A 51066-nucleotide genomic window follows, 5' to 3' on the forward strand; every position below is an offset into this window, starting at 1 on the left:
GCGCAGCTTGGACAGGAAGCGCCAGCAGCTGTAGCGGTAGCCCAGGCTCCACAGCACGCTGCAGCGCAGGTTCTCGAACACGCTGAGCTTGGGAAAGATGTTGGTGATCTGGAAACTGCGCGACAGCCCCATGCGGTTGATTTCATAGGGCTTCTTGCCGTCGATGCGCTGGCCGTTGAGCAGCACCTGGCCGCTGGTGGGCTCGAAGCGGCCGCTGATCAGGTTGAACAGCGTGCTCTTGCCCGCGCCGTTGGGGCCGATGATGGCCACGCGCTCGCCCGGCTTCACGGCCAGTTGGGCGCCGCGGATGATCTCGGCCTTGCCGAAGCGCTTGTACAGGTCGCGCAGCTCCAGCGCGTAGGTGGCCTCGCCGGTCGCGGCAGGGGCGGCAGTGCCTGGTCGTTCGATTGCAATGCTGGACATGGTTCAGCCCTCCCCGCGCTTGATGGCTTCTTCGATCTCTTCCTGGATACGCTCCCAGCGCCGCAGGCACCAGCGCCGGGCCACTTCCAGCAGGCCCAGGCCCACGACGAAGACGGCAACGGCCAGAGTCCAGGTGGAGGCCGAGCTGGTATCGAGCTGCACGCCCATGAACGAGACCTGGGAACCCAGGGCCGCGTTGAGCTGCAGGTGGTAGATCATCTCGACGATGGCGGCGCCGCCCACGATCATGACCAGGGCGCTGGCGGCGATGGCCAGGTAGGGCTGGGCCAGCCGGCGCCATTTGCCGAAGCGCGCCACGCGCAGGTTCATCATGATCAGGCTGGCAACGCCACCGGGCGCATACATGACCATCAGCAGGAACACCAGGCCCAGGTACAGCAGCCAGGCCTTGGTCAGCTCCGACAGCAGCACCGAGGCCAGCACCAGCAGCACGGCGCCGATGATGGGTCCGAAGAAGAAGGTGGCACCGCCCAGGAAGGTGAACAGCAGGTACGAGCCCGAGCGCATGACGCTCACGCTGTCCATGGCCGTGATGATCTCGAAGTTGATGGCCGCAAGCCCCCCGCCCACGCCCGCGAAGAAGCCCGCGATGATGAAGGCGAAGTAGCGCACGCGCTGCGTGTTGTAGCCCACGAACTCCACGCGCTCGGGGTTGTCGCGCACGGCGTTGAGCATGCGCCCCAGCGGCGTGCCCGTGAAGGCGAACATGGCGGCCGTGCAGACGAAGCAGTAGGCGGCGATCAGGTAGTACACCTCCATGCCCGAGCCGAAGGTCAGCCCGAAGAAGGGCTTGCCGTAGACGCGGTCGGTGGTGATGCCGCCCTCGCCCCCGAAGAACTCGGGGAACATCAGCGCCATGGACGCCACCAGCTCGCCGATGCCCATGGTGATCATGGCGAAGGTGGTGCCCGACTTCTTGGTGGTCACATAGCCCAGCAGGGCCGCGAAGAACATGCCGCCCAGGCCGCCGATGACGGGAATCAGCACCAGCGGAATGCCCCAGTCGCCGGAGCTGGCCCGGTTCATCGCATGGATGGCGATGAACGAGCCCAGCCCCGTGTAGACCGCATGGCCGAAGCTCAGCATGCCGCCCTGCCCCAGCAGGATGTTGTAGGACAGGCAGATGATGATGAGGTAGCCGATCTGGCTGAGCATGGTCAGCGCCAGGCTGCTGGTGAACACCAGCGGCGCGACGATCAGCGCCAGGGCGAAGGCGCCCCAGATCAGGATGCGGCCGATGTTGAGCGGCTGGAAGCTGTAGTGGCGCCCCGCGCCCGCAGCCCCTGAAGCGCCCGAAGCGCCTTTTGCGGCAGTGGATGTCATGGTCGTTTTGGTGATCGAGGACATGGTGTCAATCTCCCCGCGTGCCCAGGAGGCCCTTGGGCCGGAAGATGAGGATCAGCACCAGGAACAGGTAGGGCAGGATGGGCGCGACCTGGGAAATGGTGAGCTTGAGCAGCGGCCAGCCGAAGGTCTGTTCGCCGACCGGGCTGCCCAGCGAGGCCAGCAGGCTGGCCAGCGACCAGTCGATGGCCACGGCAAAGGTCTGCACGACGCCGATCAGCAGCGAGGCCACGAAGGCCCCTGCCAGCGAGCCCATGCCGCCGACCACCACCACCACGAAGATGATGGAGCCGACCGACATGGCCATGGCCGGCTCGGTCACATACGTGTTGCCGCCGATCACGCCGGCCAGCCCTGCCAGCGCGCAGCCGCCGCCGAACACCATCATGAACACGCGCGGCACGTTGTGGCCCAGCGCCTCCACCATCTCGGGGTTCTTGAGCGCGGCCTGGATGACCAGGCCGATGCGCGTGCGCGTCAGCAGCAGCCAGACGGCCACCAGCATCAGCATTGCCACCAGCATCACGAAGGAGCGCGAGCGCGGGAACTGCGTGCCGTACAGCGTGAACAGCGGGCCCTGCAGCGCGGGCGGCAGGCCGTAGGGCACGGTGCCCCGGCCCCAGACCAGCTGCACCACCTCGAGGATGAGGTAGGACAGGCCGAAGGTCACGAGCAGTTCTGGCACATGGCCGTACTTGTGCACGCGGCGCAGGCTGTAGCGCTCGAACATGGCGCCCAGCGCGCCCACCAGCAGGGGCGCAACGAACAGCGCGCCCCAGAAGCCGATGATGCCGCTGAGCGTGTAGCCGAAGTACGCGCCCAGCATGTAGAAGCTGGTGTGGGCGAAGTTGAGCACGCCCATCATGCTGAAGATCAGCGTCAGCCCCGAGCTGAGCATGAACAGCAGCAGTCCATAGCTCACGCCGTTGAGCAGCGATATGGTGAAGAACTCAAGCGTCATCGAAAGGCCTTGGTTTCGGTGCGTTGGGGACAGGAAGCGGTGCGTGCCGGTCTCAGGACGGGCGCTTCATCTGGCAGGACGTGGGCGTGCTGGCCACGTAGGGCTCGTAGTACTTCACCGGGGCGAAGGTGTAGCCCGTGTTCTCGGCGTCATAGGGGTTCTTGCCGCCGGCCTTTTCCCAGCGCGTGATGTACAGGCCCTGCTGCAGCTGGTGGTCGGTCTTGCGCATCTCCACTTCGCCGTTGAAGCTCTTGAGCTTCATGCCCTCCAGCGCGGCGGCCACCTTGACGGGGTCGGTGCCGCCGGTCTTGGCAAAGGCCGCATCCAGCAGCGCGAACACGTGGTAGATCGAGCTTTGCGTGAGGTCGTCGTTCATCTTCTTCTTGAACTCGGCCATCAGCGGCTGGATGGCCCCCCCCATGTTGTAGTGGCCGTAGCCCACGGTGTAGACCTTGCCGTCGGACGCCGCGCCCATGGCCGTGGGCGAGCCCGAGCCGAAGGCGTAGTAGGTGTAGAACTTGACGTTGTTCAGGCCCGCGTCATTGGCCGCCTTGAGCAGCAGCGACAGGTCAGAGCCCCAGTTGCCCGTGATCACCGTATCGGCGCCCGATTGCTTGATCTTGGCGATGTAGGGTGCGAAGTCGCGCACCTGGGCCAGCGGCGCGAAGTCATCGCCCACCACCTGCACGTCGGGCCGCTTGGCCTTGAGCATTTCCTTGGCGTACTTGGAGACCTGCTGGCCGTGCGAGTAGTTCTGGTTGATCAGGTAGACCTTCTTGACCTCCGGCACGTCCTTCATATAGGTCGTCAGCGCTTCCATCTTCATGGAGGTGTCCGCATCCAGGCGGAAGTGCCAGTAGCTGCACTTGCTGTTGGTCAGGTCCGGGTCCACGGCCGCGTAGTTGAGGTAGACGACTTCCTTGCCCTTGTTGCGCGCGTTGTGCTTTTCCAGCGCATCCATGATGGCCAGGGCCGGGCCCGAGCCGTTGCCCTGCACCACGTAGCGTGCGCCCTGGTCCATGGCCGAGCGCAGCACGGCCGTGGTCTCCTGCGGGCTGAGCTTGTTGTCCAGCGGGATGATCTCGAACTTCACGCCCGAGGCATTTTTCTTGTTGAACTCCTCGGCCATCAGCTGGAAGGTCTTGAGCTGGTTCGTGCCCACGGCGGCCATCAGGCCCGACAGCGGGTCGATCCAGCCGATCTTCACCGTCTCGCCCTTTTGCGCCCAGGCGCCCGAGGCACAGGCCAGCATGGCCGAGGCGGCCACCGAATGCACGATCCACTTCATTTTTCTGTCTCCTTTTTCCGGTTGATTCGGATATCTGTATTGGCGCCAGACTAACGCCTGAATGACAATTTCCCTTCGGGGAATGCCTTAGAAACTATCGCGCATGCGACTTCGCCGCAGTCCGGGACACATTGGCGACAGATCGCCATCGATCAGCCCATGAACCCGTGTTTTGACCGATTTCAGGCAAAAGAAAGGGGCGCCTCGCGCCCCTTGCGAAGTCAGCCTGCCTGCCTGGGCGTCATGAAGGACGCTTCATCTGGCATGAGGTGGGGGTACTGGCCACATAGGGCTCGTAATATTTCACGGGCACAAAGGTGTAGCCGGTGTTCTCCGAGTCCATCGGGTACTTGCCGCCGGCCTTTTCCCAGCGCGAGATGAACAGGCCCTGCTGCAGCTGGTGGTCGGTCTTGCGCATCTCCACTTCGCCGTTGAGGCTGTTGAACTTCATGCCCTCCATGGTGGCCGCCACCTTGGCCGGGTCCGTGGTCTTGGCGCGCAGGAAGGCCTGGTCCAGCATGGTCAGGCCCGAGTACAGCGAGCCGGTGTACATGTCGTCGTTGAACTTGGCCTTGTAGCCCTTGGTGATGCGGTCCAGCGGGCCGGGCAGGTTCAGGTGGCCGTAGCCCACCATGTAGACCTTGTCGGCGGCGGCCGCGCCCATGGCCGTGGGCGCGCCCGTGGCAATGGCGTAGTAGGTGTAGAACTTGACGTTGTTCAGGCCCGCGTCGCTGGCGGCCTTGATCAGCAGCGCCAGGTCCGAGCCCCAGTTGCCCGTGATCACCGAGTCGGCGCCCGATTGCTTGATCTTGGCGATGTAGGGGGCGAAGTCGCGCACCTGGGCCAGCGGCGAGAAGTCGTCGCCCACGATCTCCACATCGGGGCGCTTGCGCTTGAGCATCTCCTTGGCGTACTTGGAGACCTGCTGGCCATGCGAGTAGTTCTGGTTGATCAGGTAGACCTTCTTGACCTCGGGCACGTCCTTCATGTACGTGGTCAGGGCCTCCATCTTCATGGAGGTGTCCGCATCCAGGCGGAAGTGCCAGTAGCTGCACTTGCTGTTGGTCAGGTCCGGGTCCACCGCCGCATAGTTCAGGTAGACGACTTCCTTGCCCTTGTTGCGCGCGTTGTGCTTTTCCAGCGCGTCCATGATGGCCAGGGCCGGGCCCGAGCCGTTGCCCTGGAAGACGTAGCGCACGCCCTGGTCCATGGCCGAGCGCAGGGCCGCCGTGGTTTCCTGCGGGCTGAGTTTGTTGTCGATGCCGATGATCTCGAACTTCACGCCCGAGGCCGTGCCCTTGTTGAGCTCCTCGGCGATGTACTGCAGGCTCTTGAGCTGGTTGGAACCCAGCGCGGCCATGAGGCCGGACAGCGGGTCGATCCACGCAACCTTCACCGTCTCGCCCTTCTGGGCCATGGCGCCCGTGGCGCAAGCCAGGGCCAGGGATGCCGTCAATGCCTTGATCGCAAACTTCATGAAGCGTCTCCTCTTGTGGTGGTTTCTGGGCGAGGCTCAGGGTAATGGTCCCCTTGCCCCGCACCGATCGGTGATTGCCCCTAGCGGCTATCGCCGACGAGACTCGGACCGGCCGCCCCTATCAGCACATGCCCCCGCATGCCCTGGCACGGCGGCTGGCCCGCAGCGGCTCACAGCCCCGGCAGCCGATAGCCGGCCAGTTGCTCGCGCAGCCGGGTCTTGAGCATTTTTCCGGTGGCGCCCAGCGGAATGGCCTCGACGAAGACCACGTCGTCGGGGATCTGCCACTTGGCGGTCTTGCCCTCGTAGAACTTGAGCAGTTCCTCGCGCGTGACCTCGGCACCGGGCCTCTTCGCCACGGCGACGATGGGGCGCTCGTCCCACTTGGGATGCGGCATGCCGATGCAGGCGGCCATGGCCACGGCCGGATGGGCCATGGCGATGTTCTCGATGTCGATGGAGCTGATCCATTCGCCGCCGGACTTGATCACGTCCTTGCTGCGGTCGGTGATCTGCATGAAGCCGTCCGGGTCGATGGTGGCCACGTCACCCGTGGGGAACCAGCCACGGCCCTGCGCGTCCTTGATGAGCGGGCTTTCGCCCTTGAAGTAGCTGTCCACGATCCAGGGGCCGCGCACCAGCAGGTCGCCGTAGCTCTTGCCGTCCCAGGGCTGGTCCGTTCCATCGCTGCCCACGATGCGCATGTCCACGCCGTAGATGGCGCGGCCCTGCTTTTGCAGGATCTTCATCTGCTCGTCCTTGGGCAGCTGCAGCTGCTTGTTCTTGAGCGTGCACAGCGTGCCCAGCGGGCTCATCTCGGTCATGCCCCAGGCATGCAGCACCTCCACGCCGAACTCGTCCTGGAAGGCCGTGATCATGGCCGGCGGGCAGGCGGAGCCGCCGATGACCGTGCGCTTGAGCGTGGAAAACCGCAGGCCGCCCGGCCTGATGTGGCCCAGCAGCATCTGCCAGACCGTGGGCACGCCGGCCGCGTAGGTGACGCCCTCGGCCTCGATCAGCTCGTACAGCGACTTGCCGTCCAGCGCCGGGCCGGGGAACACCAGCTTGCAGCCCGTGAGCGCGGCCGAGTAGGGAATGCCCCAGGCGTTGACGTGGAACATGGGCACGACGGGCAGCACCGAGTCACGCGCCGATATGCACATCACATCGGGCAGCGCGGCCGCGTAGGCGTGCAGCGTGGTGGAACGGTGGCTGTAGAGCACCGCCTTCGGGTTGCCCGTGGTGCCGCTGGTGTAGCACATGCTGGAGGCCGTGTTCTCGTCGAATTCGGGCCACTGGTACTGGTCGGACTGGCCGGCAATCCAGGCCTCGTAGCTGACCAGGCCCGGAATGCCGCTGTCGGCAGGCAGGCGGTCCGCATCGCACAGCGCCACCCACTGGCGCACCGTGGGGCACTTGGCATGCACGGCCTGGATGATGGGCAGGAAGGTCAGGTCAAAGCACATGACGCGGTCTTCCGCGTGATTGATGATCCACGCCACCTGGTCGGGGTGCAGGCGAGGATTGACCGTGTGCAGCACGCGGCCCGAGCCGCTGACGCCGAAGTACATCTCCATGTGGCGGTAGCCGTTCCAGGCCAGCGACGCCACGCGGTCGCCAGGCTGCAGGCCCAGGCCGTCCAGCGTGTTCGCCAGCTGGCGCGAGCGCCGTGCCAGGTCGCGGTACGTGTAGCGATGGATATCGCCCTCCACCCTGCGCGAGACGATCTGCGCATCGCCATGGTGGCGGTCGGCGAAATCGATCAGCGACGAGATCAACAGTGGTTGGCTTTGCATCAGACCCAGCATCTATAGGCTCCTAAGGTGATTGAACTTCGTGAACGTCGTGAACTGCGGACCGCGGATTCGCGCAAGGCCAAGGCCCTGGTGCGCGATGCCGCTGCCCGCATGGAGGGTGGCTCAGGCCGGCGCCCTGGGTCCGATCCCCGCAGGGACAGGCGCATCGTTTTTCCGGCATGGTTGACGCATTGTCTTGTCGCAACTCGGCAGCGTCTTCGCATGCTCGTATGGGATATACCCTAGGACGATGCTGGAGGCATGCGCTGCGTCATGCCACAGCGTGTTCGTGGACGGCGTCTTGTCGTTGCCGAAGATCCAGTATCCGGTCTGCGATGGCGAATCCACTGTCACGCGAATGCTTGAGCCGGCGCGGAACACATGCGCGAATTTCTGGATCTCTACGCGCAGCAGTTCGGGCTTGCCCGACACCATGGGCACGTCCTTGTCCCGCGTGAACGCGCCCCACGGCCTCAGCGTCGTGGAGCGCGCCGTGTCCAGGGCACGCTTGGACGCACGCAGCCAGCCACGCTGCACGAACATCTCCTGCCCGTCCGGCCGCACCTCGGACACGGTGACCTGGATGTCGGTGTTGGCGGCCGTGGCGCTGAGCCAAAGGTCGGCCGAGCCTTCGCCATAGAAGCTCAGGTCCTGCGGCAGGGCCGCCGTGGTGAAGACCAGCTGGCCATCCTTTTCCGAAGTGGGCACGGCGGGCCAGCCTTCGGCCGCCGGGTTGTTCACCTGCGGACTCAGGGCCGGATAGCGGTAGCTGGACGAAGCCGTGCCTGAGGCGGGTGCGCTGTCGCCCAGGGCCTGGCCGGGCTGCATCCACAGGCGCAGGGGCTTGACCTGGACAGGCAGCCGGTCAAACCGTGCCTCGCCCGTGGGCATGAGCTTGGCGCCGCCATTGGGGGCCTTGGCGTCCGTGGTCTGCATCTCCTGCAGCAGGCGCACGCGCGGCTCCTTGTCGAAGCCGTTGTCCTCGCCCTTGACGAAGCGCGCCAGAAAGCGCTTCAGCGTCTGGTCGATATGGTCCGAGGTGATGTTCGTGTGGTGGTCGCCGTTGGAGCTGACCAGCCACATCCTGTCGGGCGCAATGGTGTCCTCGTAGTAGCCCGAGCGCGGGCCGATCTGCTCGTCCTGCCAGGACTGCGTGCCCAGCGTGGGGATATTGATCTTGCCGCTTTGCAGCATGGCGCTGCGCTCCAGGTACAGGCCATCGGCATAGGGGTTGTCCAGCCACTTGATCAGGTCCAGCTCGGGCCGCTTGATCTTCTCGATGTTGTCGGCCACGGTCTTGGCGCATTCCGTGTCGCCGCCGTTCTTCGCCGCCAGGTCGGCGGCCGTGCGCCAGATGCGCGGGAAGCCGTTCCACCACTGCGCCGGAAAACCGATGTTGGCAATGCCGCCCGGATAGCCCACGTCCCGGTAGGGATCGCCCACATTCTTGCTGGGCGTGATCGCCAGAAGCCCCTTGGGCCGGTGCGCCGCCACCCACAGCTGGTTGTAGCCCGAGTACGAGTAGCCGATCATGCCGATGCGGCCGTTGGACCAGGCCTGCCGCCCGGCCCACTCGATGGCGAAGGCTCCGGCCGCACCTACGCTGGCGTCAAACACCCGGTCTTCCCCCGTGGAGCAGCCCGTGCCCGGCACGTTCAGCCCCATGACCGCATAGCCTTCCTTGGTCCAGGGACTGCTGATGTTGGGGTACGAGCCCGAGATATAGCCGTCGTACTCGACCAGCAGCGGGAACGGACCCTGTCCCTCGGGCAGCAGCAGCGAGTAGCGCATCCTGCTGCCGTCCGGCAGGGTGATGTAGCCCGATTGCTGGCCCGGCCCCATGGGCGCGGGCATGCCGGACGATCCCCCTCCGCAGGCGGCCAGGCCCACGGCGGCGGCCGCAATGGCCCCCGCCAGCGGCCAGCGCCAGGCCTGTGTGAAAACGGTCTTGGCTGTCATGGGTACCTGTCTCCTTCGTTGTTGTTGGCTATCTCTCGGGGCTTGCCGCGGCAAGCCCCTGCTCGCTCATCTACTCGCTCACCTGCCCGCTCATCGGCTCTCTCACTGCAGCCGGATACTTGTCGCGCCCGGCTCGGCGTCGAAGACCAGGCTGGACGGCCAGGGCTTCCATGTCTGGCCCAGGGCCGCGTTCTGCGGGTCGCCCGTCTGCATGAAGGCCTTGAGGCTGGCCATCATGGCGTTCGACAGCGCCAGCCGCCCCGGTGCATTGGCCGTGCTGTTGGTCACGCGGGAGAACACGGATGGCCCGAAGTTGCCGAAGAGAAACGGCAGATCGAACGCATGGGCCGCACCGTAGACCGTGTTCCAGGGCGCGGGCTGGCGCGCCCAGTCGAAGCGGTAGCTCCAGACCTCGGCCTGCCGGGTGCGCAGCGTATTGAGCAACTGGTCGCGGCTGGGATCGGCGAACAGATGGGTCAGTTGCGCCATGCGGGCGTTGTAGCCGGTGACCGGCGTATCGACGGGCAGGTAGGCGGCATCGATGATGTCGGCCAGGCCCGGCGCGTTGGGCGACTGCGCGTCGAAGGACTGCATCATGCGAAAGCGCGCCGCATCGTCGATCCTGAAGCCCGGCTTGCCGCCCAGCGCAGCCAGCAGGGGTGCGAACAGCTTGCCCTCCTCGGCCGTGTAGCCGGCCATCACAGGCATGCGGTTGTATCGGCCCGCAGCCAGCGCGGCCATGGGGTCGGTGGGCAGCAGCAGGCCGTCGGGAATCGGTCCCGCGCCCGTCAGGCCCTTGGCCACCAGGGTCTGCAGCAGCACGCGCGCATCCTTGCCGCGCAGGTAGGCCGCAATCTGCGCCGGTGCCCAGCCGGCAGCCACCGTGGCCGCAGCCGCCACATCGGCAGCCAGCCCATCGGCCACCATCAGATGGGCCAGCAGCAGCGCGGACTGGGTGGCGTAGGCCGAAGCCGGCTTGAGCGTGGCCAGCACGCCGGCCGGCAGGTTGGACGGCAGCGACAGCCCGCCGCTGATGGGCACCAGCCTGTGGAACAGGCCGCGCGCCGACTCGGCCGCCAGCAGCGCCAGCACATTGGTGGCCCCCGCCGACTGGCCCATGAGCGTGACATTGCCCGGATCGCCGCCAAAGCCCGCGATATTGCGCTGCACAAAACGCAGCGCCTGCAGGTTGTCCAGCAGCGCGAAGTTGCCCGTGGCCGGTGCGCCGGCCTGCATCTGCGGCATGTGCATGTAGCCCAGGATGTCCAGCCGGTAGTTGGCCGTGACCACCACGGCATTGGCAGCGCGTGCCAGGGCGGCGCCGTCATACAGCGGATCGGCCGTATAGCCCGAGATGGCGCTGCCGCCGTGGATGAACACCAGCACCGGCAGCTTCTCGGCGCCGCTGGCCGGGCGCCAGATGTTGAGCGTCAGGCAGTCCTCGCTGCCCACGGGCTGGCCCAGGGTGGAGGCAATGGTGTCGTCGAAGCGGTTGTTGGCGCCCGGGCCGTACATGCGCCCGATCTGCAGGCAGGCGTTGCCGAACTGGCGCGCCTCGCGCACGCCCTCCCAGGCCTTGGGCTCGGCCGGCGGCTGCCAGCGCAGCGCGCCCACGGGCGCCTGGGCAAAGGGCACGCCCTTCCAGTAATAGGTGCCCGTGGCGGCGCCGTCGTCCACGCCACGCAAGGGGCCGTAGGCCGTCTCGCGCAGCTCGGGGCCGCCGCCGCCCGAGCCGCCGCAGGCCGCGAGCCACAAGGCCATTGAAGCCACGGCCAGGCGTATGCCGCCAGCCATCCACCGCTGTCCTGTGCGCATGCTTGTCTCCTATGATTTTGGGGTTTCCCGTATGGGCCGTGCCCGGCCCTTGGGCCACACTGCGCAGTCGTTCGCCGCGCTGCAAAAATTCTAGGAACAGCGCGCCCGCACGCCGCTATCGCAACCAAGCCAAAAAAGTGACTTCAGAACGCAAAAGGCGCCCCGGACGGCCCAGGAAAACCCGGCCATGACAACGCAGCGCAGCAGCTCCGCCGCATGGGTGCGGGGCATCCTGGACATGATGGCCGCCGAGGGGCTGGCCGTGGAAAGGCTGAGTGAGGAGGCCAACATCGACCTTGCCGCACTGCAGCATTCGCAGACCCGCATCGATGTGGACCGCGTGAGCCGGCTGTGGGAGCTGGCCGTGGCGCAGTCGGCCAATCCCACGCTGGGCCTGGACCGGCAGCTGGCCGCGCGCCACGGCAACATCGACCTGGTGGGCTACTCGCTGGCTTCGAGCCCGCACCTGCTGGCGGGCTTTCGTGACCTGGAGCGCCACATGGCCGTGATCTCGGACGCCACCGCCTTCACGCTGGAGCGCGATGCGCGCGGCCACTGGCTGTCCATACACCACATCGGCGCCACGCGCGCCGTGCCACGCCAGCGCGTGGAGTTCGCCGTGCTCACGCTGCTGGTGCTGTGCAGCTGGCTGACGCGGCGCGATGTCCAGCCGCTGGCCGTGGAATTCATGGCCCAGGCGCCCTTGCCCCTGCATGAGGCCCGCTACCGACAGGCCTTCGGCCTGCTGCCGCGCTTTGGCGAGCGCGCCAACCGCTTCCTGCTGTCGCAAGACGACCTGCTCGCGCCCATCCCGACGCACAACCCCGAACTGCTGGCCCTGCACGAAAAACTGGTCGAGTCCGAGCTGGACCAGCTGGGCCAGGCCGGCGTGGGCGCCCGCGTGCGCCATGAGATTGCGCGCCTGCTGCCCCAGGGCGAGCCGCGCCGCGAGGAAGTGGCCGCAGTGCTGGGCCTGACCGACCGTACCTTGCAGCGCCGCCTGCAGGCCGAGAGCACCAGCTACCAGCAATTGCTGGATGACACCCGCCGCGAGCTGGCCCGGCAGTACCTGGGCGAGCCGCGCCACAGCCTGGCCGAGGTGGCCGACCTGCTGGGCTTCGTGGACCAGAGCAACCTCTTTCGCGCCTGCCGCCGATGGTTCGGCATGCCGCCGGGCCAGTACCGGCAGCAACTGCGTGCGTGAATGCATGCGGTGAATGCGCGCATGAACCTTGCGTCCCACGGGGCATAGGCGCTGGGGGACAATTCCCGCATGAACCTGCACGCTGCCGCCGAAGGCCGGGCTCCGGCGACCTCCCCGCGCCTTCCCATCTCCTGGCAGGATGGCTTCGCCGCCCTGGGCCCCGACTTCTTCACCCATCTGCGCCCCACGCCGCTGCCCGAGCCGCACTGGATCGCCACCAGCACCGGCACTGCCGAGCTGCTGGGCCTGGACCCGCAATGGCTGGCCTGCGATGAGGCCCTGCAGGCGCTCACCGGCAATACCGTGCTGCCCGGCAGCCATCCGCTGGCCAGCGTCTACAGCGGCCACCAGTTCGGTGTCTGGGCCGGCCAGCTCGGCGACGGCCGTGCCATCTTGCTGGGCGAGACCGCCTCGGGCCAGGAAATCCAGCTCAAGGGCGCGGGCCGCACGCCCTACTCGCGCATGGGCGACGGACGCGCCGTGCTGCGTTCGTCCATCCGTGAATTCCTGTGCAGCGAAGCCATGCACGCCCTGGGCATTCCCACCACGCGCGCGCTGAGCGTGACCGGATCGCCCGCCCCCATTCGCCGCGAAGAGATCGAGACCGCCGCCGTGGTGGCGCGCGTGGCGCCCAGCTTCATACGCTTTGGCCACTTCGAGCACTTTGCGGCGCGCGACCAGATGGCGCCGCTGCGCCAGCTGGCCGACTACGTGATCGACCGCTACTACCCCGAATGCCGCACGGCCGAGGCACTGGCCGGCAACGCCTACGCCAACTTCCTGCAGGCCGTGAGCGAGCGCACGGCGCGGCTGCTGGCGCACTGGCAGGCGGTGGGCTTTTGCCATGGCGTGATGAACACGGACAACATGAGCATCCTGGGCCTGACCATCGACTACGGTCCCTTCCAGTTCCTCGACGCCTTCGACCCCGGCCATATCTGCAACCACAGCGACACCCAGGGCCGCTACGCCTTCAACCGCCAGCCCCAGGTCGCGTACTGGAACCTGTACTGCCTGGGCCAGGCCCTGCTGCCGCTGATCGGCGAAGAGGAGCTGACCATTGCGGCGCTGGAGTCGTACAAGCAGGTGTTTCCGCAGGCCTATGGCTCTCTCATGCTGCGCAAGCTGGGCCTGCCCGAAGATGCTCCCGGCACGCCGCCTGCCGAGGCGCGCTTTGCCGCCCTGGTGAACCCGCTGCTGCAGCTCATGGCCGACAACGCCGTGGACTACACCATCTTCTTCAGCCGCCTGACCGATGCCGTGGCCACAGCCGGCGGCACCGAGCCCGACCTGGAGCCCGTGCGCGACCTGGTGCTGGACCGGCCCGCCTTCGACGCCTGGGCGGCAGGCTACGTACGGCAGCTTGCGACCGTGGATGGCACGGCAGCGGCCGCGCTGATGCAAGAATCGAATCCGCGCTTCGTGCTGCGCAACCACCTGGGAGAAATCACCATCCGCGCAGCCAAGCAGGGCGACTTCACCGCGGTGCGCCAGCTGCTGGCCGTGCTGCAGACCCCGTTCGCACCCCACGCCGAGCATGCCGAATGGGCAGGCTTCCCGCCCGACTGGGCTTCCTCCATCGAGATCAGCTGTTCATCATGAGCTTTCCCATCCACAAGACCGAGCAGGAATGGCAGGCCGAGCTGCAGGCCAAGGGCGCCGAGCCCGCCGCCTTCCAGGTGACGCGCCACGCGGCCACCGAGCGCCCCTTCACAGGCCGCTATGAGCAGTTCTGGGCCGATGGCAGCTACCACTGCATCTGCTGCGGCGCCAAGCTTTTCGACTCCGATACCAAGTTCGACGCCGGCTGCGGCTGGCCCAGCTTCGACCGCGCCATCCCAGGCGCCATCACCGAAATCGTGGACCGCAGCCATGGCATGGTGCGCACCGAGACTGTCTGCAGCCAGTGCGGTGCCCACCTCGGCCATGTATTCCCCGATGGTCCCTCCGACACAGGGCTGCGCTACTGCATGAATTCCGCGTCGCTGGAATTCGAGCCGCCCAAGGCCTAGGCCCCAGGCCCGCAAAAACCCCAGCCGGCGCGGCCCTGCACCGATGCCGGGCCGCGCCGGCTGCGCCACAATGCGCCTGCCAAGCGCTCAGGCACCATGCCTGACTCCAAGCCCATCGAAATCTTCCAATGAAGTTACTGATCGACTTTTTCCCCATCATCCTGTTCTTCGTCGCCTTCAAGGTCTGGGGCATCTACACGGCCACGGCCGTGGCCATCGTCGCCACCATCGCGCAGATCGCCTACCTGCGCGTGCGCCATGGCAAGGTCGAGCCCATGCAATGGGTCAGCCTGGGCGTGATCGTGCTGTTCGGCGGCGCCACCTTGCTCGCCCACAACGACACCTTCATCAAGTGGAAGCCCACGGTGCTGTACTGGCTCATGGGCGGCGCCCTGGTGATTGGCCAGCTGGTATTTCGCAAGAACCTGCTGCGCTCTGTCATGGGCGCGCAACTGCAACTGCCGGACAACGCCTGGCGCACCATGAACTGGAGCTGGGCAGCCTTCTTCGCGGTGATGGGCGCGCTCAACCTGGTCATCGCCTACCGCTTCGACACCGACACCTGGGTCAACTTCAAGCTGTTCGGCGGCATGGGGCTGATGCTGGTCTTCGTGATCGGACAGGCCATCTACATGAGCCGCTTCATGCAGGAAGACAAGGGCGAGGCAGCCGCCGCCACGCCCGACGCCCTGCCCCCGTCCGGCGTGCAACAGGACAAGCAGCCATGAGCGCACCCGCCCATCCACTGCCCATCACCGCCGAAGCCATGCAGGCCGTGCTGCGCGAGCGCCTCGCCCCCGATCACCTGGAAGTGATCGACGAAAGCCACCAGCACGCCGGCCATGTGGGAGCCAACGGCACCGGCTTCGGCACGCATTTCCGCGTGCGCATTGCGTCACCTTTGTTTCAAGGCAAGCCGCGCGTGGCACGCCACCGCCTTGTGTATGATGCGCTGCAAGAATTCATTGACCAGGGCGCTCACGCCATCGCCATCGAGGTTCTTTGAACTTTTACAGGCTCCGAAGATTCGGAGCCTGTTGCGTATCCACGCTATAGAATCAATTTTTCCTTCATCTCTGGAATTCGCATGAAAAAACAGCTTCTGACCAGCCTGGTGACTGCCGCCGTGCTGAGCACCGCAGCCCTGTCCGCCTCGGCCCAGAACATCGCCGTCGTCAACGGCAAGGCTGTGCCCAAGGCACGCGCCGAAGTGCTCAAGCAGCAGATCGAGCAAAGCGGCCGCCCCGTCACGCCCGAGATGGAAGGGCAGATCAAGGAAGAAGTCATCGCCCGCGAGATCTTCATGCAGGAAGCCAACAAGCGCGGCCTGGCCAACAGCGAAGCCTACAAGCAGCAGATGGAACTGGCCCGCCAGACCATCCTGATCCGCTCGCTGTTCGAAGACTTCCAGAAGAAGAACCCCGTGACCGACGCCGAAGCCAAGGCCGAGTACGACAAGGCCGTCGCTGCCAACAGCGGCAAGGAATACAAGGCCAGCCACATCCTGGTCGAGTCGGAAGACCGCGCCAAGGCCATCATTGCCGAGATCAAGGCCGGCAAGAAGTTCGAAGACATCGCCAAGAAGGAGTCCAAGGACCCCGGATCCGGTGCCCGTGGTGGTGACCTCGACTGGGCCAACCCCGGCAACTACGTGCCCGAGTTCTCCGAAGCCCTGATCAAGCTCGAAAAGGGCGGCATGACCCAGGAGCCGGTCAAGAGCCAGTTCGGCTACCACATCATCCGCCAGGACGACGTGCGCCAGGCCGAACTGCCCAAGTTCGAGGAAGTCAAGCCCCAGATCGTGCAGCAGCTGCAACAGCAAAAGCTGGCGCAATTCCAGGAATCGCTGCGCGAAAAGGCCAAGATCCAGTAAGATGCTTGCGTGTCGGCGGTTTTTGCCGTCGGCCTGACCATCACCAGCCCGCCTTGTGCGGGCTCTTTTTTTGCCCCAGGCAAGGTGGCCGCCAAAGAAAAGAGCTGCCCCTGGGGGCAGCCCGATTCAAGCCTGATTCATCCTGTCCCGGCGTCCCGGCGCCCACGGCACCGGAAACCAGGCCATCGTGCTTCTCAGAACTGGTAGAGCGCGGTCAATCTGACCGTGCGACCCTCTCCGTACTCCACGGCCGAAGAACGCGACTGCTCGCCCAGGCGCTGGCGCACGCCGGCCACATAGGCCTTGTTGCCGATGTTGTCGAGATTGAGCCGGAGCTTCCATTGCCGGTTGAGTTCATAGCCGACCATGGCGCTGTGCACCCAGTAAGCGGACAGCTTGCCGTCGCCGGCCGAAGTGACATTGCGCGTGCCCACGAAGCGCGCGCCATAGCCCACCGTCCAGCCCTGCGGCAGCGCATAGGTGGTCCACAGGTTCAGCGAATGGCGCGGCGTATTGCCCAGCGCCTGGCCCACACGCGCAGGCTCGTTCAATGACTTGAGGGTCTTGCTGGCCATGAAGGTGTAGTTGGCGAAGAGGTCCCATTGCGGAGTCACCTTGCCTGCAGCCCCGAGTTCCAGCCCGCGCACGCGCTGCTCACCGGCCAGCAGATAGCTGCCATCGGCCATCTGCTCTCGGGCATTGGTCTTGTCCACCTGGAACAGAGCGGCTGTCAGCGCCAGCTGGCGGTCCCGCACATCCCACTTGGTTCCCAGCTCCAGGCTGGTGTTCTTCTCGGGCGCCAGCGAGGCCGTGGCCGCATCCAGGCCGGAACCATTGGAGACCAGGAATTCCGCGGAGGGGTTGAAGGCCGTGCCATAGGCCAGGTAGATGCGGCCGTTGTCGGCGGGCTTGAAGCTCAGGGCCGTGCGGCCGCTGAGCCGGCCGTCGGAACTGTCCACCGAGGTGCGCACGCCAGCGGCCGTTGTGGCGTTGGAGCGCCCGTCGATCCAGTCATAGCGCAGGCCCAGGTTCAGATCCCAGCGCGGCCCCAGCGCAATGGAGTCGGTGGCATACAGCGCGCGGGTGTCCAGGCTGGTCTCGTTCCTTCCGCTGTTTTGCAAGTCCGTCGTGCCCGTCCAGTATCCGGGCGGACGGGCCAGCGGATAGCCGCCGGCCGGGAACTGCCGGTTGATGTTGTAGGAAGAGGTGGTACGGTCATAGGTCTCGCGTGCGATCTCGAAGCCCGTGACCAGCGTATGCCCCAGCACGCCTGTGTCGAAGCGCTGGGTCAGGTTGGTCTGGTTGATCCACAGGGTGGTGGCCGCATCGCGGCCATAGGCCTGCGGACCTGCGGGCCGGTAGTAGCCAGGCTGCATGCCCCTCAGATCGACATGCGAGGCCGAGATCACGGTATCGCGGCTCAGCCGCGAGTAGCGCGAGAGGTTCTGCAGCTTGGCGCCCGAGGCGAAGTCATGCTCGATCTTCGCGGTCAGGGCATTCTGGCTGATCTTTTCGCGGTCAAGGTTGCGCCAGCCGAAATAGGCATTGCGCGAGACGCCTTCGAGCATCTTGCCGCGAAAGGCCGGCACGCCATAGTCGGGAAGATTGTCATCGCTCTGATGGAAGAAGCCGAGGGTCAGGCGCGTGGGCGAATTCAGCCCCAGGGCCAGCGAGGGCGCCACGCCCCAGCGCCGCTTGAAGATGGCATTGCGCCCCGCCACGTTGCTGTCATGGCCCATGAGGTTCAGGCGCATGGCAGCCTTGCCGCCAGCCAGCACCCTGTTGGCGTCGAGCGTGACGCGCCGGTAGCTGGCCGTGCCCAGGCCTGCGTCGGCCTCGGTGAAGTCATGGGCCGTGGGCTGCTTGCTGATCATGTTGATGCTGCCGCCCGAGGTGCCCGCGCCGCCGAAGACCGAGTTGGGTCCCTTGATGACCTCGACGGATTGCGTGTTGAAGAGATCGCTTCGGCTCTTCTGCCCGCTGTCGCGCAGCCCGTCGATCTGCAGGTTGGCGTTGGCGCTGAAGCCGCGGATGTTGATGCTGTCGCCCGAGCCTGCACCGCCCTCGCCCGCATTGAAGGTGATGCCGGATACATTGGACAGCGCCTGCTGCAGGCTCAGGGCGTTTTGCTCCTGCAGCACCTGCCCGGGCACCACGGTGATGGTCTGCGGCACATCCAGCAGCGGCTTGGCGTATTTGGCCGATTCGGATGCCTCGGTGCGCGAGCCGGTGGAGCGCTGCCCGGAGACCGTCAAGGGCGCCAACTGCACCTGACGCTCATCGGCAGTGGCGTCCTGCGCATAAGCGGGCGTGACCAGCGCCGCAGCGAACACCGAAAAAAGGCACGACTGGGGGCCGGAGACGAAGGGTCGAGATAGCAAATGTGCTGTGCGCATGGCAAAGATCCACGTTGAAAATGGGAATCATTTGCAACGCAGCCTTTCCAAAGCAATCAGACCCGTCTGAATCTGGCGCATCACCCCTGGTTTCAGGCGTTTTCGCTTGCGCCGATCAGCGCGCTCCAGCCTCCTGCAGCAGGCGCTCCACCTCATGCTGGCTGCGCTGTCGGGCGTGGACGACGGCGGTCACGCCATCCTTGTCGGGCAGATTGAGATCGGCCCTGGCCGCGATCAGCTGGCGGACGATGTCCTGGTAGCGCGGGCCTCCGTCGCCCAGCAAAACGGCTTCGAGCAGGCAGGTCCAGCCCAGCCGGTTCACATGGTCGGCCCGTACACCTGCGGCCAGCAGGGCCTGCACGGTATCGACATGGCCGCGCTCGCAGGCCGGGATCAGCGCCGTGCCGCCGTAGCGGTTGGTGCTTTGCAGATCGGCGCCGTACGACAGCGTCATGCGCAGTATCTCCAGGCGGCCCAGGGCACCGGCCAGCAGATAGGCACTGTCCTGCAGGTCATTCTTGAGATTGGGGTTGGCCCCATGGACCAGCAGCGAGCGCGCGACCTCGACATGGTTGCCGCGCACGGCCAGCAGCAGCGGCGTATTGCCCTGCCGGTCACGCACATCGACAGGTGCGCCGCGCTTGAGCCAGTCGCGTACCTGCAGCGCTTCGCCGGCCTGGGCGGCCGCCAGCAGCGCGGGACCGAATTCCGGGCGATTCACCGCACCCTCCTGCGCCCTGGCCGCATCGCGGCCCTCGGCGGCTGTGGCCACAGCCTGCGCCTCCTGCGCCTGCGTCTCTTGTCCCTGCGCATCCGCCAGTCCCGCGGCAAGACAGGCCGTCAGGATTGCAACGTGCCGGACATGGGCGCCGGATCGGGAAACAGCATGGTGCATACAAGCCCTCCTGGAAAACACGGTTGTGCGGCAAGCGTAAGGCAAGCTTGCCCGGTTGCGCATGAAGCCGGGGCGTCGCACGTCAGTTTCATTCAGGAACTATAGCTACATCGCCTGATCCCACGCGCTTTCCCCGGGCTTGCGCCGGAAAGTCTTCGCGCGCCAGCCTTTCTCAAACGAAAGGAGACCTGTTCCCGTGTCTTGCAACAAAAGCCGTGCCGCCCGCTGGATGGCCGCAGCCGCCACCGCCCTCGCCGTCCTCACCACCACCCTGGCCCCGGCCGCCGCCCATGCGCGCGAGTTCGTCAGCGTCAAGGGCGCCAGCGTCAATGTGCGGCAGCAGCCCACCACGCGCTCGGCCACGCTGTGGGAACTGGGCAAGGGCTATCCGCTGCAGGTGGTGCAGCGCAAGGGCCAGTGGCTGCGCGTCAGGGACAACGAGAGCACGCTGGGCTGGGTGCATGCGCCGCTGACCGGCAAGACCCCGCACATGGTGGTGACCGGGCGCACCGCCAACCTGCGCGCCGGCCCGGGCCAGAACCATCGCGTGGTGGGCAAGCTGGCTGAAATGGAAGTGGTGCGCACGCTCAGGAAACAGGGCTCCTGGGCCCAGGTCCAGCGCGACAACGGCCAAAAGGGCTGGGTGGCGCGCAGCCTGACCTGGGGCTGGTGAACCAGGCGCTGCGTCGAACGTTCAGCCGTTGACCACGACCTGCGCGCGCGGCGCATAGCCGTGGTTCAGCGGACCGTGGCCGGCGCCCGTGAACACATCGGCACCGGCCGCAATCGCGCCCAGGATGTACTCGCGCGCCTGGGCCACGGCCGTCTCCAGCGGCAGGCCCAGCGCCAGGTGCGAGGCAATCGCCGAAGACAGCGTGCAGCCCGTGCCGTGCCCGTTGTGCGTGGCAATGCGCTGCGACTGCAGGCGCAGCCGCTGGCCGTTGCCATGGCCCAGCAGGTCCACCACCAGATCGCCCGACAAGTGCCCGCCCTTGAGCAAGGCGGCCGGCGCGCCCAGCGCCAGCAGTTCCTGCACGGCGCCGTCCAGTGCGTCTATGCCATCAATGGAGTGGCCCAGCAGCAGCGCCGCCTCGTCCAGATTGGGCGTGACCACGGTGGCCAGGGGGAAAAGTTCGCGCACCAGCACGGAGGCGGTTTCCGGGGCAATCAGCCGGTCGCCGCTGGTGGCCACCATCACGGGGTCGAGCACCACGTTGCGCAGCTGGTGGCGGCGGATGGCATCGGCCACCACCTGCACCACCTCGGGCGTGGCCAGCATGCCGATCTTGACGGCGTCGGCGCCGATGTCCTCGACCACCGCATCGATCTGGCCGCGCAGTATGTCCACGGGAATGCCGTGGATGCCGCTGACGCCCAGCGTGTTCTGCACGGTGATGGCCGTGATGGCCGTCATGCCGTAGCAGCCCAGGGCGCTGCAGGTCTTGAGGTCGGCCTGTATGCCGGCGCCGCCGCCGCTGTCGGAGCCCGCGATGATGAGCACGCGTGCATAGCGCTTGCGCGCGGCGGGAGCCGGTTCGGTGGATGCGGCGGTCGAAGGGGAGTGGTCGGCAGTCATGGGCGAAAATTATCACCCATGCGCATGGTCAATACCGGCAGCTGCGGGATGTGCTGTAATGCCTGCTGACGGACGAAACAGGGGTGTCCCGTCGGTGAAACAGGGCCTGGCCCGCCTCGCCGATGCGTGACTGAGAAACACCCTGGGGCCCCGGGGCGACCAGCCCCCTGCCGCACAAGCCTGCACCACAGGCACCTTGCCGCGCAGCGCCCCTGCACCCGATCCAGGTCATGCTGGCGTGGGGAGTTTCAATCAATCGGGGTGGTACGCCGCGTTTTGTCCAGCACATGCCCTGTGCGCGGACAGCCGGCCGGCAGTCCCACGGGCATGGGCGCACTTGACCACCAGATGCACATGTCCGTTCTACAAGCTTCTTCCCGCATCGCCATTCTGGGCGGCGGCCTCATGGGCCGGCTGCTGGCATTGGCGCTGGCCCGTCGCGGCCACGGCATCGCCGTATACGACGCCCACGGCCCCGAAGGCGATGGCGCAGCGGCCCGCGTGGCCGCCGCCATGCTCGCGCCCCTGGCCGAATCGGCCATCACCGAGCCCGGCGTGGTGCGCATGGGCCAGCACGGCCTGACGCGCTGGCCCGAACTGCTGGCCCAGCTCGATGCGCCCGTGTTCTTCCAGCAAAACGGCACCCTCATCCTCTGGCACCGCCAGGACGCGGGCGATGCCCAGCGCTTTTTCGGCCTGCTGGAGAAAAACCGCCGCATCAACCCCAGCCTTCCCGCGCTGCAGCCGCTGGCCGACCAGGCCCTGCACGACTGCGAGCCCGCGCTTGAGCGGCGCTTTGCCCAGGCCATGTACCTGCAGGGCGAAGGCCAGCTCGACAACCGCCAGCTGCTGGCCGCGCTCCACGCCACGCTGACCCGCCTGGGCGTGGAGCAGCACTGGAACCAGCCGCGCGAGCTGGCCGACTTCCGTCCCGGCACGCCGGGCCAGCCCGACTGGGTGCTGGACTGCCGGGGCCTGGGCGCACGCGGCCAGTGGCCTGCGCTGCGCGGCGTGCGCGGCGAGGTGGTGCGCATCCATGCGCCCGAGGTCACGCTGCAGCGGCCCACGCGCCTGATCCATCCGCGCTATCCGATCTACATTGCGCCCAAGGAGGACCACCTCTTCGTCATCGGCGCCACCGAGATCGAGTCCGACGACATGTCGCCGGCCAGCGTGCGCTCCACGCTGGAGCTGCTGAGCGCCGCCTACACCGTGCATCCGGGTTTTGCCGAGGGCCGCATCGTCGAGATCGCCACCCAGTGCCGCCCCACCCTGCCCGACAATCTGCCGGCCGTGCGCTGGAGCGCGCCGCGCGTGATGGAGGTCAACGGCCTGTACCGCCATGGCTTCATGATCGCGCCGGCCATGCTGGACGTGGTGCTGGAGCTGCTCGACAGCGGCGATTCCGAACTGGCCCGCCGCTTCGATGTTGCCGTCGAGCATGCGCCATCGCAGCACAAGGCAGCCGCCTGAACGGCACGCACGGCACTTTCACGCACAACAGACCGGACATGCATGCAGGGCCGACAAGACCGGCCCTGCCTAAGATCGAACAAGCCCCCGTACCCGCCTTTCGTTTCCCCTCAGCCGCCATGAACATCACCATCAACCAGCAAGCGACCGAACTGAGCGACGGAGCCACCGTGGCCGACGCGCTGGCCCAGCTTGCGCCGCGCCCGCCCTTTGCCGTGGCCATCAACACCGTCTTCGTGCCCAAGGCCCGCTATGCCGAACAGGCGCTGAACGACGGCGACCGCCTCGAAGTGATCTCGCCGGTGACCGGCGGCTGATGCCCCATCCGACTCTCCCATTGCCTCACGCCATGACGACTTCCGCCCCTTCCTCCGACGACAGCCTGGTCCTGTACGGCCAGCGCTTTGACAGCCGCCTGCTGCTGGGCACCTCCCGCTACCCCTCGCCCGCCGTGCTGGAAGCTGCCGTGCAGCGTGCCCGCCCCGCCATGGTCACGGCCTCGCTGCGCCGCCAGGGCAGCAATGCCGCCGAGACCGGTGCCAGCTTCTGGGAATTGCTCAAGAAGCTGGCCGTGCCCGTGCTGCCCAACACGGCCGGCTGCATGACCGTGCAGGAAGCCGTGACCACGGCCCAGATGGCACGCGAAGTCTTCGAGACCCCCTGGATCAAGCTGGAGCTGATCGGCGACGACTACACCCTGCAGCCCGACACGCTGAACCTGGTCGAGGCCGCCTCCATCCTCATCAAGGACGGCTTCCAGGTCCTGCCCTACACCACCGAGGACCTGGTGCTGTGCCAGCGCCTGGTGGATGTGGGCTGCCAGGCCGTCATGCCCTGGGCGGCGCCCATCGGCACGGGCCGCGGCCCCGTCAACCCCTATGCCATGCAGACACTGCGCGAGCGCCTGAAGGTGCCGCTGATCGTGGATGCGGGCCTGGGCCGCCCCTCGCACGCCTGCCAGGTCATGGAATGGGGCTATGACGCCGTGCTGCTGAACACGGCCGTGGCCTTGTCCGAAGATCCCGTCGCCATGGCCGGCGCCTTTGCCGATGCCGTGAATGCCGGCCACGCCGCCCACCGCGCCGGCGCCATGGCCGAGCAGTCTGCCGCCCAGCCCAGCACGCCCGTGCTGGGCACGCCGTTCTGGCACCACGGCTGAGGAGACCGGCCATGAGCAACGACTCCATCCAGTCCTGGGCAGATGCCATCGTGCGCCTGCACGGCGCCACCTTTGCCCCTGAAGGCTCCGCCCTGCCCTCGCAGCCCGTACCGCAGGCACAGCGCCAGGAGCCGGCCTATCTTGCGGCGCTGCAGGCCTGCAGCGCCCTGGGTTTCATCGCCATCGACGCCGAGACGCTGGCCTGTGCCTGGCAGGCGCAGACGCTGCGCAGGGGCCGCTTCGAGGCCACGCTATGGCCCGACGATCCGCGCGACTTCGGCCTGGAGGGCGCCGATCCCGCACTGGCCTTCCCGGAGTGCCCAAGGTCCCTGGGCCTTTACGGCGTGCTGCCCGACGCGCAATGGGTGGGCCGCATGGCCCGCGCCGGTGTGCCCACCGTGCAGCTGCGCTTCAAGTCCGAGGACCGCGACGCCATCGCGCGCGAAGTGCGCGCCGCCGTGGCCGCCGTGGAAGGCACGGGCGCCCTGCTCTTCATCAACGACCACTGGCGCGAGGCCATCGATGCCGGCGCCTATGGCGTGCATGTGGGCCAGGAGGACCTGGACGCGCTGGCCGGCGCCGACCTGCAGGCCATCCACGCCTCGGGCCTGCGCCTGGGCGTGAGCACGCATGGCTACGCCGAAATGGTGCGCGCCCATGCCGTGCAGCCCAGCTACATCGCGCTGGGCGCCGTCTTTCCCACCACGCTCAAGAAAATGGCCACGGCTCCGCAGGGCCTGGCGCGCCTGGGCGCCTATGTGCGCCTGATGCAGCGCTATCCGCTGGTGGCCATCGGCGGCATCTCGGCCGACCAATTCCCGGCCGTGCGCGCCACTGGCGTGGGCTCGGTGGCCGTGGTGCGGGCACTGGTCAATGCCGAGGACCCGGAAGCGGCGGCGCAGCAGTTGCTTGCCAGCATGCAGGCTGCGAACTGAGCCTTTGCGGGACCACACATCAAAAAAGGGAGCATCTGCTCCCTTTCTTGCATGTGCACCTGGCTCAGTCCTTGGACGGCTCCTTGCCGTCACCCTGCGGCGACGGAGCCTGTGGCGTGGTCCGAAAGGCCGGGTCGGTCTCGCGCGACAGCAGCATGTCCACCGAGCGGCTCAAGGGCTCGTCCAGGCCGCGGTGATCGCGAAGGGTTTCGGGCGGTTGCAGTTCCCAGTTCTCCAGCGCCAGATCCATGCTCAGCGGCGCCTTGAGATTGTGCTCGCTGAAGCCCACGGGGCCTGAGCCGGGCGCCGACAGCACCACGGGCGGAAAGCGCGAAGGCACGTCCACCGTGGGCAGTTCATCCTCGCCCAGCGCGGTGAGGTCTATGTCCAGCAGCGGTGCCGCCGCATCGTGGATGAAGGACGGCGTCTCGCTCAGCGGAACGGCACGCACCTGGCCGGCAGGCAGCTGGCCTGCCTGATCCAGGTCGAAGTCCAGCGGCTGCATTTCAAACTGCAGCGGCGCGGACAGGGAGTCCGGCGCGCGGCTGTCGGCAGCCTTCTCACCGGCTGTACCGGAGACCACCGACAGCGCCTGCGTGTCCATGGGCGTGAACTCCAGGCCCGGGTCCTGCGGCGACAGGGAAGAGGCAGCCTGCTGCGGTGCGGCCTCTACCGGAGACGGTTGCAGCTCGGCCATCCAATCCACATCCATGAAGGCGGCAGCGGCGGCCGGTGCGGGAGCGGGTTCCGCGGCCGATGCGAGGACGGCTGCGCCGGCCGTGGCTGCGCCGGCTGCGGCCGTGCCCGCCACCATGCGCGGCGTGGTGCGCTCGCGCGGGCCGGGCTCGCCGCGCGTTCCGGCGGGCGAGGTGCGCGCGATGGACAGCAGCAGCAGCAGGTCATCGAAAGCGGCCAGGTCGAAGGGGGCTGGCGCATCGGGGTCGGGTGCACCGTCCTGCTTGAACAGGTAGTGCGCCAGGCAGTCCTCGACCTCGTCCACAGGCCACAGCGCCTCGATGCGTGCCAGCTGCTCGGGATAGCCCTGCAGCAGGCTGCTGCCCTTGTCGGTGAAGCCCGGCATGGCCGGCACGCGGGCGTTGAAATGCTTGGCAAAGCGGGCGCGCAGCTGGTCGAAGTCGTCTCGGCGGCTCAGCGTGTAGTACAGGTGCAGCAGCTCCAGATAGGCCAGCGGCGAGGAATCCTCATGCGTGGCGATGTGCGAGCGCAGCAGCTCGATGGCCTGCTGGTGCTCGCCCACCGAGATGAAGAATTCCGCCTGCTGCTGCACGTCGAACATTTCGCCGGGCTGCACCATGCGCCGGGCCTTGATGGCCTCGGGCGCAGGCGAGCGCGCTGCGGTCTTCTCGCCCTCCGGCTCGGGCAGCTCGGCCTGCACGGACACAGGCACGGGAATGGTGGCCGGGCCGAAATCGCCGGGGTCCACGTCCTCATGCAGCTCGTACGTCACGCCAGGGCGCATCTGCGCGCCGCGCTGCACATAGGGCGAGGCCAGGGTATCCGGGCCACGGCGATCATCGGGCGACGGCGCAGGCCGGTGTTCACGCAGGCTGGGTGCCATGGGGCGCGTGGGCCGATGGGGGTCCAGGGAATGCGGCAGGGTGTTGATCCCGTCATCGTGCGAATGCGGCGGGCTCGACGGCACGGGGTCCTGCGACGAACGCTCCACCGATTCCCGCCAGGCATCCGGCTCGCGCGAGAACAGCGAGGCGCCCGAGCGCATTTTCCAGGCCATCCATGCGATCACGGCCACGGCGGCGATCAGCGCCAGCAGCAGCGCATTGAACAGCCACGACGAGCCGCCCGACTCCTGGCGCATGGCCTCCAGTTCGGCCCGTAGCTGGGCCAGTTGCCCACGGTCGGCGGTGTCGCGCTTCTTGAAGGCCGCCATTTCGGCCTCCAGCGCCTGCACGCGCTTGTTGGCCTCGGCCAGCTGCTCGCTGCCCGCATCGAACATGGGAGCCGCAGATGCGGCGGCGCCCTCGGGTGTCCCGGCTGCGCCAGCGGCGCCCGGGGTGCCGCCCGTGCCCAGCCATTCCTCCACCGGCTCCATGCGCAGGCGCGGTTCTATGCGCAGGCCCGCCTGCAACTGCCCGGCCTGGGCCTGGGCGGTCACGCCCACGGGCGGCCTGGATTTCTCGGCCGCCGCCTTGGGTTTGGCCTGGGGCCTTGGCTGTGTCTTTGGCTTGGACTGGGGTTTCGGTTCCTTGGCAACGGGCACCGCTGCGGGCCCGGAATCGGCCCGGGCGCTGCGGCCAGCGGCCGGGCGGGAGGAAGTCGAAGATGGGTCGGAAGCAGCACCCGCTGCACCTGCAGCACCTGCTGCACCGGCACCCGCGGCCGCCAGCGCCGGCTGGGCTGCCGCCAGTTCCCGCACATTGATGGGCTGATTGCCCGTGGCATCCACCGACTCGGGCAGCTGCGCCAGCAGCGTATAGCTGCGGCTGATGCCGCCGCCTTCGCAGCCGGCCCAGAGCTTGAGCGTCACCACGGGCTCGTCCACCGTGTAGCTGGCCTGCACACGAACGGCCTTGCCCGATGTGGTCGGGCTGACGCGCACACGCGAGGATTCGATGGGCCTGTCACCGGCCAGCAGCTCGGCGCGCACGCAGGAGCTGCCGGCGTCATTTCCGCTATCGGGCTGCAAGCCCACCACCAGGTCGAACGGAGCGCCCAGCACCACGTTGCCCCGGGGACTGCCCAACGACAATGCGGACGCGTTCCAGGCCATGGAGGACAGGGCGACGCCGAGAATGGTGCTACAAATTCTCACATCAGCCTTTCTTTGAACGCTTGCATTTTTGCATAGACACCTGTAGGACACCTCCTCTATGTACATGATCCAAAACAACATTTCTCCTATCAGGAACGTCGGCTTGATAGGCGCAGGAATCATGGGGCAAGGCATCGCCCAGCTGGCCGCCCAGGCAGGCGCCGGCGTGCTGCTGCAGGACGCTCGCCCGGGCGCTGCCGCGCAAGCGCAGCAACAGCTGTTTGCGCTGTGGGACCTGCTTGAGAAGAAACAAAAAATAACAAGTGAGCAGGCCGCAGATTGCAAGGCCCGGGTGACGGTGGCGGACGGTCTCGATGCGTTCAGGAACTGCGACCTGGTGATCGAGGCCATCGTCGAGCGCATGGACGCCAAGCAGGCGCTGCTGCGCGAGCTGGAGGCCATCGTTGCGCCCGGGACCCTCATCGCCAGCAATACCTCGGCCCTGTCCATCACCACGCTGGCCACGGCGCTCGAGCACCCGCAGCGCTTTGCCGGCTTTCACTTCTTCAACCCGGCGCCGCTGATGAAGGTGGTGGAGATCGTGCGCGGCCTGGCCACGGACGAGGCCACCTGCGCCACGCTGACGCAGTTCGCGCGCAGCTTCGGCCACACGCCCGTGCGCGCGCAGGACACGCCGGGTTTCCTGGTCAACCACCTGGGCCGAGGCTATGTGACCGAGGCGCTGCGCATCGTGCAGGAAGGCATTGCCGACTTCGCCACCATCGACCGCATCCTGCGCGAGCAAGTGGGCTTCAAGCTCGGCCCGTTCGAGCTGATGGATCTCACCGGCCTGGATGTCACCCATGCCGTGATGGAGCACATCTACCACCAGTACTACCAGGAGCCGCGCTACCGCCCCAGCCCCATTGCCGCGCAGCGCGTGGCGGCCGGCCTGCTGGGCCGCAAGACCGGCCAGGGCTTTTACCGCTATGCCGAAGGCCGCGCCGAGCAGCCTGCCGAGCCTGCCGTGCCGCAGGTGCAGACGCTGCCCCCGGTCTGGGTGTCGGCACGCGCGGCCCGGCGCAACGAGATCTACCAGTTGCTCAAGAGCCTGGGCGCGCGCATTGAAACCGCGCAGGCACCGACCGAGCAGGCCTTGATCCTGGTGGCGCCGCTGGGCCTGGACGTGACCACGGTGGCTGCCGTGGAGCGGCTGGACTGCACGCGCACCATGGGCATCGACATGCTGCTGGCCGACGCCGACACGCGCCGCCGCGTGCTGGCCACCACGCCGGCCACGCGCACCGACATGCGCGATGCCGCCCATGCGCTTTTTGCGAGCGACGGCAAGGCCGTCAGCGTGATCCGCGACAGCGGCGGCTTCGTCACGCAGCGCGTGGTGGGCTCCATCGTCAACATCGCCAGCGACATCTGCCAGCAGGGCATCGGCAGCCCGGCCGACCTGGAAAAGGCCGTGACCCTGGGCCTGGGCTATCCCATGGGCCCGCTGGCCATGGGCGACCGCTGGGGCCCCACCAACATGCTGGAGGTCCTGTTCAACCTGCAGACCGTCTACGGCGATCCGCGCTACCGCCCCAGCCCCTGGCTGCGCCGCCGTGGCGCGCTGGGGCTGAGCCTCACGCACGAGGAGCCATAAGCCCTGCAAAGCCGGCGACCCGATGCACGACGGGTCGCCTTTTTTTCGCCGCCCTGCCCCGTTTTCGGCAGGCCCAGACACCGAAGTGACAGGCCCGCCGGCGGCATGCTGCGCCGCGGCGGTCCCACACGCGACAATGTGACCGTCATCAGTCACGCAAAAGACAGGCCATGGACGACCCGATTCTTACCATCGAAGAACGTGAAGCGATCAATTCCGGTCGCTGGTTTTCATCACTTTCTCCATCGCTTCGGCACGACATTCTTCGATGCGCTTACGTCAAACGGTTCAAAGATGGCACGCTCATCTGCGCACGCGGAGAACCGCCCGAGGAATGGATCGCCTGCGCCCGGGGTGCGGTGCGCGTGAGCTCGACCTCGATCACGGGCAAGCAGATCACGCTGGACTACGTGGAGCCGGGCATCTGGTTCGGCGACGTGGCCATCCTGGATGGGGACAAGCGCACGCACGATGCCTATGCGCACGGCGAGACCACGCTGCTGTGCGTGTCCAAGACCGACTTCAAGAAAATCCTGTCCATGCATGTGGAGTTCTCGGAAGCCATGCTGCGCCTGCATGCACGGCGCATCCGCCAGCTCTACGGCCTGGTCGAGGACCTCAACACCCTGCCGCTGCGCGCGCGCCTGGCCAAGCAGCTGCTGCACCTGGTGCGCAGCTATGGCGTGACCAGCCTGTCGGATGGCAGCGAGATCCGCATCGGCCTGCACCTGGCGCAGGAGGAACTGGCGCAGTTGCTGGGCGCCTCGCGCCAGCGCGTGAACCAGGAACTCAAGGCCATGGAGCGCGAGAACGCCATCCGCATCGAGCCGGGCGGCCTGGTGGTCTGCGACCGCGACACGCTGCTGCGCATCGCTGCGCCCGACGCCTGAACCTGCGCGGCCCGCGCCGCGCCCCCTCCCCTTTTCTTGCACCGACCGGACGTTCGCGCCGGCCGGTGCCTTGCCGCGCCCGTGCCGCGCGGCTGTTCCCGTTTGTTGAACCGATTCTCGAACCGATCACAGGACTGACTGCCCCATGAGCACTTTCGACCATTTCGTAGGCACACGCGCCGTCTCCGACCAGCACGCATTCGACGTGCCCGCGCTCACCGCCTGGATGCAGGGCCATGTGCAGGGCTTTGCCGGCCCGCTGCAGGTGGAGATGTTCAAGGGCGGCCAGTCCAACCCCACCTACAAGCTGATCACCCCCGGCCGCAGCTACGTGATGCGCTCCAAGCCCGGCCCCGTGGCCAAGCTGCTGCCCTCGGCCCATGCCATCGAGCGCGAGTTCCGCGTGATGAAGGGCCTGGCCGGCACCGACGTGCCCGTGCCCCACATGTATGCGCTGTGCGAGGACGAGTCCATCATCGGCCGCGCCTTCTACATCATGGAGTGCATGGAAGGCCGCGTGCTCTGGGACCAGTCCCTGCCCGGCATGGAGCCGGCCCAGCGCGCCGCCATCTACGACGAGATGAACCGCGTGATCTCGGCCCTGCACACCGTGGACTTCGCTGCCCAGGGCCTGGCCGACTACGGCAAGAGCGGCAACTACTTCGAGCGCCAGATCGGCCGCTGGAGCAAGCAGTACGTGGCCTCGGTCACCCAGCCCATCCCCGAGATGGACCAGCTCATGCAGTGGCTGCCCGCCCACATGCCGGCCAGCGCGCTGGATGCCTCGCGCGTGTCCATCGTGCACGGCGACTTCCGCCTGGACAACCTGATGTTCCACCCCACCGAGCCGCGCGTCATCGCCGTGCTGGACTGGGAGCTGTCCACCTTGGGCCACCCGTTGGCCGATTTCAGCTACCACTGCATGAGCTGGCACATCCCCGCCACGCTGGGCCGGGGCATCGCAGGCAAGGACCTGGCGGCCCTGGGCATTCCGGAAGAAGAGGAATACATCCGCCGTTACTGCGAGCGCACGGGCCTCAAGGACGTGGACACGCTGCGCGCCGACTGGAACTTCTACATGGCCTACAACATGTTCCGCATCGCGGCCATCCTGCAGGGCATTGCCAAGCGCGTGGAGGCCGGCACGGCCTCCAGCGCCCAGGCCAAGGCCTCCGGCGACACCGCCCGGCCCATGGCCGAGCTGGCCTGGTCCTTCGCCCAGCGCAGCTGAGCCATCCAGACCAGCCCCCAACACTCACCGATCACCCCGTTTCCACCACAAGCGACAAGCCAAGAGAAGGAGCGCATCCATGGACTTTGAATATTCGCCCAAGACCAAGGACCTGCAGGAACGCCTGCTGAAGTTCATGGACGAGCACATCTATCCCGGCGAAAAGGACTATGCCGCCGAGATGGAAGCCAACACCGCCGCAGGCAAGCGCTGGACGCCGCTGCAGACCATCGAGAAGCTCAAGGTCAAGGCCCGGGAGCAAGGCCTGTGGAACCTGTTCCTGCCCGTGGACAGCGCCGAGGCCGCAGGCTACAAGGGCGGCGGCCTGACCAACCAGGAATACGCGCCGCTGGCCGAAATCATGGGCCGCGTGCCATGGTCCAGCGAGGTGTTCAACTGCTCTGCGCCCGACACCGGCAACATGGAGACCATTGCGCGCTACGGCAGCACCGAACTCAAGGAGCGCTGGCTCAAGCCGCTGCTGGACGGCAAGATCCGCTCGGCCTTCGCCATGACCGAGCCCGAAGTGGCCTCCTCCGACGCCACCAACATCTGCACCCGCATCGAGCGCCAGGGCGACGAGTACGTGATCAACGGCCACAAGTGGTGGATCTCGGGTGCCGGCGATCCACGCTGCCAGGTCTTCATCACCATGGGCAAGACCGACCCCGATGCGCCCAAGCACTCGCAGCAAAGCATGATCATCGTGCCCGGCGACGCGCCCGGCATCCGCATCGTGCGTCCGCTCAACGTCATGGGCTATGACGATGCGCCGCACGGCCACATGGAGATGTACTTCGAGAACGTGCGCGTGCCCGTGGGCAACATCCTGCTGGGCGAGGGCCGTGGCTTCGAGATCGCCCAGGGCCGCCTTGGCCCCGGCCGCATCCACCACTGCATGCGCCTGATCGGCCTGGCCGAGCGCGCGCTGGAGCTGATGTGCAAGCGCGCCAGCTCGCGCATCGCCTTCGGCAAGAGCGTGGCGCAGCAGACCGTGACGCAGGAACGCATCGCCGAGGCACGCTGCCGCATCGACATGGCGCGCCTGCTCACGCTCAAGGCCGCCTGGCTGATGGACATCGCCGGCAACAAGGTGGCACGCAGCGAGATCGCCATGATCAAGGTCGTGGCCCCCAGCATGGCCTGCCAGGTCATCGACTGGGCCATGCAGGTGCACGGCGGCGGCGGCATGAGCGACGACTTCCCGCTGGCCAGCGCCTACGCCCACGCGCGCACGCTGCGCTTTGCCGACGGCCCGGACGAGGTGCACCGCAACGCCATCGCCAAGTGGGAGCTGGGCAAGTACGGCGCCTACGGCAAGGATGCCGGCGTGCCCATCACGCGCGGCAGCTGAGCAGGCTTCAGGCCTGAGGCCTGGGGCCGCACACCCGGCAGGACCGGGTGGCGGCCCTGGCCCTTCCCTCTCAGCCAGGTGGCAATGCCTCCTGGCTTTTTTGTGCCTGCCTTTCCGGCATTTCAGTGCCCATGGCAGGCGCCTCCCATCCCCCGCCCAGCGCCCGGTACAGCGCCACGCGCGCCTGCAGCTGCAGCAGGCGCTGCAGCACGGCATCGTCCTGGGCCGCGTACAGCGTGGTCTGGGCCTGCAGCAGGGACAGCAGGCTTTCCGCCCCGGCCTTGTAGCGCAGCTCGGCCAGCGACACGGCCTGGCGGGCCTGGGCCAGCACCTCGGCCTGGGCCTCGGCCTGGGCCTTGAGGCCGTGGACGGCGTTGAGCGCCAGGTCCACATCGCCATAGGCCGAGACGATGGACTTGTAATAGCCGGCCAGCAGCTCCTCGCGCCGGGCCTGGGCGCCATCGCGCTCGGCCGCCAGCCGACCGCCGTCGAAGATGGGGCCGGCGAGGCCGGCCAGCAGCGAATAGACCGGCTCGCGCAGCCAGTCGCTGGCGCGGCCCGCGCTGGTGCCCGCGCTGCCCGTGAGGGTCAGCCGGGGCCACAGCGCCGCACGGGCGGCCTGCAGGTTGGCGCTGGCGGCGGTCAGTTGCGCCTCAGCACTGGCAATGTCAGGCCGGCGCTGCAGCAGCTGCGTGGGCAGGCCTGCGCCGATCTCGGGCAGCTGCAGGGTCTGCAGCGAATCCGTGGCCAGCGCGGGGCGGCGGGCCTGGCCCAGCAGCACGGCCAGCGTGGCATCGGCATCCTCGCCCTGGCGGCGCAGCGTGGCCAGGGCCTGGCGCTGGCTGGCCACCAGGCCGCGCTGCTGGGCCAGCTCCAGCTGGGTGGCGGCGCCTGCGCGCGCGCGGGACTCCACCAGGCCCAGCAGCCGCTCGGCATTGGCCACGTTGCGCGCCGCAATGGCCTGGCGCTCGCGCAGCGCCACGGCCTGCAGCCAGCCATGGGCCACCTGGGCGGTGACCGTGAGGCGCACCGTGTCCTGGTCAAACCGGCTGGCCTGCCAGGCCGCGGCCGCCGCATCGCGCGTGGCGCGGTTGCGGCCCCAGAAGTCCACCTCATACGAAGCCGTCAGCGCAGCGCCGTAGACGCTGGCCTGCCCGCCCGCCACCTGTGCATGGTTCATGCGCTGGGCGCGCAGCTCGCCATTGAGCGACGGCAGCAGCGCCGCGCCTGCCTGGCGCGTGGCCGCCTCGGCCTGGCGCACGCGGGCCATGGCGGCAGCCATGTCCAGGCTCTGGTCCTGGGCGGCCTGCACCATGCCGCCCAGCTCCGCACTGCCAAAAGCCTGCCACCACTGGGGTGAAACAGAGGCAGGGAGGACTTCGCCCTGCTGCTTCCAGGAAGCGGCCAGCGCAGGCGCTGTCCTGTCCGGCATCGTCTGCTGCGCGGCGCAGCCGCCCAGCGCAGCCAGGGCCAGGGCGATGCAGCCCAGGCGCGCATTTCCCAGCGTCTTGTCGTTCATGTCTTTCATCTCACTCTCCCGCCAGCGCGCGCACCGGGTCCAGCCGCGCCGCCGTCTTGGCAGGCATGTAGCCGAACACCAGGCCCGTCACCACGGCGCAGGCAAAGGCGCCCAGCATGGCACGCACCGAAAACACCACGGGCACGCCCGCCACGATGAGCACCACGCCCACGGCCAGCCCGGCCAGCAGGCCCACCGTGCCGCCCACGAAGGTGACCAGGCTGGCCTCGGTCAGGAACTGGCGCAGGATGTCGCGCTGGCGCGCGCCCGTGGCCATGCGGATGCCGATCTCGCGCGTGCGCTCGCGCACCGTCATCAGCATCACGTTCATCACGCCGATGCCACCCACCACCAGGGAGACGGCGGCAATCAGGCCCAGCATCACCGCCATGCTCTGGCGCGTGGCGGCCTCGGCCTGGATGCGCGCGGCCGCGTTGCCGATGCCGAAGTCCTCACGCCCGCCGTGGCGCGCCAGCAGCAGCTTGCGCATGGCCTCCTCCGCCTCGTGCACCACGTCGGAGGACATGGCCTCGATCACCACATAGTCGGGCTGGGTCTGCGACTGGTAGACGCGCGCCCGGCCCGAGCGGTAGGGAATGAAGACCATGTCGTCATAGTTCTGCGCGCCCGAGTCCGCGCCGCGCTCGCTCATCACGCCGATGACCTCGAAGGCCGATGTGCCGATGATCAGTTGGCGGCCCAGCGGGTTGGGCGTGTCGGGGAAGAAGTGCTGGTGCGCCTTGTGGCCCAGGACCACCAGGGGCGCCAGGTCGCGGTCCTCGGCCTCGGTGTAGTAGCGGCCCTGGGCCACCTTCCAGTGGTGCACCAGGGGCATCTCCTCGCTGGCCGCGAACACGTAGATCTGCTTGTCGGCCTTGCCGTAGCGCACGGTGATGGGGTCGCCGATCACGGGCATGACGCGCCGTATCTCGGGCAGTTCGCGCACGGCGGCCAGGTCTTCCTCGGTCATCTGCCCGGCCGGCCCGCCCGTGGCCGGCGGCTTGCTGCCCATGTAGAGGATGGCCGTGCCCATGGTCCCCATCTGCTCGACCACCTTGCGCCGCGCGCCCTCGCCAATGGCCAGCATCACAATCACCGAGGCCACGCCGATGACGATGCCCAGCAAGGTCAGGCTGGTGCGCACGCGGTTCATGCGCATGCCGCGCCAGGCGCTGCGCGCGGCCTCGAACAGCTCGGCCAGCCAGGGCGCGCCGGCGCTGCCGCGCTGCGGCGTGAGCGGCAGGGCAGCGGCGCCCGCATTCGCCGCATTTGCCGCATTTGCCGCATTCACCGCGTTGGCTGCATCGTCGCGCCGGCTGTCGCTGGTGATGCGGCCGTCGCTGATCTCGATCACGCGGCGCGCCTGGGCGGCCACAGTGCGGTCGTGGGTGATGAGGATGATGGTGTGGCCCGCATCGGCCAGCTCTCGCAGCAGGGCCATGACCTCGGCGCCGCTGTGCGAGTCCAGCGCGCCCGTGGGTTCGTCGGCCAGGATGATCTGGCCGCCGTTCATCAGCGCGCGCGCAATCGACACGCGCTGCTGCTGCCCGCCCGACAGCTGGTTGGGCCGGTTGCCCAGGCGCGAGCCCAGTCCCAGGCGCTCCAGCAGCGCACGGGCGCGGCGCACGCGCTCTTCCTTGGGCAGGCCCGCGTAGATGGCGGGCATTTCCACGTTCTCGCTGGCGCTTTCGCTGGCTATCAGGTGGTAGCCCTGGAAGACGAAGCCGAAGGCCTCGCGCCGCAGCCAGGCCAGCGCGTCCGAGTCCAGCGTGGCCACGTCCTGGCCCTGGAAGTGGTAGCTGCCCTCGCTGGGCCGGTCCAGGCAGCCCAGGATGTTCATCAGCGTGGACTTGCCCGAGCCCGAGCTGCCCACCACGGCCACGAACTCGCCCGCGCGAATCTCCAGGTCGATGCCGTGCAGCACGGTGACGGCGGGCTGGCCGCTGTCGCCGCCGCCGTAGTGCTTGGTGATGCCGCGCAGCTCTATCAGCGGTCCGGTCAGCGGCGCACCGGCCTGCATGCCCTGCGCCATCACCATTGCAGCCACCGCGGGCCACGGTCCAGAGGCGTCTCGCCGACGATGACGCGCTCGCCTTCCTGCAGGCCCTCCAGCACCTCGGCCTGGTGGCGGCTGCGCACGCCCAGGCGCACGGTGCGCTGCTCGGGCTGGCCCTTGGCGTCCAGCACGCGCACGGTCTGCGTGCTGCCGGCCTTCTCGGCCTTCTCGGCGTTCTCTGCCTTTTCCGCCTTGTCAGTCGTTCCCGCCTTGTCGGCCACGGCCATCAGCGGCACGGTGAGTGCCTGCGCGGCCTGGCCGGTGACGAAGACCACCTGGGCCGTCATCTGGGGCATGAGTTCGGCGTCTTCGTTGTCCACATCGAACAGCACGGTATAGGCCACGGCCTTGGTGGCGGGCGCAGGCGCCTGGCCCGCATTGCCGCCGGCCGGCGTCTGGCTGGTAGAGGGCGAGGGCAGCACCTGGCGCACCTTGCTGGACCAGCGCCGGGGCCTGGCCTGGTCGGCGCCGCCCAGCGTGGTGAAGTACACCGGCATATCGTCGCGCACGCGGCGCACGTCGGCCTCGGACACTTCGGTCCACACCGTCATGGCCGACAGGTCGGCAATGCGCAGGATGTTGGGCGTCTGGTAGGTGGCGTTCAGCGTCTGGCCCTCGCGTGCCTCCACCGACACCACGGTGCCCGCCATGGGCGCGTAGATGCGCGTATAGCCCAGGCGCGCCTCGTCGGCCTTGAGCGTGGCCTGGGTCTGGTCGATCTGGGCCTTCAGGTGCTCCATGCGGGCGCCGGCTGCGGCCAGGTTGGCTTCTGCGGTCTGCAGGTCTTCCTCGCGCGTGGCCCCGTCGCGGGCCAGCTGGCGCTGGCGTGTGAGCTGCTGCTCGGCCAGCTTGCGTAGCGCCTGCTGCTCGGCCAGCTGGGCGCGCAGGCCCGCCAGCGAGGCACGCCCCGCATCCACCGTGGCGCGCTGCACGCTGGGGTCGATCTCCACCAGCAGCGCGCCCTTCTCCACCTGGGCGCCGGGCTCCACGCGCAGCCGGGTGACCTGGCCCGACACCTGGGCGCCCACGTCCACATAGCGGCGCGGCTGCAGCGTGCCGATGGCCGTGACGGTGGACTCGATATCGGTGCGCGCCACGGTCTCGGTCTGGTAGGCCACGGCAGGCCGGCTGGACCACCAGGCGGCCGCGCCCCCGGCCGCCGCCAACAGGACCACCGCCACGGCGATGGCTTTCCAGCGTTGCTGCGTGCGCGTCATGCTTGCCTCCCGACCACACACACCCCGAACTGGAACGAAAGCAGGAAACTCATCTGAAAAACCCCGTAATGCCGAAACTGAAAACAATCCACGCCAAATCCGCCACGGCAAGCACGCCAGCCAACCAGGCCAGCCGCGCCGCCCAGCGCGCATGGGCGCTGATCAGGGCCACGGCCATCAGCGCGCCGGCGGACACAAAGCCCAGCCAGGCCACCGTGCCCACCGTGCCGCCCCAGCCCGAGACAACGGGCACAAGGGCCAGCGCCAGCAGCGCCGTGCCCAGGCCGCGCAACTGCGGGCCACGGCGGGCCGGCAGCTCGCGCGCGCCGGTCAATTGTTCGTAGTGGCGGTCCATGGCAAAGGCCAGGGCCGCCATGCCTGCAAAGGCCAGGGCCAGTGCGGCCAGGGATGCGTGCAACGTGCTCATGCCTGCACCTCCGAGGGGCCGGCCACGGCGGCCTGCCCCTTGGCCGTCCTTGCCTTGGCGGCGGCACCCGCGCCGCGCCGCGCCAGCCAGCGCCAGGCCCAGGCGGCCGCCAGCCCCGTGGCCAGGCAGAACAGCTCCACCCCGGCGCTTTCCCAGTCGCCCTCCAGCATGTGGGCCGACAGCGGCTCGCCCACGGTGATCCAGTTGAGCAGCGGCAGCAGCAGGCACAGCATGGCCAGCAGGCCCATCTGCTGGCGCCAGGCCGTGGCTGGCGCGCAGGCCAGTGCATGCACCAGCGCCAGGCCCCACAGCCCGAAGAACACGGCCAGCTCCCAGTCATCACGGTGCGCCAGGCCCACGGGCACCAGGCGGTTGGCCCACAGGTAGGCGATGCAGCCCAGGCCCAGGCCTGCAATGGCCGCCACGTTCAGTCCCTCGATCAGCCGGTACACGCGTGCCGTGGCGCTGCCGAACTCGCCCTGGTGGCGGCTGCGGCGCTTGACCATGAAGAGAATGGCGCCCGTGGCCATCATGGCGGCGCCCGCCAGGCCGCACAGGAAGTACAGCCACTTCATGGCCAACCCGCCGAACTTGGCCATGTGCAGCCCGCCCATGACCGCCTGGGCCAGCGAGGGGGTGCCGCCGTCGGCACCGCCGGGCAGGCGTACCTGCAGCACCTCGCCCGTGGCGGCCGAGAACATGGCCATGCCCGAATTGGGGCTCAGGCGCTGATGTGCACGGTCATCGCTGTTCCAGCCGTAGACGCCGATGCGTGCCGAGGCATCGCCGGGATGGTCGATGACCACCGCGCGCACCGCCTGGCCCATCAGCTCCTGGCCACGCCGTGCAAACGGCTCCAGATCGGGCACCGCCAGGGGCTTGCCGGACAGCGCGGGCGGCCCGGCCTCGTTCATGTCGGCGATGAAGGCCGTGCGGGCGGCCTGGTCCGTGCCATAGACCGTCCAGACGCCAACGGGCATGAAGCTCAGGCTGGAGATGGCGATGCCGGTATAGGCAATCATGAACTGGAAGGGCAGCGTCAGCACCGCCACGGCGTTGTGCGCGTCCAGCCAGCTGCGCTGGCCCTTGTGTGCGCGAAAGGTGAAGAAGTCCTTGAAGATGCGCTTGTGCGTGATCACGCCGCTGACCAGGGCCACCAGCATGGCCATGGCGGCAATGCCGATCACCCACAGCCCCACCTGCCCTGCATGCAGTTCATAGTGGAAATCCACGAAATGGTTGCCGCCCATGGTGGCGCGCGCGGCACCGTGGCCATGGCCGTGGCCGGCCCCCATTTCCTCGCCCGTGGCGGTGTCCAGCTCGGCATCGGCGTACTGGCGGTTGGCGTCGAACCAGTAGACACGCAGGTCGCCGCCGCCCTTGTCGTCGGACGGCCAGATCTCCCACATCTGCGCGCCCTGGTGGTGCTTTTGCATGTAGGCCGCGCCCCAGGCCAGGCGCTGGCCCAGGTCCGCACCCTGCCCGGCCGGCGCGGCGGCGCGCGCTGCCGCCTCGGCCGCCTCCTCGGCATGGTGCTCGGGCGTCATCCAGTGCGTGATGGCTTCCTGGAACACGGCCAGCGAACCCGTGAGGAACACCGCGAACAGCAGCCACGAAAACCACAGCCCGCACCAGGTATGCAGCCAGGCCTGGGCCTGGCGGAAACCGCCCGTGGCAGCGCCGCTGCCGGGGACCTTGCTGATCTGCGCCTTGGCCATCTCAGCCTCCCGCGCCATTGCGCGCCAGCAGCAGCGCGGCGCCGCCCATCAGCGCCGCAGGCACCAGCAACCCCAGCCAGACCCGGCCCGCCGAAACCGGCGAGAACGCCCAGATCACCGCCAGCGCGTGCAGCGCAAAGCTCCACTGCATGCCGGCGATCACGGCATCGACACGCGCGCCGGGCAGCGCAGCGGCCAGGAAGGCCGCCAGCGCGCTGGCCAGCGCATAGCCGCCGAAGACGGCGGCCAGCAGGCGGGACAGGACAAGCAGGCCCGGATGGACGGGCCTGTCGGCCTGGGTGATATCTGCAGGATCAGCGGGTTGGGATTGGGGCATGTAATGGGTATTCGGATAAGCACAGGAACGCACGAATGCGTGCAAACAAGGGGCCAAAACGGATGCCGTGATGCGGCGGCCTTCAAGGCCCTCCTCATACATGACAAACGAGATCGAAAAAAAGGCCAGCCGCAATGGTTTTCGCCATTGCGGCCAGTGGCCTGGGTCGGACTGGGGCGGGCCCTCCTGGACCCCGCCCCGGCCCTCAGAAGGTGCCGCGCAGCGTCAGCACCGCATTGCGCGGCTTTCCATAGAAATTGCCGCCGCTCGCATAGCCCACGGTCTGGTAGTACGTCTTGTCAAAGATATTGTTGAGATTCAGGGAAACCGTCCAGCGCGGATCGATCCGGTACTGCACCATCGCATTGATGACCGAATAGCCGCCCTGGGTGAAGTTGTAGCGGCCGACTTCATTCCAGTCGGCGTCATACAGCGTATCGCGCACATGGTGCTTGCTCTGGATATGGGCGCTGCCGCCAATCTTCCAGCGCGACAGCTCGCCCGGCAGCACATAGGCCGTGGACAGCTTGAGCAGATGGCGCGGCGTGATGCTGCTGTAGGGCGCGTCCTCGGTCTTGTCGCGCGTGGTGGTGTAGGTGTAGCCGGCCGCGATCTGCCAGCCCGGGCGCAGCTCGCCGCCGATCTCGGCGTCAAAGCCGCGGCTGGTCACCTTGCCCTGCGGCAGAAAGCAGCAATTGCCCGACCATTCCTCGTGATTGCTCGGATAGCGCGTATCCGTCACCGCCGTGCCCGTGCGCACCACGTTGAAAAGGCTGAATGTGGCATTGAGCCGGCCATCGGCCAATTCGCCCTTGAAACCGGCCTCATAGCTCTTGCCCTTGACCGGGTCCAGCGAATTGCCCGGAGGAGGCCCCGACTTGGACAGCGCCTGCGGCTTGAGAATCGAGGAATAGCTCAGATACGCCGACCATTGGTTGTTCAGGTCATAGATCACCCCGCCATACGGCGTGAACTTGGCCGGCTCGGAAAAGCGGCTGCCCGATGCCAATTCCCACTGGCCCGCCGCATTCAGCGACTCATAGACCTGGTTGAAGCGGTACTTGGCATAGCGCGCGCCCACAATCACATGCAGGCGGTCCGTCGGATGCAGGCGCAATACGCCATAGCCGCCCGACTGGTCCTGGCCCCAGGGGTTGTAGCGGCGCGAGATCTCGCCGGCCGGCGCGGGGCGCCAGGCGCCGGGGTTGTAGACATCGATGGGCTCCACGCCCGTGGCATCGGTGGAATAGCCCACGTTCCAGAAGCTCTCCACCTTCTGCCGGTCCATGCCCAGCAGGATCTCGTGCGTGCGCCCGCCCAGGTCGAAGCTGCCGGCCAGGCTGGCGTCCAGCACGGTCTGCCGGTTCTCGTACAGGTAGTGGCCGCCGCCGTTCCAGTTCACGCCCAGGCCGGTTGCGGGGTCCAGCGCGCCATAGCCGAACACCGTGGAGCCGTCATAGCTGGACTTGCTGCGGGTCAGGTTGAGCTTGCCCTTCCAGCGTGCGGAAAAGCGGTGCTCCAGCGCGCCGAACAGCTCGCTGTTGTCCTTGCGGCCCGTGGCCCAGGGCTGGGTGAAGCTGGTGTGGCGCGGCAGGCCGATATCGCTGCCGTCGCTGTAGCGCGGCACGTCGCCGCCGCCATCGCCGCGCGTGCGGATCTTGCTGCGGCTCATGCCCACGGTCAGCAGGGTGTCTGGCGTCAGGTCCGCCTCGACCACGCCGTAGAACTGGGGAGCGCGCGTGTGCTTGATGTCCACGAACTGGTCCGTGTCCTGGTAGGACAGCACGGCCCGGCCGCGCACCCGGCCATCGAGGGCCAGCGGCCCCGTGGCATCCACCATGGTCTGGTAGTTGTTCCAGCTGCCGATGGACTGCTGCACCACGAAGCGCGGCTCGGCCAGCGGCTTCTTGCGCACGATGTTGATGATGCCGCCCGGGTCGCCCACGCCACCCAGCAGGCCCGAGGCGCCGCGCATCACCTCCACGCGGTCGTAGAAGTCCATGCTCTGGTTGACGCTGTAGGTGTACTGGGCGATGTTCAGCGGCGCGCCGCCGTCGATCTGCATGCTGTCGATCTGGAAGCCGCGCGAATAGAAATAGGTGGAGTCGAAATTGATCTGGCTGGTGGTGATGCCGGGCGTGGCGGCCAGCGCGTCGCGGATGTCGGTCATGCGGCGGTCGTCGAGCTGCTGGCGCGTGATCACCGACACCGATTGCGGGATCTCGCGGAACGACTGGTCCGTCTTGGAGGCGATGCTGGTCACGCGGCTGGTGTACGAGCCCGTGCCCTCGGTCGTGCCGTCGATGGCCCGGCGCGCGCTCACCCGCACTTCGGCCAGCGTCTTTTCGATGGCGGCGACGGGCTGCACGGTCAGCGTGCCCTCTTGCACATGGCCCTGCAGGCCGCTGCCGGCCAGCAAATCATCCAGCGCCTGGCGCAGCGGCAGCTCGCCCCGTACCGCCGGCGCCTGCCGCTGGGCGGCCAGCGAGGGCGTGAACACCAGCTGCAGTCCGGCCTGCCGCGCGAACTGGTCCAGCGCGCTGGCCAGCGGCTGCGCCGCTATGTCGAAGCGCAGCGTCTGTGCGGCCGGCTGGGCCAGCGCCGCCTGCAGCGGCATGGCCAGGCCCAGGCAGAGCACGGCATGGGCCAGCGGATGGAGGGCGGCACGGCAGGCGCCCGAAGAAGGGAAAAGCGGATGCATGGAAATCGTCCTTGGCAGTGATGGAAGGGACCCACAGGGATCACTGCCATGACGACTGGCCAGGAAAACTCCTGAAAAACAATGTGCGCCCCGCTGCCGTGCGCATGCAGTTGCTCTTGCCACCGTCACGCCTCAGCCCGCCGCGGCCACCAGCAGGCCGCCATCGGCCTGCCTGCGCACCTGCACCGGCAGCGCATGGGGCAGCGCCCGCACCCAGGCATGGGCATTGGCGATGCGCACGCGCCCGCTCAGCGGCAGGCGCGCGGCCTCGGGCGTGGCCTGCAGGTCGAACGGCGCATAGCGTGACAGCCGCGCCAGGGCCTCGCCCAGCGTGGCGTCGGCAAACACCAGCTCGCCATGCCGCCAGGATGCCGCCTGCCCGGCATCGCCCCGGGTCTGGGTGGCCACCGTGCCTTCCATGCGCAGGCCCTGGCCTGCAGACAATTCATAGAAGCGCCCGCCATCCGCATCGGATTGCACGCGCACACGCCCCGACTCCACCTGCACCGTAACCCGCTCCTGCCCCTGGGCGCCCGTGGCCAGTTCCACGCCGAAGCGCGTGCCCAGCACGGTGACGCGCACGCCGCCGGCCTGCACGGTGAAGGGCCGGTCCTCGTCCCGCTCCACCTCGAAGAAGGCTGCGCCCTGCGTCAGCTGCACCACGCGCCGCGTGGCGAAATACTCCACCTGCGCGCTGCTGAGCGCGTCCAGCAGCAGGCTGGAGCCGTCCGGCAGGCCATGGCGCACCTGCTGGCCGCGCAGGCTGGACCAGCCGGCCTGCCACTGCACATGCGTGTCGCGGTAGTGCCGCCATTGCTGCCAGCCCAGGCTGCCGCCCAGGCCGAAACCGGCCACGCCCAGCAGCGCGGCCAGGCTGCGCCGCCGACCTGCATGTCGCGCAACGGCGCTGCCGTGCCGCGTACCGCGCCAGCGGTGCAGCGCATCCTCTATGCAGGCACTGGCCTGGATCAGGTCGCGCTCCACGGTGTTGAGGCTGACGCCCAGCCGCTCGGCAATCTCGGGCTGGCGCTCGCCCTGCACGCGGTGGGCGATGAAGGCGGCGCGGCAGCGCTCGGGCAGGCTGTGCAAGGCGGACTCCAGCACGGCCAGCGCCTGGCGGTACATGACGGAGTCGGCCACATCGGGCGCATGGCTGGGCGCCAGTTGTTCATGGACTGCCGCCTCGCCCAGGTAGCGGGCATGGCGCTGGCGGCGGCGGTGCGCATCCAGCGCCATGTGCTGGGCCATCACGGCCAGATAGGCCGTGGCGTCGCGCGGCATCTGGGACGGATTCGCGGCCCCGGCCAGGTCTGCGGCCTCGGCCGGGGCGCTGCGCGCGTGTTCCGCCAGCCGCAGCCAGGTGTCGTGCACCAGGTCGCCCGCCTCCTCGCGGCTGCCCGTGCTGCGCGTGGCGGCACGCACCAGGTCGGCATAGGCCCGGTCAAAGCCGGAAAGCAGAGCGCGGGTGAAGGAGGCGGACAAATCCATGGGGCCGGATCATAACCGCGCAAAGAAGAATCATTCTCAATAAACGCAATGCATGCCGGGCTCTTTCAGCGGTTCCTGGACCGTTCCTGAAAGGGCGCGATCGCAAGGTGCAACGGGCCGCGAAGCGACTTTGCGCACGCCGCACGCGCTATCATCCGCACCAGCCCCCTGTCCCGGGGCCGGTGCTTCAAAACACCCATTTAGTAAGCGGTGCTGCCTCCCCGAAAGCGAGGCCTTGTCACGTCTGGATTCCGGGCTGTGGACGCTCGTCCACGCCCCTGCGGTTTCGGGCGGGATGGGGCTACCCGCAAGGGCGTCCGCACATCTTGCTATGTGTTTTGAACATCCCGTCCACCTGTTTCGTGCTTCAAAACGCGGAGTCGGTGGTTTCAGTCTCAGTAAGGAGCACGGAAACATGACTGCCGTTTCTCTGGCACTCGCCTGCGCGCCCTCTTTTGGCGCCACCCCTTCCACACGGAGGGCTCAGGCATGAACCCCGCCCAGCCCAAATCCGCCACGGACAGCCACACCACCCGGCAACTGTCCAGCGCCCTCACCCAGGTGGACCATCTCGTGCAGCAAGGCTGTGCAGAGATCTCCTCCATCGCCCAGCTCGCCCTGGCATGGCTGGAGACGCCCAAGGGCCATCGCCACATGGACGTGGTGGCCCGCGCCCTGCAAAGCATCCGCGACAGCGCCGAGACGCTGGCCGACTACGCCGGCACCGAGGCCCAGGCCATGGGCTGCGGGTTTGAAGACGCGGCCGAGATGCGCCGCGCCGAAGCGGCCGAGGCAGCCGCCAAAGCCATGGCGCACCTGCTCGAATGCCGCACCCATGAGCCGGTGCGCCCGCAGGGCTGAGGCATGGCCATGGACAAGGACACCCTCAGGACAAAGCCACCCAGCCTGCACCAGTTGACCAGCGCCATCACCGAGATCCACAGCAGCGTGCAGGAAAACTGCTCCGAGATCTCGGCCCTGGCGCAACTGGCCCTGGCGGCAGTGCATGCACCGCAGGAGCACCACAGCCAGCAGGCCCTGGCCCATGCGCTGCGCGCCATCCGCGACAGCGCAGACCAACTGGCTGACCATGTGCAGGTGGAGGCCCAGTACTTGGCGTGCCGCCCGCAAGGCTGCTGACCGCGCCACGGCGGCCAGAACGCCTGCGCCGCCGTCCTCAGAAGCTGCCGCGCAGCGTGAGCATGGCGTGGCGCGGGGCGCCATACAGGTTGTTGCTGAAGGTGCTGCCCAGGGTCTGGTAGTAGGTCTTGTCGAACAGGTTGTTGATGTTCAAGGTGACCGTCCAGCGCGGGTCGATGCGGTACTGCACCATGGCATTCCACAGCGCGTAGCCGCCCTGCGTGAAGTCAAAGGGCACGGACGTGCCCGCCGCCGACAGCGCCGTGCCGCTGACGTAGTGCGTGCTCTGGATCTGGGCGCTGCCGCCCACTTTCCAGCGCGACAGCTCGCCCGGCAGCGTATAGGCCGTGGACAGCTTGAACAGGTGGCGCGGCGTGATGCTGCTGTAGGTCTTTTCGGTGCTGCGGTCGCGGGTGTTGTTGAAGGTGTAGCCCGCTGCCAGCTGCCAGCCGGGCTGCAGCTCGCCGCCCAATTCCATGTCGAAGCCCCGGCTGGTGACCTTGCCCTGTGCCAGGTAGCAGCAGTTGCCGCCCCAGCGGCTGTCGTTGGTCTCGTAGCGCGAGTCCACCACGGCCGTGCCCGTGCGCTCCACATTGAAGACGCTGAAGATGGCGTTCAGCCGCCCGTCCATCAGCTCGCCCTTGAGGCCGGCCTCGTAGCTGGCGCCCTTGACCGGCGGCAGCGAGGTGCCCGGCGCCGGGCCGGCCATGCTCAGCGCCTGCGGCTTGAAGATGGACGAATAGCTGGCATAGGCCGACCACTGGCTGTTCAGGTCATAGATCACCCCGCCATAGGGCGTGATCTTGGTGGGTTCCTTGAACGGCGTGTTCGACCAGGGCGTGCGGTTGCCCTGCGCATCCAGGTTCCAGATCGACTGCTGGAAGTCGTAGCGGCTGGCGCGCGCACCCAGGATGAGGTGCAGCCTGTCCGTGGGATGCAGGCGCAGCACGCCATAGCCGCCCATCTGCTTCTGGCCCCAGGGACCGTAGCGGGTGTTGAAGTAGGTTTCCGTGGGCGGCGTCCAGATGCTGGGAGCAAACGGATTGCTGGCCACGGTGCCGCTGCCCGTGAAATTGGCGCTTTGCCAGAAGCTTTCCACGCGCTGCCAGTCCGCGCCCAGCAGCAATTCATGCGTGCGGCCCATGAGCTGGAAGGGGCCGCCCAGGCTCAGGTCCACCACCTCCTGCGTATTGCCGGACTGGATGTGGCCGCCGCGCCAGACCGCACCCGCCAGGGTCTGCGGGTTGATGGCGCCGCCCATGTAGACCCAGAAGCGGTCCAGCTCGGTCTCCACGCGCGAGACGTTGAGCTTGGCCTTCCAGCGGTTGTCGAACTTGTGCTCGAGCTGGGCGAACAGCTCCTTGGTCTCGTAGTCGTAATAGGCCCAGGGCTGGGTGAAGTTGGTGTGGCGCGGCAGGCCCAGGCTGCTGCCGTCGGCAAAGCGCGGCAGGCCGGCATAGTCGCCGTTCTCATGGGTCTTTCCGTAGCTGCCGCCCACGGTCAGCAGGGTGTCGGGCGTGAGGTCGGCCTCCAGCACGCCGTAGAGCGAGGGCTTTTCGCTGCTGCGCAGGTCCATGTAGGAGTCGCCCTTGTGGTAGGACAGCACGGCGCGGCCGCGCACGCGGCCGTCGTCGGCCAGCGGCGCGCTGGCATCGAGCTCCACGCCGCGCCGGCTCCAGGAGCCGGCCGACAGCGCGGCCTTGAACTGCCGCTGGGCCAGCGGCTTCTTGCGCACCAGGTTGATGATGCCGCCCGGATCGCCCACGCCGCCCAGCAGGCCCGAGGCGCCGCGCATGACTTCGACGCGGTCGTAGAAGGCCATGTCCTGCTGCGGCGAATAGGTGTAGGCGCCCAAAGCCAGCGGCGCGCCGCCGTCGATCTGCATGCTGGTGATCTGAAAGCCCCGCGAATAGAAGTCGCCCACGGTATTGGCCACGACCACGCCGGGCGTGAGCTTGAGGGCCTCGGTCACATCGGTCACGCGCTGGTCGTCGAGCTGTTCGCGCGTGACCACCGATACCGACTGCGCAATCTCGCGGAACGACTGGTCCGTCTTGGAGGCAATGCTGGTCACGCGGCTGGTGTAGGAGCCCGTGCCTTCGGTCGTGCCGTCGCCGGCGCGGCGCGCGGCCACGCGCACCTCGGCCAGCGACACCGAGCGAGGGGCAACGTCTGGCGCCCGGGCATCGGGCACGGCGCGCGGACGCAGCACATAGCCGCCTTGCGGCTGCACCGCCGCCTCCAGCCCCGTGCCCTGCAGCAGCGCGGCCAGGCCGGCCTGCGCGGTGTGGCTGCCCTGCAGCCCCGGGCTGCGCAGGCCCTGGACCTGGTCCTGGGTGAAGGACAGCAGCAAACCCGAATCGCGCCCGAAGCGGTTGAGCGCGTCCTCCAGCGTGCCCGCCGGAATCTGGTAGCTGCGTGTGGCTGCTGTGGCGGCCGTGGTGTTGACGGACGGCGAAGGCGCCTGCGCCCACAGGTTGCTGCCCAGCCCCGCGCAGGCCAAAGCCAGCAACAGGCCACGGGACGGGACGACGGAGGGGCGCAAGGCGCAGGGAAAGCGCCGGGGCGCTGAGGGATATGCCATGGTGTGCGAAGGACTGGGCCTGGAAGGAAAAGACAAACGGATGGATGGACGAATCGATGGGCGGGCCCGGCATGGCAAGCCCCCCTCTTCCTCCATGTCCCGCGAGTTCTCGAAACAGACCACCCCGGGCGCAGATTTCTTCAAAAAACTGCGCAGACCCCTTCAAGCCCCTGCCGCCTTCTTGCCCACCACCACCTCGCGCCGGCCCCACCAGCGCGTCATGGAGCGCAGCTCCAGTCCCGGCAGCGCACCGATCACGGCCAGCACGCGCGGCACCTCGGCCAGCGGATAGGTGCCTGAGATGCGCAGGTCGGCCACTTCGGGCTCGCAGGCCAGGGCCGCATCGCTGTACGGCTGCAGCGCCTCCAGCATCCGGGCCAGCGGCATGCCGCGCGCCACCAGCATGCCCTCGGTCCAGGCGGTGCTGTCCTCATGCACGGCGGTGGCTGGCGAGACGCCATCGGCCCGCAGCGTGGCCTGCTCGCCCGCCCTGACCACCAGCACACCCTGGCCGGCCAGCCGGGGGGTCAGGCGCACGGCACCCTCGAACACACCCACCTGGAAATCACCATCCGCGAGCGCACGCACGGAAAACCGCGTCCCCAGGGCCAGCGCCTCGCCCGCAGTGGTCTGCACGGCAAAGGGCCGGGCGGGCTGCTCGGTGTCCTTGGCCGTGGTGACCAGCACCTCGCCCTGCAGCAGGCGCAGACGGCGGTGCCGGGGACCGTATTCGATGTCCAGCGCGCTGGCGCCGTTGAGCACGATCTGCGTGCCGTCCGGCAACGCCATCTGCCGACGCTCGCCCCGCGCCGTGCGTGCATCGGCCACCCAGCCCTGCCAGGGCAGGCGCTGCTCCAGCTGCCAGGCAATGCCGGCACCAAAGGCCGCAACGGCCAGGGACCGGATCACGCGCCGGCGAGCGGAACCACGCGGGGCCAGCGCAGCCCGGGCTATCGGTGATTGCGGCGGCGCCACCAGCCCAGCCAGCCGCTGGTTGACGGCAGCGATGCGCTGCCAGGCCTGCTCGTGCAGCGGATCGGCCGCGCGCCAGGCCTGCCAGGCTTGCCATTCGCAGGCCAATTCATCGGACAGCTGGCCATCCTGGTGCTTCAGCCACCACTCGATGGCGCTGCGCGCTACCTCGGGCGGCAGGCCGGCTCCCGGCGCCGTCATGCATCCACCGCGAAATAGCAGTGCATGCCGGCCTGCACCAGGTAGCGCTTGACGGTCGTCAGCGACAGGCCCAGCTCGCGCGCAATGTCGGCCTGCTTCATGCCGTCCAGCTGGGCCATCAGAAAGGCCCGCCGCACAGGGGCAGGCAGGCCGTCGAGCATGCGGTCGATCTCGTCCAGCGCCTCCAGCAGCAGCGCGCGCTCCTCGGGCGAGATGGCAAAGGACTGCGGCGCCTGGGCCAGCGCCTCCAGATACGCGCGCTCCAGTTGCTGGCGCCGGTAGTGGTTGGCCAGCACGCGCTGCGCCACCGTGGTCAGGAAGGCGCGCGGCTCACGCGCCTGCACAGGCTCGTCGCGCGCCAGCAGGCGCACAAAGGTGTCGTGCGCCAGATCGGCCGCCTGGTGCACATCGCCCAGCTTCTTGCGCAGCCAGCCCTGCAGCCAGCCGTGGTGGTCGGTGTAGAGCGTGGCGACTTCGCGGTGAAGGGAGGTTTCGGCGGCAGGCATGGCGCGGGAGGAGGAATGCGTGGGCGGCTGGCCCGAAATATGAGATCAATTCTCATTTGCATTCTAACGGTTGGACTGCGCTGCGTTGCCACGGTGATGCCGACCCAGCCCCCATCACCTGCCGCCCTGCGAGGTGTTGCCGCTCTCAGCCGTGGTACTGGCCGCATCCTTGCGCACCGGCAATGCGACCTGCTCGAACACATTGCCCTCGATCACTACGTCCTTGGACTCCAGCAGGTTGATGCCGGCCTGGGGTTCCTCTTCCTTCTTCCTGAACAGCCCGCTGCGCTTCACGATGAAGCGGTTGTTGCGGATGATGGAACCATCGGCATCGCGCAGCTTGAGGATGGCGGGCAGCGGCGCCTTGTCGCGCGGGTCCATGTGCACGATGAAGGTATTGCCCTCCACCAGCGAGCGCGGGCCATACAGGTAGACAGCGGTGCGGCCATCGACCTCGATGGTGTTGTTGCGCACCACGTTGTCGGAGCCCGCCATGATGATGGCGCGGCCGCCGGATTTGATTTGGAGGTTTTCTGCGGTGTAGAAGGTGGGTGGAGAGTAGTCCCAGGGGATTTCGTTGAAATTCTTGGTTTCGCTGTTCCAGCCGTTCGTCTTCATAACCGGAAGATCTTCTGTTAATTCCTTGATTCTGTCGCTTGCGACAACATGGGGAATCATATCAACACCAATTCCGTATGTTCCAGGGGTTTCAATTTTTCCATTATGCACTCTTAAATTGAAAAAACCATTCTTGGATGGCAAGGTCCCAATACCACTTGTATTGGAGAATGGTGCTCCTGTTACAAGATGACTTTGTAAATCAAGATCAGAATTGTTGCTGCGGAAAAATTTTAGAATAGCACCTCGAGGTTCACCACGCTCTATTCCCCCTTCAATCCAGTCGCGTGCCTTGCGCTGTACAAAATCATGGACCACGCAGTGGCGGCCAGACCCTTCAAAGGCTTCCGTGATAGGGTAGTAGCCGCCTCTATATTTGACGGTTTTGCAGCCTTCAGGAGGAGGGTTCTTATCGCTAGGTGAGTGGCGACGCTCTGCCCATTCTTCAGTACTGAGTGATTTTTCGGAGGCAAACTGGCAGCTCGCCAGAATAATGCAAGAAAAAACAGAAATATATATAAAAGCTATACTTTTTTGCATATGCTGCTACCTGGTAAGCAAACGCCTGGATATTTATCTTCTTGACCAGAAAGACTATCTAGATATATTTTCCTGTTTTTCTCTGCAACTTCTGTCTGATACTCATCGTCGCCTCCCTTTTCCAGATTTATCTCAATAATTTTAGTTGCTTTTTCATTTTCATTGTTTTTGCTTAATATCAGTTTTTTGTCATTAATCAGTTGATTGATTATTTCTTTTAAAAATCTGGTTTTCTTCGAAAACTCTTTCCCCTCTTCCCTGATTGCATTGAACCCCTCCAGCACACTCCTGATCTCTTCAAAACCAAGTGCAGGTCTGGTTCCATAAGACGTCAGGAACTCATAAACCGCTTTCTCTCCCGCAAGCGTGCGATCCTTGCGCACACGCCAGATGTGCTCCAGCACGATGGGATCGTTGCCTGTGTATTCATCGTCATAGGTGTAATCCGGCTCGGACCCCGCAAGCCCATGCCCTATGCCCAGCTTCACGCTGATAGCATCGAACGGCCGGTTGTCCTTGTCCCGGTGGCTGAAGGTGTCCAGGTAGGAGTGCAGGAATTCGCCCAGGAACTG

At 67.4% G+C, this 51066-nt stretch carries 40 protein-coding genes and 2 pseudogenes (1 of these 42 running past the window's edge); 17 read left to right on the forward strand and 25 right to left on the reverse strand.

The features are described from left to right. The 8 genes from PO605_RS11315 to PO605_RS11350 form a co-directional block, all read right to left on the reverse strand. Positions 1-423, reverse strand: partial view of an ABC transporter ATP-binding protein gene (locus tag PO605_RS11315; RefSeq protein WP_047470244.1) — the 5' portion only. The gene continues 405 nt to the left of window position 1, outside the view; only the first 423 of its 828 coding nucleotides appear in the window; the start codon lies at positions 421-423; its stop codon lies off the left edge, out of view. 3 nt (positions 424-426) lie between these two features. After that, positions 427-1791, reverse strand: a complete 1365-nt coding sequence (locus PO605_RS11320) for a branched-chain amino acid ABC transporter permease (protein ID WP_016446752.1) — start codon at positions 1789-1791, stop codon at positions 427-429. Between the two features lie 4 nt (positions 1792-1795). After that, on the reverse strand, positions 1796-2749 hold the full coding sequence (locus tag PO605_RS11325) for a branched-chain amino acid ABC transporter permease (protein ID WP_016446751.1): 954 nt from the start codon (positions 2747-2749) through the stop codon (positions 1796-1798). 52 nt (positions 2750-2801) lie between these two features. Beyond that, complete coding sequence (locus PO605_RS11330) at positions 2802-4037, reverse strand: branched-chain amino acid ABC transporter substrate-binding protein (protein WP_043790376.1); 1236 nt, start codon at positions 4035-4037, stop codon at positions 2802-2804. Between the two features lie 241 nt (positions 4038-4278). Beyond that, positions 4279-5514 (reverse strand): branched-chain amino acid ABC transporter substrate-binding protein, encoded by a 1236-nt coding sequence (locus PO605_RS11335; RefSeq protein ID WP_016452910.1) that lies wholly within the window; start codon positions 5512-5514, stop codon positions 4279-4281. A 170-nt stretch (positions 5515-5684) separates the two neighbouring features. Continuing rightward, positions 5685-7322, reverse strand: coding sequence for a 3-(methylthio)propionyl-CoA ligase (locus tag PO605_RS11340; RefSeq protein ID WP_047470247.1), 1638 nt, complete (start codon positions 7320-7322; stop codon positions 5685-5687). A 111-nt stretch (positions 7323-7433) separates the two neighbouring features. Continuing rightward, positions 7434-9269, reverse strand: a complete 1836-nt coding sequence (locus PO605_RS11345) for a CocE/NonD family hydrolase (protein ID WP_047470251.1) — start codon at positions 9267-9269, stop codon at positions 7434-7436. A gap of 102 nt (positions 9270-9371) precedes the next feature. Then, on the reverse strand, positions 9372-11084 hold the full coding sequence (locus PO605_RS11350) for a carboxylesterase/lipase family protein (RefSeq protein ID WP_272206502.1): 1713 nt from the start codon (positions 11082-11084) through the stop codon (positions 9372-9374). 187 nt (positions 11085-11271) lie between these two features. Between PO605_RS11350 and PO605_RS11355 the strand changes: the two genes are divergently transcribed. The 6 genes from PO605_RS11355 to PO605_RS11380 all read left to right on the forward strand — a co-directional run bounded on the left by PO605_RS11355 (position 11272) and on the right by PO605_RS11380 (position 16173). Next, positions 11272-12288 (forward strand): AraC family transcriptional regulator, encoded by a 1017-nt coding sequence (locus tag PO605_RS11355; RefSeq protein ID WP_016446746.1) that lies wholly within the window; start codon positions 11272-11274, stop codon positions 12286-12288. Positions 12289-12357: 69 nt separating this feature from the next. Next, complete coding sequence (locus PO605_RS11360; RefSeq protein ID WP_047473495.1) at positions 12358-13890, forward strand: protein adenylyltransferase SelO; 1533 nt, start codon at positions 12358-12360, stop codon at positions 13888-13890. Continuing rightward, positions 13887-14300, forward strand: a complete 414-nt coding sequence (gene msrB / locus PO605_RS11365; RefSeq protein ID WP_016446744.1) for a peptide-methionine (R)-S-oxide reductase MsrB — start codon at positions 13887-13889, stop codon at positions 14298-14300. The genes PO605_RS11360 and msrB overlap by 4 nt, the downstream gene beginning before the upstream one ends. A 128-nt stretch (positions 14301-14428) precedes the next feature. Further along, positions 14429-15028: a septation protein A gene (locus PO605_RS11370; RefSeq protein ID WP_017406454.1), complete on the forward strand. Its 600-nt coding sequence runs from the start codon at positions 14429-14431 to the stop codon at positions 15026-15028. After that, on the forward strand, positions 15025-15306 hold the full coding sequence (locus tag PO605_RS11375) for a BolA family protein (RefSeq protein WP_013802780.1): 282 nt from the start codon (positions 15025-15027) through the stop codon (positions 15304-15306). The genes PO605_RS11370 and PO605_RS11375 overlap by 4 nt, the downstream gene beginning before the upstream one ends. An 81-nt stretch (positions 15307-15387) precedes the next feature. Continuing rightward, a complete protein-coding gene (locus tag PO605_RS11380) occupies positions 15388-16173 on the forward strand; it encodes a foldase protein PrsA (RefSeq protein WP_016446742.1) in 786 nt (261 codons plus the stop codon). A 194-nt stretch (positions 16174-16367) separates the two neighbouring features. Here the strand turns inward: PO605_RS11380 and PO605_RS11385 are convergent, their stop codons facing one another. Both PO605_RS11385 and PO605_RS11390 read right to left on the reverse strand, forming a co-directional pair. Then, positions 16368-18569, reverse strand: a complete 2202-nt coding sequence (locus PO605_RS11385; RefSeq protein ID WP_047471652.1) for a TonB-dependent receptor — start codon at positions 18567-18569, stop codon at positions 16368-16370. Positions 18570-18684: 115 nt separating this feature from the next. Then, complete coding sequence (locus tag PO605_RS11390; RefSeq protein ID WP_047471650.1) at positions 18685-19464, reverse strand: ankyrin repeat domain-containing protein; 780 nt, start codon at positions 19462-19464, stop codon at positions 18685-18687. A 196-nt stretch (positions 19465-19660) separates the two neighbouring features. Here PO605_RS11390 and PO605_RS11395 point away from each other — a divergent pair, with 196 nt between their 5' ends. After that, complete coding sequence (locus PO605_RS11395; RefSeq protein WP_047471648.1) at positions 19661-20137, forward strand: SH3 domain-containing protein; 477 nt, start codon at positions 19661-19663, stop codon at positions 20135-20137. Positions 20138-20158: 21 nt separating this feature from the next. Here PO605_RS11395 and thiD read toward each other — a convergent pair whose 3' ends face one another. After that, positions 20159-21040, reverse strand: a complete 882-nt coding sequence (gene thiD, locus PO605_RS11400; protein ID WP_046983938.1) for a bifunctional hydroxymethylpyrimidine kinase/phosphomethylpyrimidine kinase — start codon at positions 21038-21040, stop codon at positions 20159-20161. Positions 21041-21394: 354 nt separating this feature from the next. Between thiD and PO605_RS11405 the strand changes: the two genes are divergently transcribed. The 4 genes from PO605_RS11405 (at position 21395) to thiE (ending at position 24607) form a co-directional block, all read left to right on the forward strand. After that, positions 21395-22513 carry an FAD-dependent oxidoreductase gene (locus tag PO605_RS11405; RefSeq protein ID WP_074922885.1) on the forward strand — a complete coding sequence of 373 codons (1119 nt, stop codon included), beginning with the start codon at positions 21395-21397 and terminating at the stop codon, positions 22511-22513. Positions 22514-22632: 119 nt separating this feature from the next. Further along, positions 22633-22830 (forward strand): sulfur carrier protein ThiS, encoded by a 198-nt coding sequence (thiS, locus tag PO605_RS11410; protein ID WP_012205130.1) that lies wholly within the window; start codon positions 22633-22635, stop codon positions 22828-22830. Between the two features lie 32 nt (positions 22831-22862). Further along, positions 22863-23672, forward strand: coding sequence for a thiazole synthase (locus tag PO605_RS11415; RefSeq protein WP_016452920.1), 810 nt, complete (start codon positions 22863-22865; stop codon positions 23670-23672). Between the two features lie 11 nt (positions 23673-23683). After that, the gene (gene thiE / locus PO605_RS11420) at positions 23684-24607 is read left to right on the forward strand and encodes a thiamine phosphate synthase (RefSeq protein WP_043791457.1); all 924 of its coding nucleotides are present in this window, start codon (positions 23684-23686) and stop codon (positions 24605-24607) included. 64 nt (positions 24608-24671) lie between these two features. On the opposite strand, the gene PO605_RS11425 is transcribed toward thiE, so the two are convergent. Then, positions 24672-27335, reverse strand: coding sequence for a type IV pilus assembly protein FimV (locus PO605_RS11425; RefSeq protein WP_272206503.1), 2664 nt, complete (start codon positions 27333-27335; stop codon positions 24672-24674). Between the two features lie 121 nt (positions 27336-27456). Between PO605_RS11425 and PO605_RS11430 the strand changes: the two genes are divergently transcribed. From PO605_RS11430 to PO605_RS11445, 4 genes are all read left to right on the forward strand, one after another. After that, positions 27457-28995, forward strand: a complete 1539-nt coding sequence (locus PO605_RS11430; protein WP_052195825.1) for a 3-hydroxyacyl-CoA dehydrogenase — start codon at positions 27457-27459, stop codon at positions 28993-28995. Positions 28996-29165: 170 nt separating this feature from the next. Then, positions 29166-29885 carry a Crp/Fnr family transcriptional regulator gene (locus PO605_RS11435; protein ID WP_012205125.1) on the forward strand — a complete coding sequence of 240 codons (720 nt, stop codon included), beginning with the start codon at positions 29166-29168 and terminating at the stop codon, positions 29883-29885. Between the two features lie 145 nt (positions 29886-30030). Continuing rightward, on the forward strand, positions 30031-31116 hold the full coding sequence (locus tag PO605_RS11440) for a phosphotransferase (RefSeq protein WP_272206504.1): 1086 nt from the start codon (positions 30031-30033) through the stop codon (positions 31114-31116). A gap of 79 nt (positions 31117-31195) precedes the next feature. Beyond that, positions 31196-32470 carry an acyl-CoA dehydrogenase family protein gene (locus tag PO605_RS11445; RefSeq protein WP_016446718.1) on the forward strand — a complete coding sequence of 425 codons (1275 nt, stop codon included), beginning with the start codon at positions 31196-31198 and terminating at the stop codon, positions 32468-32470. Between the two features lie 70 nt (positions 32471-32540). On the opposite strand, the gene PO605_RS11450 is transcribed toward PO605_RS11445, so the two are convergent. The 8 genes from PO605_RS11450 to PO605_RS11485 all read right to left on the reverse strand — a co-directional run bounded on the left by PO605_RS11450 (position 32541) and on the right by PO605_RS11485 (position 43933). Continuing rightward, positions 32541-33998: an efflux transporter outer membrane subunit gene (locus PO605_RS11450; protein ID WP_272206505.1), complete on the reverse strand. Its 1458-nt coding sequence runs from the start codon at positions 33996-33998 to the stop codon at positions 32541-32543. A 1-nt stretch (position 33999) separates the two neighbouring features. Continuing rightward, complete coding sequence (locus PO605_RS11455; RefSeq protein WP_272206506.1) at positions 34000-36021, reverse strand: ABC transporter permease; 2022 nt, start codon at positions 36019-36021, stop codon at positions 34000-34002. Then, positions 36021-37262, reverse strand: coding sequence for an efflux RND transporter periplasmic adaptor subunit (locus PO605_RS11460; RefSeq protein ID WP_126312215.1), 1242 nt, complete (start codon positions 37260-37262; stop codon positions 36021-36023). The genes PO605_RS11455 and PO605_RS11460 overlap by 1 nt, the downstream gene beginning before the upstream one ends. Positions 37263-37311: 49 nt before the next feature. Beyond that, positions 37312-37689 (reverse strand): DUF3325 domain-containing protein, encoded by a 378-nt coding sequence (locus PO605_RS11465; protein ID WP_016450743.1) that lies wholly within the window; start codon positions 37687-37689, stop codon positions 37312-37314. Further along, positions 37686-39407: a PepSY-associated TM helix domain-containing protein gene (locus tag PO605_RS11470; protein ID WP_272206507.1), complete on the reverse strand. Its 1722-nt coding sequence runs from the start codon at positions 39405-39407 to the stop codon at positions 37686-37688. The genes PO605_RS11465 and PO605_RS11470 overlap by 4 nt, the downstream gene beginning before the upstream one ends. 1 nt (position 39408) lies before the next feature. Beyond that, positions 39409-39744, reverse strand: coding sequence for a DUF3649 domain-containing protein (locus PO605_RS11475; protein WP_049801421.1), 336 nt, complete (start codon positions 39742-39744; stop codon positions 39409-39411). A 205-nt stretch (positions 39745-39949) separates the two neighbouring features. Beyond that, entirely contained in the window at positions 39950-42445 is a 2496-nt protein-coding gene (locus PO605_RS11480) for a TonB-dependent siderophore receptor (protein WP_047473137.1), read from the reverse strand. 132 nt (positions 42446-42577) lie between these two features. After that, the gene (locus tag PO605_RS11485) at positions 42578-43933 is read right to left on the reverse strand and encodes a sigma-70 family RNA polymerase sigma factor (protein ID WP_272206508.1); all 1356 of its coding nucleotides are present in this window, start codon (positions 43931-43933) and stop codon (positions 42578-42580) included. A gap of 489 nt (positions 43934-44422) precedes the next feature. Here PO605_RS11485 and PO605_RS11490 point away from each other — a divergent pair, with 489 nt between their 5' ends. Both PO605_RS11490 and PO605_RS11495 read left to right on the forward strand, forming a co-directional pair. Continuing rightward, positions 44423-44794, forward strand: a complete 372-nt coding sequence (locus tag PO605_RS11490; RefSeq protein WP_047473417.1) for a hypothetical protein — start codon at positions 44423-44425, stop codon at positions 44792-44794. A 9-nt stretch (positions 44795-44803) separates the two neighbouring features. Further along, entirely contained in the window at positions 44804-45073 is a 270-nt protein-coding gene (locus PO605_RS11495; RefSeq protein WP_442855541.1) for a hypothetical protein, read from the forward strand. A gap of 37 nt (positions 45074-45110) precedes the next feature. On the opposite strand, the gene PO605_RS11500 is transcribed toward PO605_RS11495, so the two are convergent. The 5 genes and pseudogenes from PO605_RS11500 to PO605_RS11520 all read right to left on the reverse strand — a co-directional run. Beyond that, positions 45111-47657 carry a TonB-dependent siderophore receptor gene (locus PO605_RS11500; protein WP_272206509.1) on the reverse strand — a complete coding sequence of 849 codons (2547 nt, stop codon included), beginning with the start codon at positions 47655-47657 and terminating at the stop codon, positions 45111-45113. 162 nt (positions 47658-47819) lie between these two features. Then, entirely contained in the window at positions 47820-48830 is a 1011-nt protein-coding gene (locus tag PO605_RS11505; protein WP_047470603.1) for a FecR domain-containing protein, read from the reverse strand. Next, entirely contained in the window at positions 48827-49336 is a 510-nt protein-coding gene (locus tag PO605_RS11510; protein WP_047470604.1) for a sigma-70 family RNA polymerase sigma factor, read from the reverse strand. The genes PO605_RS11505 and PO605_RS11510 overlap by 4 nt, the downstream gene beginning before the upstream one ends. A gap of 243 nt (positions 49337-49579) precedes the next feature. Further along, positions 49580-50494: pseudogene (locus tag PO605_RS11515) on the reverse strand (hypothetical protein); the annotation flags it as partial. Then, positions 50479-51066, reverse strand: a pseudogene (locus tag PO605_RS11520) (DUF6765 family protein); the annotation flags it as partial. The pseudogenes PO605_RS11515 and PO605_RS11520, both read right to left, overlap by 16 nt.

The organism is Delftia sp. DT-2, assembly GCF_028401915.1.
In the GTDB taxonomy this organism is placed as follows: Bacteria; Pseudomonadota; Gammaproteobacteria; order Burkholderiales; family Burkholderiaceae_C; genus Comamonas; species Comamonas tsuruhatensis.

Excerpts from the sequence above, each read along its gene's own strand:
- PO605_RS11320 (WP_016446752.1), bottom strand. The coding sequence starts at position 1,791 with ATGTCCTCGATCACCAAAACGACCATGACATCCACTGCCGCAAAAGGC.
- PO605_RS11325 (WP_016446751.1), bottom strand. The coding sequence starts at position 2,749 with ATGACGCTTGAGTTCTTCACCATATCGCTGCTCAACGGCGTGAGCTAT.
- PO605_RS11330 (WP_043790376.1), bottom strand. The coding sequence starts at position 4,037 with ATGAAGTGGATCGTGCATTCGGTGGCCGCCTCGGCCATGCTGGCCTGT.
- PO605_RS11335 (WP_016452910.1), bottom strand. The coding sequence starts at position 5,514 with ATGAAGTTTGCGATCAAGGCATTGACGGCATCCCTGGCCCTGGCTTGC.
- PO605_RS11340 (WP_047470247.1), bottom strand. The coding sequence starts at position 7,322 with ATGCTGGGTCTGATGCAAAGCCAACCACTGTTGATCTCGTCGCTGATC.
- PO605_RS11345 (WP_047470251.1), bottom strand. The coding sequence starts at position 9,269 with ATGACAGCCAAGACCGTTTTCACACAGGCCTGGCGCTGGCCGCTGGCG.
- PO605_RS11350 (WP_272206502.1), bottom strand. The coding sequence starts at position 11,084 with ATGCGCACAGGACAGCGGTGGATGGCTGGCGGCATACGCCTGGCCGTG.
- PO605_RS11355 (WP_016446746.1), top strand. The coding sequence starts at position 11,272 with ATGACAACGCAGCGCAGCAGCTCCGCCGCATGGGTGCGGGGCATCCTG.
- PO605_RS11360 (WP_047473495.1), top strand. The coding sequence starts at position 12,358 with ATGAACCTGCACGCTGCCGCCGAAGGCCGGGCTCCGGCGACCTCCCCG.
- msrB (WP_016446744.1), top strand. The coding sequence starts at position 13,887 with ATGAGCTTTCCCATCCACAAGACCGAGCAGGAATGGCAGGCCGAGCTG.
- PO605_RS11370 (WP_017406454.1), top strand. The coding sequence starts at position 14,429 with ATGAAGTTACTGATCGACTTTTTCCCCATCATCCTGTTCTTCGTCGCC.
- PO605_RS11375 (WP_013802780.1), top strand. The coding sequence starts at position 15,025 with ATGAGCGCACCCGCCCATCCACTGCCCATCACCGCCGAAGCCATGCAG.
- PO605_RS11380 (WP_016446742.1), top strand. The coding sequence starts at position 15,388 with ATGAAAAAACAGCTTCTGACCAGCCTGGTGACTGCCGCCGTGCTGAGC.
- PO605_RS11385 (WP_047471652.1), bottom strand. The coding sequence starts at position 18,569 with ATGCGCACAGCACATTTGCTATCTCGACCCTTCGTCTCCGGCCCCCAG.
- PO605_RS11390 (WP_047471650.1), bottom strand. The coding sequence starts at position 19,464 with ATGCACCATGCTGTTTCCCGATCCGGCGCCCATGTCCGGCACGTTGCA.
- thiD (WP_046983938.1), bottom strand. The coding sequence starts at position 21,040 with ATGACTGCCGACCACTCCCCTTCGACCGCCGCATCCACCGAACCGGCT.
- PO605_RS11405 (WP_074922885.1), top strand. The coding sequence starts at position 21,395 with ATGTCCGTTCTACAAGCTTCTTCCCGCATCGCCATTCTGGGCGGCGGC.
- thiS (WP_012205130.1), top strand. The coding sequence starts at position 22,633 with ATGAACATCACCATCAACCAGCAAGCGACCGAACTGAGCGACGGAGCC.
- PO605_RS11415 (WP_016452920.1), top strand. The coding sequence starts at position 22,863 with ATGACGACTTCCGCCCCTTCCTCCGACGACAGCCTGGTCCTGTACGGC.
- thiE (WP_043791457.1), top strand. The coding sequence starts at position 23,684 with ATGAGCAACGACTCCATCCAGTCCTGGGCAGATGCCATCGTGCGCCTG.
- PO605_RS11430 (WP_052195825.1), top strand. The coding sequence starts at position 27,457 with ATGTACATGATCCAAAACAACATTTCTCCTATCAGGAACGTCGGCTTG.
- PO605_RS11435 (WP_012205125.1), top strand. The coding sequence starts at position 29,166 with ATGGACGACCCGATTCTTACCATCGAAGAACGTGAAGCGATCAATTCC.
- PO605_RS11440 (WP_272206504.1), top strand. The coding sequence starts at position 30,031 with ATGAGCACTTTCGACCATTTCGTAGGCACACGCGCCGTCTCCGACCAG.
- PO605_RS11445 (WP_016446718.1), top strand. The coding sequence starts at position 31,196 with ATGGACTTTGAATATTCGCCCAAGACCAAGGACCTGCAGGAACGCCTG.
- PO605_RS11450 (WP_272206505.1), bottom strand. The coding sequence starts at position 33,998 with ATGAAAGACATGAACGACAAGACGCTGGGAAATGCGCGCCTGGGCTGC.
- PO605_RS11455 (WP_272206506.1), bottom strand. The coding sequence starts at position 36,021 with ATGGCGCAGGGCATGCAGGCCGGTGCGCCGCTGACCGGACCGCTGATA.
- PO605_RS11460 (WP_126312215.1), bottom strand. The coding sequence starts at position 37,262 with ATGACGCGCACGCAGCAACGCTGGAAAGCCATCGCCGTGGCGGTGGTC.
- PO605_RS11465 (WP_016450743.1), bottom strand. The coding sequence starts at position 37,689 with ATGAGCACGTTGCACGCATCCCTGGCCGCACTGGCCCTGGCCTTTGCA.
- PO605_RS11470 (WP_272206507.1), bottom strand. The coding sequence starts at position 39,407 with ATGGCCAAGGCGCAGATCAGCAAGGTCCCCGGCAGCGGCGCTGCCACG.
- PO605_RS11475 (WP_049801421.1), bottom strand. The coding sequence starts at position 39,744 with ATGCCCCAATCCCAACCCGCTGATCCTGCAGATATCACCCAGGCCGAC.
- PO605_RS11480 (WP_047473137.1), bottom strand. The coding sequence starts at position 42,445 with ATGCATCCGCTTTTCCCTTCTTCGGGCGCCTGCCGTGCCGCCCTCCAT.
- PO605_RS11485 (WP_272206508.1), bottom strand. The coding sequence starts at position 43,933 with ATGGATTTGTCCGCCTCCTTCACCCGCGCTCTGCTTTCCGGCTTTGAC.
- PO605_RS11490 (WP_047473417.1), top strand. The coding sequence starts at position 44,423 with ATGAACCCCGCCCAGCCCAAATCCGCCACGGACAGCCACACCACCCGG.
- PO605_RS11495 (WP_442855541.1), top strand. The coding sequence starts at position 44,804 with ATGGACAAGGACACCCTCAGGACAAAGCCACCCAGCCTGCACCAGTTG.
- PO605_RS11500 (WP_272206509.1), bottom strand. The coding sequence starts at position 47,657 with ATGGCATATCCCTCAGCGCCCCGGCGCTTTCCCTGCGCCTTGCGCCCC.
- PO605_RS11505 (WP_047470603.1), bottom strand. The coding sequence starts at position 48,830 with ATGACGGCGCCGGGAGCCGGCCTGCCGCCCGAGGTAGCGCGCAGCGCC.
- PO605_RS11510 (WP_047470604.1), bottom strand. The coding sequence starts at position 49,336 with ATGCCTGCCGCCGAAACCTCCCTTCACCGCGAAGTCGCCACGCTCTAC.